Origin of the sequence: Saccharopolyspora indica (assembly GCF_027853965.1) — a bacterium.
Lineage (GTDB): Bacteria > Actinomycetota > Actinomycetes > Mycobacteriales > Pseudonocardiaceae > Saccharopolyspora > Saccharopolyspora indica.
Map to the genome: position 1 here is coordinate 341005 of NZ_JAQGLB010000006.1, position 51078 is coordinate 392082.

Sequence of the window (51078 nt, forward strand, 5' to 3'; positions counted from 1 at the left end):
GGCGCAGGACAGCAGGACCAGAACGACCGAATCCAGCGCGTCCGCACCGGACATCAGCGCGCGCATCGCGGTGACCAGGTGCGCGATCGGGTTGACCCCGACGAACGCCTGGAGCCAGCCCGGCATCGTCTCCGGCTGCACGAAGACGTTGCTGGTGAACACCAGCGGCATCATCACCAGCATGCCGACGCCCTGGACCGCCTTCTCGCTGCGCATCAGCAGGCCGAGCGCGGTCCACACCCAGGACAGGCTGAACGCGAAGGCGAGCAGCAGCGCCACCGCCGCCAGCACGCCCAGCGGCCCGCCCGCCGGGCGGAAACCGAGGATCAGCCCGAGGACGATCATCACCACCGAGGCGAGCGCGTACCGCACCACGTCCCCGAGCAGGGCACCGACCAGCGCGGCGGGCCGCCAGATCGGCAGGGTGCGGAACCGGTCGAACACGCCCTTGCTGACGTCGATGTTCAACGCCGTCCCGGTGTACCAGGTGGTCATGACCACGCTCATCACCATGATGCCGGGGTGCAGGTACTGCAGGTACTCCCCCGGCGACCCGGCCAGCGCACCGCCGAAGAGGAAGGTGAACATCAGCGTCAGCATGATGGGGAACGCGGTGACGTCGAAGAGCTGCTCCGGGACGTGCTTGATCTTCAGCATCGCCCGCCAGCCGAAGGTCAGCGACGCCGACAGCGCGCTCGGGCGGTCCGGCCGCTCCTCCGGTTCCAGGACGGTGCGCAGGTCTTCGCGCACGGCGCCGGCCGCGCGGATCTGCGGTGACGTGCTCGTCATCGGGACTCCTCGGTGGTTTCGTCGTTCTCGTCGGTGAGGGCGAGGAAGACCTCGTCCAGGCTCGGCCGCCCCAGGCTGAAGCCCGCGATCGCGATGCCCTCCCTGGACAGCTCGCCGAATGCGGCCGACATCCGGTCGCCCAGCCGCAGGCCCGCCTGCTGCGCGGACAGCCGCGCGGAGAGGACCGCGGCGTCCAGTTCGGGGTGGGCTTCGACGCCGAGCACCCTGCCGAGCACCTGCTGCGCGGCCGCTCGCTGCTCGGGGTCCTGGAGCCGGATGGAGACCGACCCGGCTCCGACGGATTCCTTGAGCCCGTCCGGGGTGTTCTCCGCGATCACCACGCCGCGGTCGATGACGGCGATCCGGGCGGCGAGCTGGTCGGCCTCCTCCAGGTACTGGGTGGTGAGCAGGACGGTGGTGCCTCCGTCGGCCAGTGCCCGCACGATCTCCCAGACCTGGTTGCGGCTGCGCGGGTCCAGCCCGGTGGTGGGCTCGTCCAGGAACAGCAGCCGCGGCGCGCTGAGGATGCTGCACGCGATGTCCAGTCTCCGCCGCATGCCGCCGGAGAAGTTCTTCACCTGCCGGCCGGCCGCCTCTCCCAGGCCGAAGGCCTCCAGCAGCTGCTCGGCCCGGGACACCGCCGCCGGCTTGCGGTGGCCGAGCAACCGGGCGAGCAGGGTGACGTTCTCCGCCGCGGTCAGCTCCTCGTCGACCGAGGCGTACTGCCCGGTCAGGCTGATCGACCTGCGCACCGAATCCGGCTCGAGCACCACGTCGTGGCCCAGCACGCGGGCGGTCCCGCCGTCCGGTCGCAGGAGGGTGGACAGCATCTTGACGGTGGTCGTCTTGCCCGCACCGTTGGGCCCCAGCACCCCGTACACCGACCCGGCGGGAACGGCCAGGTCCACCCCGGCGACCGCCCGGTGCGAACCGAACTTCTTGACCAGGCCGAAGGCCTCGATGGCCAGGTCGACCCCCTCGGGCACCGGTGCTTCGGAAGATCCGGTGCCGACTGCGGTAGTCATGGCGAACTCCTAGCTTCGCGACGCCGACTTTCGGCTGTCACCCGGCAGGCGCCAGTTCCGGAATGGCGAGCCGCTAGACCGGCTCTCGCACCGGCCAGGCACCGTCTGGCGCCCACCGGGTGACACGAACCAGCAGGAGGGCACATGTCCGACAACTCGACCGGTGACCGGATCCGGGTAGCGGTGATCCTCGACGACGCCATCGCGATCGTCATCGGCCGCGATGGCGACCGCCACATCGACCTGGACGTCGTCCCGCTCGACGAGGACTTCGAGTTCCCGGCTCGGCCCAGGGCGTCCAGCTGATCTGCTGGGCAGGCCCGGTGTCATCCCACGATTCCCGGAAGATGAGCAGGAGGAAGTGATGACGGTATTGGTGACCGGTGCGACCGGAACCGTCGGCCGCCACATCGTGCGCGGGCTGATCGATCGCGGGCAGCAGGTGCGCGCGCTGACCCGCAACCCCGCGACGGCGGCGCTGCCGGACGGTGCGGAGGTCGCGGCAGGCGACCTGGCCGACCCCGGAACGCTGTCGGAGGCGTTCGAGGGGGTCGAGGCGATGCACCTGATCTCGTTCGCCGACGCGGCCTACTCACCGCTGCGGACAGCGCCCGAGGTGCTCGAACTCGCGCTGCGGGCCGGGGTCCGGCGGATCACCGTGCTCACCGGCTTCGCACCGGGACCGGTCGAGCGAGCGGTGGAAGCGGCCGGGGTGGAGTGGACCCACGTCCAGCCGGTGGAGTTCATGGCCAACGCCCTGGCGTGGTCGGACGCGGTCCGGGCAGGGGTCGTGGAGATCCCGTTCGCCCACACCCGCAGCGCCATGGTGCACGAGGCCGACATCGCCGCCGTCGCGGTGACCGCGCTGGTGGAGGACGGCCACTCCGGCAAGGCCTACACCGTGACCGGCCCGGAGGCCATCAGCTACGCCGAAGCGGTGCGCACCGTCGGCGAGGTCGTCGGGAAGCCGATCCGCCTCGTGGAGCTCACCGAGGAGCAGGCCCGCGCCGAATTCCGCGAGGCCGGCTATTCGGAGGCGGAGGTCGACGAGTTCGTCGAGCTGGGGTCGAACCCGCCGGAGCACGCGCGCACGGTCGCCCCCACGGTTCGCGAGGTCACCGGCACGCCGGGCCGGACCTTCGCCGAGTGGGTCGCCGAGAACGCGGCTGCCTTCCGCTGATCGCGGCTCACCGGTGTCGTCGGGTGCGATCGCAACCGGCGACACCGGTGAGGCCGGGATCCTGGTCAGAGGCCGCCCGGCAGCACTCCGCCGCGAGGCTCCGGGCGCGAGCTGCCGGACGGCGCGAGGGCGGTGAGCGTTTCGGCGATCTGGCGGGCGGTGCTCGTCGAGCAGGTGGAGACGCCCGGTGCGATCCGGCGGCACAGGCCGCCCAGCACCCGCCCCGCGCCCACCTCGACGAAGGTCGAGATCCCGCCGCCGGCCATGCGCGTCACCGCCTCGGTCCAGCGGACCCGGCCGGTCATCTGGCGCTGCAAGCTGCGCAGCGCCGCTTCGCCGCTGGTGATGCGGTCCGCGGTGACGCTGGAGACCACCGGGAGGAGCGGGTCCCGGAACTCGACCCCGGCCAGCTCGGCGGAGAACTCCTCCGCCACCTCCCGCAGCAGGCCGCAGTGCGCGGCCCCGCGAACCCCGAGCACGACGACCTTCTCGGCGCCCGCAGCCGAGGCGAGCTGCCGCAGCCGGGCCACGGCGTCGACGCGGCCGGACACCACCACTTGCGCGGGCTCGTTGTCGTTGGCGACCTCCACCGGCTGGCCGGTGGCCGCCGTGGCCTCCGCGCACAGCCGGTCCACCACCGGCAGGCCCAGTCCGACCACGGCGGCCGTGGATCCCGGATTCCGCTCGTTGAACGCCGCCATGAGCTGCCCGCGCACGTGGGTGAGCCGCAGCGCGTCGGTCCAGTCGAGCACTCCGGCGAAGACCAGCGCGGCGTACTCGCCCAGGCTGTGCCCGGCCACCAAACCGGGCCGGACTCCCTTGCGCCGCAACAGCTCACCGGTCACCACGCTGGTGAGCAGCACAGCCGGCTGGGTCGCGGCGGCGTCGTTCAGCTTCGCCGCCGGGCCGTGCCAGCACAGCTCGGACAGCGGCAGGCCGAGCACCTGGTCCGCTCGCCGGTAGTACTCGGCGGCCAGATCCGGCATCAGCTCGAGCAGGCCCCGGCCCATGCCCACGCGCTGCGAACCCTGGCCGGGGAACACGAAAGCCGTCCTGTTCACAGGATTACCTCCTCCTCTTCGCAGCGGCGAGGGATGCCGGTGCACGTGGGCGGCGTCGATCAGCCGACGAGTCCGCCGAGTCTCGAGACCACCTCCGAGGCCACCGGCATCGCGGCCATCTCGGCCGCCACTTCGGCGCTCGCAGCGCGGTAGCCGGGGTCCTCCAGCACCGACCTCAGCGCCTTGGTCACCGTCTCGGGAGTCGCCTCGTCCGGGCCGAGCGCCACCCCGGTGCCGCGCTTGGCCGTGATCTCCGCGTTCACCGGCGCGTTGCCGACGTGCGGGATGGCGATCTGCGGTACGCCCGCGGCGTAGGCGGAGAACATCGTGCCGGAGCCCGCGTGGTGGACGACCGCGGCGCAGCTGGGGAGGATCGCACGCATCGGCAGCCAGTCGATCACCCGCACGTGTTCGGGGAGCCGCTCCGGGAGCGCGGTCAGCTCCGCGCCGCCGGTGGTCAGGATCAGTTCCACCTCGAGCTCGTCCGCACCGCGCACGATCTCGGTCAGCAGCGCGCCGTCGCCGACGGTCAGGGCCGAGGTGCCGAGGCAGACGACGACTCGCGGCCGGTCGGCGTCCTTGAGCGCCCACGCCGGGAGCTCCGCGCCGCCGTTGTAGGGGGCGTGGCGCAGGTCCAGCTTGTGCGCGGCCATCGGCCGCACCGGGGCGTCCGGGTTGAACTCCTCCAGCGTTCGCGGGCTCAGGTTGATCTCCACGTCGGGCCCGCGCAGGAAGTCCTGGACTCCCCGGCGCTCCGCGATCGGCACGACTCGTTCCATCGCCCACAGCAGGGGGTTGCGGTGGCCGATGCCGTGCACGATCGACGTCGTCCCGGTCATCCTCGCGGCGAGCAGCCCGGCACCGAAGATCGGCATGTACAGGACCCCGTCGGCCCGCCAGTCGCGCACCGCGGTGACCAGGCCGTCGAGCATCAGCTCACCCATCTCGGCGAACGATCCCCCGACGGCCTCGTAGAGCTCGGCGCCGCTCAGCGGCCGCTCCGAGAGCTGCTGCCCCAGCTTCCTGCCGGGAGCTTCGACGTCCTGGCCGGGTGCGACGTCCACGGCGTGCAAACCTGCCTGGGTCGCCGCCGGGATCGCTGGTCCGCTGCTGGCGATCAGCACTTCGTGGCCGTCCGCCTGCATCGCCTGGGCCAGCGGAACCAGCGGGTAGAGGTGCGAGACCCCGGGCAGCATGGTGAACAGGTAGCGCATTTCGTTCCTTCCTCCGGATCCGTCGTCCGGGGTCGTGGTCGGGTCTGGGCTCCGCAGGAACGGGCTCACGACGCGGCACGGGCCGCTGTCCCGGCCTGCCACCAGCCGGGGTTGTCGCGGTACCAGGCGACCGTTTCGGCGAGGCCCCGCTCGAAGTCGACGGTCGGCGCGTAGCCGAGTTCGTCGCGGATCTTGCTGTCGTCCAGGCAGTAGCGCAGGTCGTGGCCCTTGCGGTCGGGCACGTGCCGGACCATGTCCCAGCCCGCTCCGCACAACCGCAGCACCTGCTCGGTGATGGCGCGGTTGGTGTGCTCGTTCCCGCCGCCCACGTTGTAGACCTCACCGGCCCGTCCTCCGGTGAGCACGAGCTGGATGGCGCGGCAGTGGTCGGCGACGTGCAGCCACTCCCGCTTGTTCGCGCCGTCGCCGTAGAGCGGCACCTGCTGCCCGCGGAGCAGCCGCGTGACGAAGTTCGGGATCAGCTTCTCCGGGTGCTGGTGCGGGCCGTAGTTGTTCGAGCACCGGGTGATCGACACGTCCAGCCCGTGGGTGCGCCAGTAGGCCCGCGCGAACAGATCCGACGATGCTTTCGCCGCGGAGTAGGGCGAGTTGGGCAGCAGCGGTGCGTCCTCGGTCCACGCGCCCTGCTCGATCGAGCCGTACACCTCGTCCGTCGAAACGTGCACGACCCGCTCGATCTTGCTCCGCAAGCAGGCCTCGAAGAGCCGCTGGCTGCCGACGACGTTGGTCCGGACGAAGCGGTCGGCCTCGGCCACCGAGCGATCGACGTGCGATTCGGCGGCGAAGTGCACCACCGCGTCGTGCCCGGGCAACAGGTCCAGCAGCAGGTCGAGGTCGTGGACATCGCCGCGGACGAACTCCAGCCGCGGGTGCGAGGAGGGCAGGTTGGCCAGGTTGCCCGCGTAGGTGAGCGCGTCGAGGACGGTGACCCGAGCCCCGTCGCAGGCCGCGTACCCGCCGTCGAGCACGGTGCGGACGTAGTGCGAGCCGATGAAGCCCGCACCACCGGTGACCAGGATCCTCAAGGGGCACCTCCCGATTCGGTCCGAACGCGCGAGCACGCGCTCGTCGTGGAAGCCATCGCGACCGGTGGTCGGCCCGAGGTCTCCGCCCAGAAGTCGCCGACGGCCTCGGCCAGCGACCGGCGCGGCCGCCAGCCGAGGACTTCCCTGGCCGGCCCGATGTCCGCCCGGGTCCAGTGCTGCGGCTCGGGCGCAGCGGACTCGTCCGGGTGCTCGACGATCCTGGTCGGCACCCCGCTCGCGCGGATCAGCAGATCCACCAGGTCGCGCACCGAAACCGCCTCGCCGCTGCCGATGTCGATGACGCGGCCGGTCACCTCCGCGGCGGCCGCGGTGACGACCGCACCGGCCACGTCGCGGACGTCGACGTAGTCCCGGTGGGCCTTCAGCGGCGTGAGCTCCACGACCGCCGCCTCGTCGTGCAGGGCGGCTTCGGTGAGCCGCTGGGCGACTTTGCCCAGCAGGCTGATCTCGGGCGTTCCCGGACCGGCCACGTTGGCGATGCGCAGGACGAGTCCTTCGACGCCGCCGGTCGTCACCGCTTCCAGGACCGCACGGGTGGCCGCGAGCTTGGCCCGCCCGTAGGCCGTTCTGGTCGGCAGCCGGTCGGTTCCGCCGCTGCTCTCCTCCTGCGCGTCCGAACCGTATTCCAGGATCGACCCGAGGTGGACCAGCCGCGGCCGGGTTCGCATGAGCGCGAGCGCCGCCAGCAACCGCTGGGTGGGCACGAGGCACCGGGTGGCCATGTCCCGGTCCGCGGCGCCCCAGATGCTGCCGACCGCGTTGACGACGACGTCGGCTCCTTCCGCTTCCAGCAGCCGTGCCAGCGCCTCGGCGGGCACGTCGTCCAGGCTCAGCGAGATGAACCTGCAGTCGGTGCTCGTCGGCGTCCGGGCCACGGCGAGCACCTCGCTGCCCGCGGCGGCGAATGCCGCGCAGACGTGGCGCCCGACGAACCCGGTTCCCCCGAGCACGACCACTTTTCTTGTTGCGCTCAACGGTTTCCATCCCCACTTCGTTGCACGGCAGCGCTGCGGCTAGCGTTCGAGGACACCGACGAAGAGCCCTCTTCCGGACTGCGCCCCTTCGACGAACTCGACGGCGAAGCCCGCGTTCGCGAACGCCGTCTCGTACTGCTCGCGGGTGAACGGTGTGTACGTGTGCGATTCGGCGAAGTGGCGGATTCCGGCTCCGCGCTCCGCGATCACGTAGTGCACGTCCATGCCGTTGCCGCGGTCCGTCCTGGAGGCGTGCGAAACGCGGGCGACCGTGCGGACTCCGTCCTCGACCACGTCCGCCGCCACGTGGCCCGGGGTGAACTTCTCCGGGAACCACCAGGGTTCGACCACCGCCACCCCGCCAGGGGTCAGGTGCCGCGCGAACCTCTCGAGCGCGGTGCCCAGGTCCTCGCAGGTCGGCAGGTAGGCGATCGAGCAGAACAGGCAGGTGATGGCGTCGAACCGGCGGTCGGCCGAGAAGGTCCGCATGTCCCCCGGCGCGAACCGGACCCCCGGCAGCTTCACCCGGGCGCGGTCCAGCATCGGTTCCGAGGCGTCGACACCTTCCACGTGCGCGTACCACCGGTTGAAGAACTCGAGGTGCGCGCCGGTCCCGCAGGCGACGTCGAGCACCGAGGACGCGTCCGGGCGGTGGGCGTCGATGAGCTTGGCCACCACTTCGGACTCGAACTCGAAGTCCTTGCCCCGGGACTGGTGCAGCAGATCGTAGATCTCTGCGGCGTCGCTTCCGTACATGCTTCCTCCGCGTGGATCGGTCGTTGTCCACCGCAGCTGCGGCTGCGGGTCCTGGAGAACCCGGTCGCTACCGGGCGGCCAGCTCCTCCAGCGCGCCGACGACCTCGCCGACGGACGGCAGCTGGGCGATCTCGCCCGCCAGTTCCAGGGACGCGTCCCGGTAGGAGGAGTCCGCCAGCATCTTCTGGCCCATCTCGATGATGTTCTCCGGGGTGGCCCGCTCCGGGGTGAGGAAGTTCGCCGCGCCCCGGGCCGACATCCGCTCGGCGGACATCGTCGAGTAGGCGACGACCGGCAGGATCAGCTGCGGGACGCCCGCGTTCATCGCCGTCATGCTCGTCACGCCGCCACCGTGGTGGACGATCAGATCGCAGGTGGGGACGACGAGGTCCAGCGGGATCCACCCGACCCGGACCCCGTCGAGGGCCTCGCGCAACTCGTGCTCGGCGTTGCCCGGCACCGGGATCACGACCTCGACGTCCAGCGAGGCGACGTCCTTGGCCAATCGCCGGACGAAGTCGACGTCGTGCGCGAGGCCGACCCGGTTGCCCAAGGTCACGCACACGCGGCGGCGCTCCGGGCGGGTGTACATCCAGCGCTCCAGCCGGCACTGCCGGTTGCCCGGGACCCAGCGCATCAGCTGCGCGGCCGGCCCGTTCTCCTGGCGCAGGCTCGGCGGGGTGACGTCGATCCGCAGGTCCGGCGCCGGAATCCGCTCCAGCCCCAGCTTCTCGAGCTCGGGCTGCAGCTCCTCGTGAGCGCCGGGGTCGCTGCCGCTGTTCATGTCGTTGATGTCGTAGGCCTGCACCGCGTAGGGGATTCCCAGGTGCGCGGCGAGCAGCGGGGCCGCGTACGAGATCGGGCCGCCGACCACCAGGTCCGGCCGCCAGTCCTCGGCCAGGTCGATCAGCGCACCGAGGGTCGCCGCCGCCATCCGGGCGAAGCCGCCGCCGATGGCGCGCATCTGCGCCTCCGGTTCCCGCGGGATGTCGATCGGGTTGCCGTCCCGGTCCTTGCCGATGAAGTAGTTGAACGGCAGCGTGCTGACCGGGTACCCCGCCAGCCCGACGTTGACCACGGCCGGGATCAGGTCCTCGGTCGCGGACATGAACACCTCGTGCCCGGCGTTGCGGGCGGCCGTGGCCAGCGGCACGAACGAGAAGATCGTGGCTTGGCTGCCAGCTGGAACGAACAGAATCCTCATGCTTGTCCTCCCTGATCGCGTTCTGAAACAGCGCTCACCGAGCACTGGGGAGTTGCTCGTGCGCCGAACCAGCGACCCAGCGCGGCTTCCACGCCCCGCACGTCGTCACCGATCCACGCCACGTAGCCGTCGGGCCGCACGAGCACCGCCGCGACTCCGGACAGCTCGTGGTCTTCCGCCACCTCGCCGCGCACGATCCCGAGGCGCGAGGCCCACGGTGCGGCGACGGCGACGAGGCGTTCGGAGTGCTCCCCGGGCAGGACGAGGAGCACCCCGCGGTGTTCGGCGAGCAGTTCCGCGGTGCTCGTCACCCCGTCCGGGGTCCGCACCCGGCAGTGCGGCATCCGCCGGCCGTGCAGCCGGTGCGCCCCGGGCTCGTACCGGATGTCCAGGCCGCTGATCCGGCCGGTCAGGAACTCGCGGACCTCCCGGTGCCCGAGCAGCTCGCCGATGACTTCGCGCACGCCGTCGACCTCGCCTCCGCCGAGCAGCAGCGACGCCTGCGCCGCGATGTTGTCCAGCGTCTTCTTCCCGGTCTGCCAGCGCTCGTCGTGGTAGGTGTCGAGCAGCCCGTCCGGCGCCTGCCCGCGCACCTGCGCGGCGAGCTTCCAGCCGAGGTTCGCCGCGTCCTGCAGCCCGAGGTTGAGGGCCTGCCCGCCGGAGGGCATCTGCACGTGCGCGGCGTCACCGGCGAGCAGTACCCGCCCGCGCCGGTAGCGGCTCGCCTGGCGGTTGGTGTCGTCGAAGGCGTTGACCCACAACGGTTCTCCACCGCTGATGTCCTCCCCGGTGACCCGCGACCACGCTGCCGCCACGTCCGCGAAGGCGGGCTGCCGGGCGGATTCGGCCGGGGAGCGCCCGGGCTCGCACACCATCACGCGGGTGATGCCCTGCTCGTTGCGCGCGGAGATCGCCAGTCCCGCTGGGGTCCGCTCGAAGCGCCTGGCCGGTATCCGGATCCCGGCGACGTCCGCGCGCAACAGCACGTTCCGCCGGGATGTCCCGGGGAACCCGAAGCCGGCCAACCGGCGGACCGCGCTGTTCTCGCCGTCGCAGCCGACCACGTAGGACGCGCGCAACCGGACCCGCCCGGCCGGTCCGGCGGCGCCGATCTCGACGTGATCCGGGTGCACGATCAGCTCCCGCACCTCGTGCCCGCGCCGGACCTCCGCGCCCAGTGCGGTCGCCCAGTCGTGCAGCACCTCGGTGGTGCGGGTCTGCGGCACCTTCCACTGCCCCGGGTAGTCGCTGGGCAGGTCGCCGAAGTCCAGCGGCAGACCGCCGAAGTGACCTGCGGTCGTGCTGGGCGGATCGCCGAGCGCTCCGACCAGGCCGCGCTGCGCGAACAGCTCCACCGTCCGCGCGTGAAGGGTCGACGCCCTCGATTCGGTGCTGGGTCCGGACAACCGCTCCAGCACCAGCACCTCCGCGCCACCGAGCCGCAGCTCACCGGCGAGCAGCAGGCCGACCGGTCCGGCACCGACGACGATCACCTGGCTGTCCAAGCGTCCTCCCTGGATTCCGCACGACTCCTGATCAACTGGCCCGGCGCACCTGCTCGGCGTGCTCCTTCGCGTGCCGGAGCGTCGTGGTGCTGTTCGTGCTCAACGCGGTGCGGACGAACTCGCGGGCCTTCGGCAGGTCGGCGTCCGCGCCGAGCACGCCGGCGATGTTGTCGGTGTTGATCACCACGGTGTGCTGGGAGGTCGCCACGGTCCGGCTCCCGTCCGCGACGAACGTCCAGTACCCCGTGTGCAACGACATCAGCGCGGGCAAGGTGGTCTGCTTGTAGACGACCTTGCGGTCCGGGAAGCACACCCGGACCGACTCGGTGGTGTGCGTCGAACCGTCCTTGGTCCGGGTGTCCATCGCCAGCAGCTGCAGTCCCGGCACGTCCTCCCGGAGCTCCACCCGCGCGACGTGCGGCAGCCGCTGGGCCCACCGATCGGCCTCGTTGATGAAGGCGTAGACGTCTTCGACGGCCCCGTCGATCAGCACGACGTCCTCGAAGGACAGCAACCGGTCGTCGCCGCCGGTGAGCAGTTCGGCGTTGCGCTTCAGCGCCGCCAGTTCGGACCGGCTGTTGCGCTCCACGGCCGACTCGATCCACTCGATGCCCGCCGGGTCGTCGTCCAGCGCCCGGAAGTCGTGGAACAACTCGACCTTGGACCGACCGGCGGAGATCGGCTCGATCACCCAGGTTCCGCCCATCTCCGCCACCGGCGGTGCGGAGACCTCCTGGCGGAACTCGATCCGCATCGCGCCCGGATCGAGGTTGCGACGCGAGGTCCAGCTCTTCGCCTCGCCGTTGGCGGTCGCCCAGATCGAGATCCGCTCGGCGGCCGCGGTTCGCTCGATCACCTCGACGTGCACGGTCGGCGGGAAGAGGGCCGGCCAGTTCTCCACCTCTGCGATGAGCCGGTACACGGCCTCGGCCGGTGCCGACACGGTGATCTCGTGCACGGTCTGCTGTCGGCCGGACTTGGACATGGTTCTCCTCCTGATCGGTGTGCCTGCGCAGGTCGGCATCGGAGACCGCCTGCGCGGCGGGGGTCGAGGCCCCGGCCCGGGTGCCGGGTGCCCGGGCCGGGGCCGGGCACTCCGAGCGCCCGTTCACGGTGGCGCGGCCCGGGGGCCGCGGGTTCGGCGGCGGGACCTCAGAAGTTGCCGAGGCCGCCGCAGACGTTGAGCGCTTGGGAGGTGATCGACGCGGCGGTGTCCGACGCCAGGTAGCCCACCAGTCCCGCGACTTCCTCGGGAGTCGAGTAGCGCCCCAGCGGGATCTTGGCCTCGAACTTGGCCATGACCTCGTCCTCTTCGAGATCCCACGCGGCGGCGTAGCCCTGGCGCACCCGCTGGGCCATCGGCGTCTCCACGTAGCCGGGGCACACGGCGTTGACCGTGATCCCGGTGCGGGCCAGCTCGTTTCCCAGCGCCTTGGTGAAGCCGACGACACCGTGCTTGGACGCCGAGTAGGGCGCGCCCAGCACCACGCCCTGCTTCCCGGCCGTCGAAGCGATGTTGATGATCCGGCCCCGGTCCTTGTGCCGCATCCCGCCCGCGTTGAGCACCTCGCGCGTCACCAGGAACACGCTGTTGAGGTTGGTGTTGATGACGTCGAACCAGAGCGAGTCCGGGATGTCCGCGGTCACTCCGCCGCCGCTGCGTCCCGCGTTGTTCACCAGGACGTCGATGGTGCCGAACTGCCGCACCGCGGCTTGGACGAGCTCGGGCACCTGCTCCGGGGAACCGACGTCGCAGCTGGTCCCGGCGACGTCGGCGCCTTCTTCGCGCAATCGCTTCACGGTCGCGGTCACGTCCTCGGCGCTGCGCGAGCAGATGAACACCCGGTGTCCCCGCTCGGCGAGCGCCTTGCTGACCGCGAGACCGATCCCGCTGGTGGCGCCGGTGACCAGTGCCACCCGCCCGCGTTCTTCCGACATGTGTACTCCCCGATCGAATGGTGCCGCGGCGCTCAGGCCGCGCTGGACCTGAGCGCGCCGTTGACGACCGCCAGCAAGGCGGCCGGCGTCCTGGCTTCGGTGATCACCGAGTCCTCGAGCTCGACCCCGAACTCGCGCTCGATGCGGGTAGCGGTCTCGAGCAGCGCCAGCGACTCGTAGCCCAGCTCCTCGAACTCGAGGTCGTGGATGTCGCCGTTGATGTCGACGTTCTCGTCGACACCGGCTGCTTCGCGCAGAATCCGGCGCAGGTCGTCGATGGTGAAGAGCTTCTCTGCCATTTCGGTCAACTCCGTCGTTCTCCTGTCACTTCCACCGGGCGTTCTCGTGGTGGCCGGCCTCAGCCGGCCTTCCGCACGACCATCGCGGAATTGAAACCGCCGTATCCCCGCGCCACGACGACGGCGACGCGCACCGCGGCGCTGCGCGGCGACACGACCAGGTCGAGGTCGTAGGCGGCCGACGGGGTCACGTTGCTGGTCGGCGGGATGACTCCGTCCTGCATCGCCAGCAGCGCGGTGGCCACGTCCAGCGAGGCCGCACCCGCGCACAGCCGACCGGTCATGGCCTTGGGCACCGTGACCGCGACACCGCCCGCACCGAACACGGCGGTGATCGCCGCCGCCTCGACCTCGTCGAGCTCGGGAATCGCCGCGCCGTCGGCGAAGACCACGTCGACATCGCGCGGACCGACTCCGGCGTCGGCCATGGCCAGTTCGACGGCCCGCCGCAGTCCCGGTTCCCGTCCGCTGCCCGGAGCCGGATCGGTGGTGGCCGCGTAGCCGGCGATCTCGCCGTACACCCGGGCGCCGCGGCTGCGCGCCGCGTCCTCGTCCTCCACGACGAGCAGCGCCCCGCCTTCACCCGGCACGTGGCCGCACGCCGCCGGGTCGAACGGGAGGTACGCCCGGCCGGGATCCTCTCGCGTGCTCAGCCGGCCTGCCGACAGCTGAGCCACCCATCCCCACGGGCAGATGGCGCCGTCCACGCCTCCGGCCAGCATCACGCCGCAGCCCTTGCGGATCCGGCGGCGGGCCTGCGCGAGCGCGTCCAGGCCACCTGCCTGGTCCGAAACGACCACGCCGCTGGGGCCTTTCAAACCGTTGCGGATGGAGATCTGGCCGGTGTTCACCGCGTAGAACCACGCGAAGGACTGGTAGGCGCTGACGTGCTGGGCGCCCTTGCTCCACAGGTTCTGGAGCTCGACCTGGCCGAATTCGAAACCTCCCGCGGAACTCGCGGTGATCACGCCCATGCCGAACTCGTCCAGCTCGTCGGGCCGCACGCCGGAGTCGGCGATCGCCCAGTCCGCCGTGACCAGTGCCAGCCGGGTCATGTGGTCGGTCTGCGGCAGCAGCCGGTTCGGCAGGTGGGCCGCGGCGTCGAACCCGGGCACTTCGCCGGCCAGCGTCGCCGGGTACTGGCGGGCGTCGAACCGGGTGACCGGCCCGATGCCGCTGCGGCCGCGCCGCGTCGCCGCCCAGAAGTCCACTGCGCCCAACCCGTTGGGGGCCGTCACCCCGATGCCCGTGACCACCGCTCGTGGCGTCATTTCCCACTCCGCTCGGCGCTGGCCAGCACCATGGCGCTCTGGAACCCGCCGAACCCGCTGCCCACGGTCAGCACGACGTCGGTCCGCCACTCGCGGGCGATCCGGGGCACGTAGTCGAGATCGCAATCCGGGTCCGGGTTGCGCAGGTTCGCCGTGGGCGGCACGACGTCGGATCCGATCGCCAGCACCGACGCGGCGATCTCGATCGAGCCGATCGCGCCCAGCGAGTGCCCGACCATCGACTTGATGGAGCTCACCGGAACGCGGCGCGCGTGCGCACCGAGGCTCCGCTTGAACGCCGCCGTCTCGTGCCGGTCGTTCTGCTTGGTCCCCGAGCCGTGCGCGTTCACGTAGTCGATGTCGGCCGGGTCGAGCTCCGCCTCGTCGAGCGCCGCCCGGATCGCCGCCGCCATCTCGGTGCCGTCCGCGCGCAGCCCGGTCATGTGGAAGGCGTTGGAGCGGGTGGCGAAACCCGCGATCTCGGCGTGGACGTGCGCGTTGCGCTTCCTCGCCCGCTCCAGGTCCTCCAGCACGAACACCGCGGATCCCTCGCCGAGCACGAACCCGTTGCGGGTCAGGTCGAAGGGCCGCGAGGCGTGCTCGGCGTCGTCGTTGCGCGGCGTGGTCGCCTTGATCGCGTCGAAGCAGGCGACCGTGATCGGCGAGATCGGCGCGTCGGTCGCTCCCGCGATCATCACGTCCGCGGAACCTTCCCGGATCAGCTCGCACGCGTAGCCGACGGAATCCAGCCCGGACGTGCAGCCCGTCGACACCACCGCGGCCGGCCCCTCGGCCCCGACCAGCCAGGCCACCTCGCTCGCGAACGAGCTCGGCACCATCTGCCGGTAGAGGTGCGGCACCGCGTACTCGTGATCGACGAGTTCCAGCCCGCCGTCGTCGCTGACCACCCGGTACTCGTTCTCCAGGCTCGTCGTGGCACCGACAGCGCTGCCGATGGTCACGCCGGTGCGGTGCGGGTCCAGCTCGCCGAGCTCCAGGCCGCTGTCGTAGAGCGCCTCGTTCGTCGCCACCGCCGCGAACTGCACGGCGCGGTCCATCCGCCGCACCGCCTGCGGCCCCAGCCCGTGCTCCGCGGGGTCGAAGTCCACTTCCGCGGCGATCCGGGACCGGAACGGCGTGGGATCGAAGTGCGTGATCCCCCTGGTGGCCGTCCGTCCTTCGGTCAACATGTTCCAGAAGTTCTTGGTGCCGATGCCGCCTGGCGCGACGACCCCGACTCCCGTTATCGCTACCCGATTCCCCACTGTCCTGTCTCCGTTCCAACCGAGGCCCGAGACTTCGTGATCCGGCCGGCTGCGCATCACCCGGACGGTGATGCCCAGCGGTAGAAGCGGGTCGCCATCGCGTCCGACGGCGTCCGCCAGGTCTCCGGGTCGTAGGCGGTGATGAAGGGCCGCAGGTCGGAGCTGATGTTCTTGAACAGCGGGTGGGTCTTGGCCCGCTCGATGTTCGCCCCGCCGTCGTCGGAGTCGAAGTCCTGCAGGTGGAAGTACAGACCGCGGTAGTGGAACAGCTGCCGCCGCCGCGTTCCCATCATCCCGGGCAGTTCCGTCCGGTCGAACTCCGCGAAGAGCCCCGCCACCTCATCGGCGGACGCCGGGTCCATCCGCGCCACGATCAGCGTGCTGTGCATGTCCTTCTCCTCTTCCAAGAGCCCGCTCCCGGCCTCACACCGGGACGGGCGTTCCGAACCACCGGCCGAGCGCGGCGGTGACGTCCTCCCCCGCGTGCGAAACCCATGCGACGTACCCGTCCGGGCGCACGAGCACGGCGTCCACGGCGTTGAGCGGATCGCCCGGCTCGTTGCCGAACGGGGCTCCGGTGAACACCTCGACGCGATCGCTCCACCCGGTGGCCGCCCGCCGCAGCCCGGCGTCGTCGGCCAGGTCCAGCAGGACCCCTCTCGCGCCGCGGAGCAGTTCCGTCGTGCTGGTCTTGGTGCCCTCGCCGAGGAGCTCCCGCGGCGGCAGGCGCCGGCCCGCCAGATCGTGGTCGGGCAGACCGACGTCGTAGCGGATGTCCAAACCGCTGACCATGCCGACGAGGTGGCGGTTGACGACGTCGAACTCCATGAGCTCCGCCATGACGTTGCGCAGCGGCACCACCTCCTCACCGCTGAGGAACAGGAAGCCCTGCGCCTGGGTGTTCATCAGCAGCCGGGCGCCGACCGGGTGGCGCTCGTGGTGGTAGGTGTCCAACAGGGACGGATCGGCCGATCCGCGCAGCACGGCACCGAGCTTCCACCCGAGGTTCACCGAGTCCTGCACGCCGACGTTGAGGCCCTGCCCGCCCGCCGGGAGGTGGATGTGCGCGGCGTCGCCCGCCAGGAACACGTTGCCCCGCCGGTACTGCGTGACCAGCCGGGCCGAGTCGGTGAACGAGCTGGTCCACAGCGCCTCCGCGCCGCGGATGTCCTCCCCGGTCAGCCGCAGCCACGCCTCGGCCACCTCGGAGAACTCCGGTGGGCCGCTGCGCTGCACCGGTTCGTTGTTCCGCTCGCACACGATGACGCGGTCCACGCCGTCACCGATCGGCGCGCTCATCGCCATCCCGCCGGGCACCCGCTCCCCGATCGGACGCGGGCGGAGTTCGCAGCCGCGCACATCGGCCAGGAACATCTCCATGGTCGTCGGCGTACCGGGGAACTCGAAGCCGGCGAGCTTGCGGACGGTGCTCCGCCCGCCGTCGCAGCCGATCAGGTACCGGGCGCGCAGGTGCCGGGGACCGGCCGGGGTGCGCGCGACGACGTCGACGCCGTCCTCGTCGTCGGTCAGCCCGATCAGCTCCCAGCCCCGCCGGACATCGGCGCCCAGCTCGGTGACCCAGTCCCCGAGGATCTGCTCGGTGCGGGCCTGGGAAACCCCGTTGGCGCTGAAGTGGATCCCGTCCAGCACGCTGAAGTCCACGCCCAGCCCGCCGAAGTGCCCGGCCGAGCTCGTGGCGATCTCGCCGTAGCGGGACAGCAGGTCGCGCTGGTCCAGCAACTCCATGGTTCGCGCGGTAAATCCCAGTCCCCGGGACTCGCCGGTCGGTTCGGCGAGGCGTTCGAGGACCACCACCTCGACTCCGGCCAGCCGGAGTTCGCCTGCGAGCATGAGGCCCGCCGGGCCCGCTCCGACGACGACCACCTCAGCAACGTCCATTTCCTTCTCCTCATCGGGGATGTTCGCGGTACCGGTCCGGCCGCCGCCAGGCTCAGCGCGGCAGGCCGTCGGCGGGTTCACAGCCGGGCGAGCACCTCGCGGAGCGCGCTGATGACCTCGTCCTGGACCTCCTCGGACAGCGAGGGGTACATGGGCAGCGAGAAGATCTCGCCGGCCAGCGACTCCGTCACCGGGAGATCACCCGCCGAGCAGCCGAGGTGGCGGAATCCGCTCATCGTGTGCACCGGCCACGGATAGCTGATGTTCAGCTCGATCCCGTAGGCCTTGAGCTGCTCGATGATCCGGTCCCGCTCGGGGTGGCGCACCACGTACACGTAGTAGACGTGCTCGTTGCCGGGGACGGTCTTCGGCAGCACCAGGTCGGTGTCGCCGAGCGCGGCCTCGTACCGGCGAGCCACCGCGCGCCGCCCCTCGGTGTAGGCGTCGAGCCGCCGGAGCTTGCGCCGGAGGATCTCCGCCTGCACCTCGTCGAGCCGGCTGTTGTGACCCGGTGTCTCGACGACGTAGTAGACCTTCTCCATGCCGTAGTAGCGGAGCCTGCGCAGGTTGCCCGCGACCGCCTCGTCCGAGGTGATGGTGGCGCCGCCGTCGCCGTAGGCGCCGAGGACCTTGGTCGGGTAGAAGGAGAACGCCGCCGCGGCCCCGGTGGTCCCGGCCAGCTTCCCGTTCTGCCGCGCCCCGTGCGCCTGCGCGCAGTCCTCCAGGATCGCCAGCCCGTGCTCGGCGGCGACGGCTTCGAGCGCGGGCAGGTCGACGCACTGCCCGTACAGGTGCACCGGCAGCAGGCACCGGGTTCGTTCGGTGACCGCGGCGGCGACCTGCGAGGTGTCCATCAGGAAGTCCTCTTCGCGGACGTCCACGAAGACCGGGGTGGCGCCGACCGAGTCGATCGCCAGCACCGTGGGGGCCGCGGTGTTCGACACCGTGATGACCTCGTCGCCGGGACCGATGCCGAGCGCCTGCAGGCCGAGCTTGATCGCGTTGGTCCCGTTGTCGACCCCGACGCAGTGGTCCACCCCGTGGTAGTCGGCGAATTCCTGCTCGAAACCGCGGACGCTGGCGCCGAGGACCAGCTGTCCCGAGCCGAACACCGATTCCACCGCATCGTGGATGTCATCCCGCTCTTCGGCGTACTCCGGCAGGTAGTCCCAGACCCGAGTCGTCACGAAACGCTCCCTTCTAGAACGCCGAGGAACAGACCCCGGCCGTACTGGACGCCCTCGACGTATTCGACGGTGAACCCCGCGTCGCGCATCGCCTTCTCGTAGCGGGCGCGCGGGAAGAGCTGGTACCGGTAGGTCTCGCTGAAGTGCCTCGTCCCCGTTTCGCCGTCGGCGACGAGGTAGTGCACGTCCATCCGCGACTCCTCGCCCTCCCGCCAGGCGTGCGAAACCCGGGCGATCGTGCGGTGGTCCGGGGTCAGGACGTCCCCACCGATGTAGCCGTCGATGAACTTCTCCGGGAACCACCACGGATCGATCGCCACCACCCCGCCCGGGTTGAGGTGCCGGGCGAAGCACCGCAGCGCCGCGTCCAGCTCGTCGGCGGATTCCACGTGGCTGATCGAGGCGAACATGCACACGACCGCGTCGAACCTCCGCCCCAGGTCGAACGAGCGCATGTCGCCCTGGTGCAGCGGGACGTCCCGCAACCGAGTTCGCGCCACCGACAGCATGTCCTCGGAGAGCTCCACGCCGGCGACGTCGTCGAAGAGCTCGGCGAGGTGGGCGAGGTGGCCACCGGTGCCGCACGCGATGTCCAGCAGCGAGGACGCCGCCGGGAACTTCGTGCGGATCCGATCCGCCAGGTACGCGCTCTCGCCCGGGTAGTCCTTGCCGCGCAACGTGTACACCACGTCGTAGATCTCGGAAGAGGCCGCTCCGTACATCTGCTTCCTTTCGGTCGTTCGGGGCCCGGTGCTGCTAGGACGCCACGGGTTCGGACGAACTCCGGCCGCTGCCGCCACCCGCGAAACCGGTCTCCCGCAGCGCGTCGGTCGTGCGCTCGATCGCTTCGCGCAGGGAGAACCGCGGCGCCCAGCCGGTGTTCGCGCGGAACGACGACGAATCGACCGTGAGACTCCGGAAGTCGGTCACCGGCGCGTCTCGCGGCGGGGGGACGCTGACCACCGGAACCGGTGGTGAGCCGGTTCGTTCCGCCACCACTTCCGCGATCGTCCGGAACGCCGTGCCGAGGTCCGCACCGCGATCGGAGCCGATCGGCCAGTGGCCCCCGATCAACATCTCGGCGTGATCGCACGCGGCCAGCACCGCGGAGGCGATGTCGTCGACGTAGAGCAGATCTCGCTCGACCGAACCGTCGTGCCACAGCGGAAGGGCTTCGCCGGCCAGCGCGCGCCGCACCATCGTCGTGATGACGCCCGAGTCGGCGCATCCCGGTGTCCGGACCGGCCCGAACACCGTCGGCAGCCGGACGCTCAGGCAGCGCACGACGCCGTCCGCCGTCGCGGCTTTGAGCACGCGTTCCCCGGCCAGCTTCTGCTTGTCGTAAGCGGCCTCCGGCAGATCCGGCTCGCTGCCGTCCACCGGCGCGCCGGGCGCGACGCCGACCTGGGAGACCGCCCCGCTGTAGATCACCAGCGGCGGCCTGCGGCCGGTTCCGCTCGTGCGCAGCACCTCGACGAGATCGCGCGACACCCCGACGTTGGCCCGCTCGCTGTCCGGTGTCAGCTCCGCGGTGCGCCAACCAGCGGTGTGCTTGACCAGGTGGACGATCACGTCGGCGTCCTCGACCGCCGCCGCGAGCTCGCCGCGGTCGGTGAGGTCCGCCTTCCGGACCTGCACCTCGGCCGGGCCGGTTCCGGCGACGACGCTCCGCCGCCGCGCGACCGCGCGCAGGCGAACCCGTCGGGCGGCGAAGGCCGCGGTCACCGCGGAACCGACGAGCCCCGAAGCGCCGAGAACCGTGACCAGCGGCCTGCGCGGCGGCGTTGCGGTGCTTGCCATGACGTGCATCTCCTCGTGTCGGCGTGGTACCCCGCGCGCGGGTGCTGCCACCGCGCACCGGCAGTCTTTCCCGGTCCGTTCTCCCCTCGATCCAGCCGCGACGAATGCGAGCCGAACGAGCTGCCGCGGTGCGGGCCGGCCGGGGAGCACCGGAAGCCGCATCAACGTCGGGCGCCTGCGACGAGCCGGGTGGATTCGCCCAGCAGGCAGGTCAGCAGGCAGCGGGCCGCGACGTTGACGTAGTTGCCGTACCGCACGAACCCGGTCAGCTGCTCCGGGGTCATCCAGCAGTAGTCGGCCGGGACGTCGAGGTCGAAGTCCTCCCCCACGTCCACCACCAGGTAGCGGTTCTCGGCGTGGAAGAACCGTCCGCCTTCCTCGGAGTGGACCACGTCGACGATGGTGTTCGGTTCGCCCACGAGCTCGTCCAGGAAGCGCGGCCGGAACTGCGGCGGCATTCCGTCGGAGTTCGCCGGGATGCAGCTGACCGTGGGCGCCATCTCGACCACGTCGTGGGTGCCCGCTTCCGTCCTGGCCTGCACGAGCACGTGGAAGGCGCCGTTGATGCGCCGGCCGAGGAACCCGATGACGCCCCGGTCGACCGGCTTGAGCATCGGCTGCGACCACGAGGCGACCTCGCGGTTGGTCGCCCGCACGTCCACTCCCACCACGGAGAAGTGCCGCTGCTCGTCGTGCCGGATCTCCCCACCGGTCAGGCTCCACCTCGGCAGCTCGGCCAGCGGGACCGTCCGCCTCGACAACTGGTAGCGGGCCTTGCACTCGGTGAACCAGCTGAGCAGCCCGGCCACCGGGTGCAGCGCCTGCTCGTCCCGGCCGGGTTCGGGTCCGCCCAGGCCGACCCCGCCGCCGGCGGAGAAGAACGGCATTCCGGACAGCACGGTGCGCGCGTCCATGTTCACGAGGTTGTCCTCGCGCAGCAGTTCCGCGACCTGGCCCAGGCTGAGCCAGCAGAAGTCCTCTCCGACCGGCAGATCCCCGGTGACCTCGACGATCATGTTCCGGTTTCGCTTGTTCAGGAACCACGATCCCTGCTCGGACTGCAGGACGTCCACCACCGCCCGCCCGTCGCGCGGTTCCGTGAAGTGCTCCAGGTAGGGGACCGCGCTCCCGCGGTGCACCCTCGTGTAGTTGCTCCGGGTCGCCTGCACCGTCGGCGACAGCTGCAGGAGGTTGACGTTCCCCGGCTCCATCTTCGCCTGCAGCAGGCAGTGGACCTCACCGTCGACGACCTTGACGACGATGCCGAGGATCCCGATCTCGGGCTGCACGATGATCGGCTGGGACCACGCCGCGGTCTCCCGGTGGTCGGTGCGGATGTCCAGTCCCTGGACCGAGAAGAACTTCCCGCTCCGGTGCCCGATGTTGCCGGTGCCGGGGTCGACCTGCCACCCGTCCATCGCCTCCAGCGGGGTTCTCGAGACCTCGTAGGCGTTGTTCAGCCTCCGCCTGTGGAACCACTCGTAGAACTCGTCGAGAACGCGGAACAAAGCGACACCTCCATGGCCAGCTTCGATTCGGCGGCAACGGCTTCCGGCGACTGCCACTGCGACCGGCCCGATCCGGAAAGCCGGTCCAGGGCCGAGATCGCGGGCGCGGATCCCGCCCGCCGCGGGGCGTCGCCGACGCGGGCGCGCACCCGGTTCCTACTCCGGTTCAAACCTAGGGAAGCCCGTTCTCCCCGCGATCAAGCCGTGCTCGATTCCGCTTCCCCGCTCGTGCTTCCACGTGCTGCCGGAAGCCGCGCTGCACGCCTTCGTCGCTCGCGGCGGTTCTCGGGCCGGGCGGTCAGAGAACCGCGCTGAGGCCGGATTCCGATTTGGACACGTCCACCAGGTACTGCCCGTACCGGGTCTTGGCGAGACCCTGCCCCAGCTCCAGGCAGGCATCGCGGTCGATGAAGCCCATGCGCAGCGCGATCTCCTCGATGCAGGCGATCCGGACGCCCTGGCGGTGCTCCAAGGTCTGGACGTACTGGCTGGCAGCCATCAGCGAGTCGTGCGTGCCCGTGTCCAGCCAGGCGAACCCGCGCCCCAGGTTCACCAGATGCGCCCGGCCCTGCTCCAGGTAGGTCCGGTTCACGTCGGTGATCTCCAGCTCGCCCCGGTTCGAGGGGCGCAGTTCCCCGGCGATCTCCACGACGTCGGAGTCGTACACGTAGAGCCCGGTGATCGCGAGGTTGGACCTCGGGTGCTCGGGCTTCTCCTCGATCGAGATCAGCCGGCCCCGCTGGTCGAGCTCGCCGACCCCGTAGCGCTCGGGGTCGCTGACCGGGTATCCGAAGAGGACGCAACCATCGACGTCCTGCACCGAGCGGCGCAGCAGGTCCGAGAAACCCGGTCCGTGGAAGATGTTGTCGCCGAGGATCAGCGTCACCGGGTCCGAGCCGATGTGCTCGGACCCGATGACGAACGCGTCGGCTATCCCGCGCGGCTCGTCCTGCTCGGCATAGCTGATCGACATCCCGAGCGCGCTGCCGTCGCCGAGCAGGCGCTGGAAGCCCGCGAGGTCCGTCGGCGCGGAGATGAGCAGCACATCGCGGATGCCCGCGAGCATCAGCACGGACAGCGGGTAGTAGATCATCGGTTTGTCGTAGACGGGCAGCAGTTGTTTCGAGACGCCGAGGGTGATCGGATGCAAACGCGTTCCGTGGCCTCCGGCGAGAATGATTCCCTTCACAGTTCCGCCTTTTCTGGAGATCGAGCATCCGCCCCTGCGGCGCCCCTGATCCCGGGCAGCGCGCTCAGCGCTGCTGCTCCCGGTCGGCGATGAGCAATTCGTGGTACAGCTTCCTGAGCTCGGCACCGGGTTCGATGCCGAGCCGGTCGTTGAGGTCCTTGCGCAGGTCGTGGAAGGCGTCGAGAGCATCACTGCGCCGCCCGCTGCGCCCCAGCACCCGCATCAGCTGTCCGTGCAGCGTTTCGTCGAGCGGGTTCGCGACGATCAGCAACCTCAACTCGCTGATGAGCTCGTGGTGCCCGCCCACCTCGATCTCGGCCTCGATCCACAGGTGCTGCGCGTTGCGCCGCTGCTCCTGCAGCGCGATCGCCTCCGCCGCCAGCGTCGGACCGCAGGCGACGTCGGAGAGCGGGGAGCCCGTCCACATCCCCAACGCCGAACGCAGCAGCTTCGCCGCGGCGTCGTGCTCGTGCCTGCGCAGCAGATCCCGGCTCTGCTGGACGATCCGCTGGAACACGAACAGGTCGACCTGCTCGGGGTCGATGCGCAGCACGTAGCCCGACTGCCTGGTCACCAGGACCTCTTCGCCGCCGGTCGCGACGCCCCATTCCTTGAACATCCTGCGGAGCTGGTAGACGTAGGTCTGCGCGGTGGCGCGGGCCCGCTTCGGCTTCTCCTCCGGCCACAGCTCTTCGGCCAGGGTCTCGATCGGCACGATCCGGCCGGCCCGCAGCAGCAGCATCGCCAGCAGCTGGTGGACCTTCCGCGGCTTCGGCGCGAACTCCCGGTCGCCCACGACGACCTCGACCGGACCGAGCAAGCGGAACGCGGGAAGCGCTCGGCATGCATCCCGGGCGCCGTCCGCGGTCCTGGCACCTGGCTCCATCGTGAGAACGTGTCCTGACATCCCGTAGATCCCTTCACCGTGGTCATGCCGCTGATTCCTGCGCGGATCCGGTTCCCCCGGCCGCTGGTCCTCCCCGCCTCTCGAGCACCTGGCCGACGATGTCCGTGGTGTGCTCGGCCCGGCGGAACTCGGCCGCGCCGATCACCTCGCGCAGGAATCCGGCGGTCGTGCGAACGCCCTCGCCGCCGATCCGGAACTCTCCGAGCGCCCGGTCCATCCGGCGCAGCGCCTGATCCCTGGTCGGTGCCCAGACGACGAGCTTGGCGAGCAGCGAGTCGTAGCAGGCGGGCACCCGGTAGCCGGGGTAACCGTGCGTGTCCACCCGCACGAACGGGCCGCCGGCCGGTACGAACTCCCGCAGGAGTCCCGGCGTCGGCGCGAAATCGCGCGCGGGGTCTTCGGCATTGATCCGGCACTCGACCGCCACGCCGCGCGGTGCGAGGTCCTCCTGCCGGAACGGCAGCGGCTGTCCGGCGGCAACCCGCAGCTGCTCGTGGACCAGGTCGATTCCCGTGACCATCTCGGTCACCGGGTGCTCGACCTGGATGCGGCAGTTGACCTCCATGAAGTAGAACCGGTCATCCGGCCCGAGCAGGAACTCGAAGGTGCCCGCCCCCACGTAGCCGACCGCCGCCGCCCCGCGCACCGCGGCCCGCCCCATCGACTCGGCCACGGCCGGCGGCAGGCCCGGGGCCGGGCTCTCCTCCACGAGCTTCTGATGTCTGCGCTGCACCGTGCAGTCCCGCTCGCCCAGGCTCACCACGTTGCCGAACTCGTCCGCGAGGACCTGGACCTCGACGTGCCGCGCGGTGGCGAGGTAGCGCTCGACGTAGACCCTCGGATCACCGAACAGCAGCTGCGCGTTGGCGGTGGTCTCCCGGTAGGCGGCCGCGAAGTCGCCGGCCTCGTGCACCACCCGCATCCCGCGCCCGCCGCCACCGGCGGCCGCCTTGATGATCACCGGGTAGTCGATCTCGTCGGCGACCCGCTGCGCCTCCGCCACCGACAGCAGCGGTTCGAGGCTTCCGGGCAGCATCGGCAGCCCGGCTGCCGCCATCGCCTGCCTGGCGGCGGTCTTGTCGCCGAGCTGCGCGATGACGGCGCTGGGCGGTCCGATGTAGACCAGTCCGGCATCGCTGCACACCTCGGCGAAGTCGGGATCCTCGGAGAGGAACCCGTAGCCCGGGTGGACGGCTTGCGCCCCGGTCATCCGAGCGGCCTCCACGACGGCCGGGATGTTCAGGTAGCTGCGCTTGGCATCGGCCGGTCCGATCTGAACGGATTCGTCGGCCCAGCCGACGACCGCCGACTCCCGGTCCTCGCTGGAGTGCACTGCGACGACCCCGATGCCCAGTTCCCGGCAGGTCCGCGCCACGCGCAGCGCGATCTCGCCCCGATTCGCGATCAACACCTTGTCGAACACGATCAGACCGCCGGGTCCAAGGACAGCAGCTTCTCGCCGTGCTCCACGGGCTGACCGTCGGCCTTGATCAGCTCGATAACCCGGCCACCCCGATCCGCGGTCACCGGGATCATCATCTTCATCACCTCGATGATCCCGACCTGCGCGCCTTCGGCGACCAGGTCACCCGCGCTCACGAACGGCGGCGCACCGGGTTTCGGCGCGTGGTAGAACACGCCTACCGTCTCCGCGGTGATGAACGCGAGGTCGACGCCGGTTTCGGGGAGCTCGACCGGTGCTGCGGGAGCGCTCGGTGCGACCACTGCCGCGACCGGTTCCTCCGGCCACTCCACGCCGACCGAAACGTCCCCGGCCGAGATCCGCAGCGAGCGGGGTGGGCGCGTTGATCCGGCGAGCAGCTGAATCGCGTTCTGGGTCACGCGATCCAGCAGATCGGCGTCCCCGGCCGGGTTGCCGATGCCGATACCGGCCCCGATCCGGCCACCGAACTCCCGCTCGAGGTGGTCGTTCCAGCTCTGCGTCATGTCCGTCCTCTCTGCTCGCCTGGAGTCAGTTCGCCGCGCCGTAGGAGCGGAATCTCGCGCGGCGGCGTGCCACGAGTTCCGCCGCGTCCAGCGCTGAAAGTCGTCGGAGCGCCCCGCTCAGCGCGGCGCTCACGCGGTCCGCGGCCGCACCGTGGTCGGCCTTGTTCCCGCCGTCGGGTTCCGGGATCACGCCGTCGACGATCCCGAGGTGCAGCAACTGCTTGGCATCGACGCGCAGCGCGGCGGCTGCGGCCGGGGCCATCGACGGGTCGTTCCACAGGATCGCCGCGCACCCTTCGGGGCTGATCACGGAGTAGATCCCGTTCGAGCAGATCAGCACCTCGTCGGCCACCGCGAGCGCCAGCGCGCCACCGCTGCCCCCTTCACCGGTGATCACCGCGACCACCGGTACCGGGATCCCGGCCAGCAGCCGGATGCTCTCCGCGATGGCGACCGCCTGGCCGGATTCCTCGGCTTCCACCCCGGGGTGCGCACCCGGGGTGTCCACGAAGGTGATCACCGGCAGTCCGAGCTTGGCTGCCAGCCGCACCAGCCTGGCCGCCTTGCGATAGCCGTGCGGGCTCGGCATGCCGTAGTTGCGCTCCGGCAGCTCCGCCGCGGTTCGGCCCCGCTGGTGCCCGACCACCATCACCGGCACACCGCGAAACCGCGCCGGGCCGCCGACGATCGCCCCGCAGTCGCCGCCGAGCCGGTCGCCGCGCAGTTCCTCGAAGTCCGTGAACGCCCTGGCCAGGTAGTCCAGCGTCGTGGGCCGGCCGAGCTCGCGTGCCGCTCGCACCTGCTCCCACACGTCGCGATCCGGCAGGTCGTGGTGGTCGCGCACCACCGCTGCGGAGACCTCGTCCACCGGACCGGCCGCGATCTCGGCGCCGCCGGGCATCGACAGCAGCCGCCCCAACGTGCCGCGCAACCCGCTGCGCGGACGTATGGCGTCGATCAAGCCGTGATCCAGGAGGAACTCCGCGGTCTGGAAGTCCTCCGGCAGCTGCTGCCGGATGGTCTGCTCGATCACCCGGCGTCCGGCGAACCCGAGCCTCGCGTGCGGCTCCGCGATCACCACGTCGCACAGCGTCGCGAAGGACGCGGCGACTCCGCCGAACGTCGGATCGGTGATCAGGGAGATGGTGAGCACCCCGGCTTCGTCCAGCCTGCCGAGGGCCTGGCTGGTCTTGGCCATCTGCATCAGGGCGATGGGCCCCTCCTGCATTCGCGCCCCGCCCGATGCGGCGACGATCAGCAGCGGGATCCGCTCCTGCAGAGCGCGCTCGGCCGCGAGCGTGATCAGTTCGCCGACCGCGGCACCGAGACTTCCGCCGAGGAACCGGAAGTCCATCACCGCCGCGATCACCCGCGAGCCCTCGATCGTCCCCGCCGCCACCAGCACCGCCTCGGACATGCCGGTCGCATCACGAGCGCGGGAAAGGCGCTGGGGGTAGGGGACCGAGTCGACGAACCCCAGCACGTCGGCGCTGCGCGCCGGGAGGTCGAGCACTTCGACGCTGCTCTCGTCGAAGAGTTGCCCGACGCGTTCTTCCGCGGTGAGCCGGTGGTGGTTCCCGCAGTCCGGGCACACCTTGAGGTTGCGCTCCAACCGCTTGCGGTACAGCATCGCGCCGCACCCCGGGCATTGCGACCAGTCGGCTTCCCGCGCGAGGGCACTTCCCAGCATCGTGGTCATACGCGGACGTCCTCCCCACAGATGGTTAATGCGTGCGACCGGGACGTCGAACGACCGCACAGCGAGAACGTTCGAATAAGGGCAAGTCCCCATCAACCGCAGAGCTGCAAGCCAGAACACACGATTCAAAACAACTGCGCACTGCATTCAGGACGGATCGCCGGCTGTTTCACCAACACCCGCCCCGCTGCGCGTACATCGTAAGCACGCCGCGCCGGGCGAATCCAGCGCCGCAATCCCGATCTATGTCAAATCTACTACAAGAAGATGTGAAGAATTTAATCGAAGCACCTGCCCGCCCCGGGAGCGAAGCCGCCGGGCAACAAGGCGCCGCCCGGGATCGAAACCCCGGGCGGCGCGATCGCAGCCGGTATCGGGCACCAGGGCGCCTAAGCCCCTTCGCCGATCCGGAACCCGATGCCGCGAACGTTGACGATCCACTCCTTGGCCCCCAACTTGCTGCGCAAACTGCTGACATGGGTGTCGATCGTCCGGCTGGCCAGGGAGAAATCACTGCCCCAGACCTCGGATATGATGCGCCGTCGCGGCACCACGCTCTCGGGCTGGGACGCCAGCAGTCGCAGCAGATCGAACTCCTTGCGCGTGATGCCGATCCGGCGCCCACCGACGTGAACCTCCCTGGCATCGGTGTCGATGACCATCCGGCCGCGGCGGATTCGGGACCGGGATCCCGAATCCGCGCGCACCCGCCGCATGAGCGCATCGATCCTCGCCACGAGTTCGTGGAACCCGTAGGGCTTGACCAGGTATTCGTCGAATCCCGCACGCAATCCGCGGACCCGCTCCGGCTCACCGCCCCGGGCGGCGAGGGCGATCATCGGAGTATCGCTCGCCGACCGGATCCGCCTGCAGACCTCCCAGCCGTCGAGATCGCGCAATTCCAGGTCCAGCAGCACCAAGTCCGCCTCGCGGTGCAGGTCGAGCGCATCAGCACCGGTGCCCACCGCACTCGCGTCGTAGCCCTGCCACCTCAGCGACCGGGTCAGGGACCCCGCCACGGCACGGTCGTCGTCCACTACCAGAACTCGCAAGATGTCCCCATTCCATTCCGAGCACACCCGTGCCGGTGCCATCATGCGCACGCGAGCCGACCCCACCCGCCGACGAAAACCGCATCAACGACGGACTCGGCAAGCGGAGGCCGGCTCGGCGTACCGAACCGCGACGGATCAAAAACGGTTTCACCAGTCGAGAAACCGCCCGCCCGCCGGAGTTCGAGAGATCACAGAACCCGAAAGCACCTTTTAAAGCTGTACCAATTCTTCACGACCCCCAGCGCAGCACGAAACCGGGAAATGGCGGCATCAGCCGCACTCCCAGCAACCTTTCTCCGATTTCAGACCACAGTACACGGCGGATCACGGTTCGACAACCATGTTTCACGGGCCGCACAGCACCATTCCACAGCCGCGCAACTCTGGGTTTTAACGATACAACCAATTCCGGGGATTAGCGCTTACGCAGCAGCCCTCGGCACGCAAACAGACCATTCCCCGCCGCGCCGATCGTCGATCGAGATTCCTCAAGACCGGCCAGGAACGAACAGCGCGCTCCCCCGACCAGGAAGCACGCCCGCGATGACCGACTTCGACCGGCCGAGACCGCCGGGCGGCGCATCACGCCTCAATCCGGCCAGTTCGCAGCAGGTAGCTCTCGACCCCATCGAGGACGCACTTCAAACCGAACTCGAATTCCTCCCAGATGTGTCCGTCATCACCTTTCCGGTCGCTGATCTCAGCAATGGTCGACGCCAATCTCTGGTATGGACCACTGCGGTCGGCGGCGTCGCCGGTGGCGTCGCCGAACCGGTTTCGCCACCAGTCGCCGGTCCCCGCCCGGCCATCGGCTCGCGCACGCGCGTCGTCCAGCAGACCCAGCGCGAGCCCTTGCCCGTAGGAGGTGACGACACCCAGGAGGTACAGCTGCTCGTGGGCGGCCAGGCCGAGCCCGTCGAAGGCGGCGAGCGCCCACTCCATCGACGCGAGCATGTTCGGCCGCATCGGCGGCCGCGAGGTGGCGGTGGCCGCGAGCACCCACGGGTGCGCGAAGTAGGACCGCCAATCCTGCTTCGCGAGCGCTTCCAGCGCATCGCGCCAGCGCTCGGGCCGCGGCTCCGGGTAGGCGAACTCCCCGACCACCTCGTCGACCATGAGCTCGACGAGCACGTCGCGGTTCCGGACGTGCCGGTAGAGCCCCATCGCGCTGACGCCGAGGCGCTCCGCGATGTTGCGCATCGACACCGCGTCGAGGCCTCGCTCGTCGGCGATCTCGACCGCCGCCGACACGATGACCGGCAATGCCAGCCCTTTGCGCCTGGTCACACCCCGTCCACCTTCCCGGTTCGCGCGCTGCTCCATTTCGGTGGTTTCGCACCCGAGCTCAGCGTACAGTGTAATCACGTTTGCTTACAGCGTACGCAAAGGAGAACTTCATGACACCGCCTTCGGCGGCCGGGGGGAAGGCATCCGGGCAACGCGCGACTCGCCGGCACTGGTTCGGCCTCGCCGTCATCGTCCTGCCCTGCCTGCTCGTTTCGATGGACCTGTCGGTCCTCTTCTACGCATTGCCGTTCTTGAGCGCCGATCTGGCGCCGACCAGTTCCCAGCTGCTGTGGATCCTCGACCTCTACGGGTTCATGCTCGCCGGCCTGCTCATCACGATGGGCACCCTCGGCGACCGGGTCGGACGCCGCAAAGTCCTGCTGTGGGGCGCCGCGCTCTTCGGCGCCGCTTCGATCCTCGCGGCCTACTCCCAGTCCGCCGAGATGCTCATCGCGGCCCGCGCACTGCTCGGGATCGCCGGCGCAACGCTCGCCCCGTCCACGCTCTCCCTGATCCGCAACATGTTCCAGGACCCCCGGCAGCGCCAGGTGGCGATCAGCGTCTGGACGCTGGGCTTCGCGGGAGGCGCGATCGTGGGCCCGATCGTCGGCGGCCTGATGCTCGAGTACTTCTGGTGGGGATCCGTCTTCCTGCTCAACGTGCCGATCATGGTCCTGCTGCTCGCCCTGGGGCCGGTTCTGCTGCCGGAGTTCAGGAACCCGAACGCGGGCCGGTTCGACCTGCTCGGGGCCGTGCTCTCCCTCGCCACCGTGCTGCCGGTGATCTACGGCATCAAGAAGATCGCCGAGAACGGTTTCGGCTGGGGCTACCTGGGGATCATGCTGCTCGGCATCGCGTTCGGCGTGCTGTTCGTCCGCAGGCAGCTCACCGCGCGAAGCCCGATGATCGAGGTGGGCCTGTTCAAGAAGGTGTCGTTCAGCGGGGCGGTGGCGGCGTGCGCGATCACCTTCCTGGTGCTCGCCGGGCTGGGCATGTTCATCTCGCAGTACCTCCAGCTGGTGCTCGGGTACAGCCCGTTCCAGGCCGCGCTGTGGAGCGTTCCCGGAATCGGCGGGATGCTGATCGGCGTCACCGTCGCCACCTCGATCGCAGAGAAGATCCGGCCTGCGCTGATCGTCGCCGTGGGACTGACCCTGGGGGCGGTGGGATTCGCGCTGTTCGCTCAGGTCACGCCGGAGGCCGGTGTGGGCTGGGTGGTGGCGTCGCAGATCGTGATGTCCACCGGGATCGGCGCCGTGGCCACCATTTCGACCGACATGGTCCTCGCCACCGCCCCCAAGGAGAGCGCCGGAGCGGCGGCCGCCGTCTCCGAGACCGCCAACGAATTCGGCGGGGCGATGGGGATCGCGCTGCTGGGCAGCCTGGGCACCGTCGTCTACCGCAGCGAGCTCGACGGGGCGCTGCCTCCCGGCGTACCCGCCAACGCCGTTCAAGCGGCGAAGGAGACCTTGGCTTCCGCGTTCGAAGTCGCCGCCACGCTGCCCGAGCAGCTCGGAGCGGCGCTGATCTCGGCGGCGAACCGCACCTTCGTCGACGGTCTGCACTGGGTCGCGTGGATCGGGGCGGGCGGATCGCTGCTGATCGCGCTCTTCGTGCTGATCGTGCTCCGCCAGGTGCCGCCGACCGCGGCGAGTGGTCACGACAGCGCCGACGACGGCGGCGAACTCGAGACCGCGAACGCCGGCTGAGCGGCTGCCGGCGCGCACGACCGCTCAGCACGACGCAGTCCGGTCCGGGAGAACGAGCACGAGGCTGAGCCGGGAGCGCCTCGCACATCTCCCGGGCCGCTGACCTCGGGACACCGCTGCACGCTCGGTCGAACTTCCTGCGACGAGCGGGGTTTCCGCCGTCCACCCGGATGCCGACGGCCCGGCGTGGACCTGGCCCGGCGGAGTGCCGGACGACCGCTGGGTGGACCGTTCGGACGCACCCGATCCTCCCCCGATCCGGCTCCGGCTGTCGGGGTGCTGGACTACCTTGATCAACAATGCTCGTGATCTTCGGGCAGGTGACGATGGAGGACACCAGCAATGGTCGAGAAATTACGGGCGCCGCGGGCGCGCAAGCGCACCGCGGCGTTGGCGGCGGTGGCCGCGGTCGGCGCGCTCGCCGGCTTCGGCACCGCGCACGCCGATGAGCCGCAGGGCGGCGTCACGCCCTACATCATCGGCGGCTCCCCGGCCGATCAGACCTACTCGTTCATGACCTCGTTGCAGTACGAGCGCGACGGGAACCCGGACTCCCACCGCTGCGGCGGCGCGCTGATCAGCCCCGAGTGGGTCGTCACCGCGGCGCACTGCGTCACGACGGACTCCCCCGACGGCACGCCCGTCGTGCTGGACCCGGCGATGTTCCACGTGCGGATCGGCAGCAACGACCGGACCACCGGCGGTAGCGTGGCCAAGATCCAGGAGATCGTGGTGCACCCGGACTACCAGGCGTTCCCCGAGCGCTCCGAGGGCAACGACATCGCGCTGATGCGCCTGGACGCGCCCAGCGACCAGGCGACCGTGCCGATGGCCAGCGAGCTGACCGAGCCGGGCACCGAGGTCCGCCAGATCGGCTGGGGCTACATCGCCAACGAGGACAAGGGCGACCCGAGCAAGCTCCCGATCCAGCTCCAGCAGCTGGACACCACGGTCATCCCGCCCACCACGCCGAAGTGCGTGGCGGACGCGGGTGACGACTCGTGGGGCATCCGCGGCGGCGATGTCTGCACCGACAACCCGGAGGGCGTGCGCGGCCCGTGCGGCGGCGACTCCGGTTCGCCGCTGCTGACCCGGGAGGGCGACGGCTGGGAGCTGGCCGGTCTGGACAGCCGCGGCGTCGGCTCCGTCTGCGGTGAATCCCCCGACATCTACACCGGCGTCGGGCACTTCCGCGGCTGGATCGACGGCGTGATCGGCTGATCCGCCTCCGGGCCCTGCCCGCGGGCAGGGCCCGGACCTGGCGTGACGTGCGCCACAGCTGGCCCGGCGTACCGCGCCGGGCCAGCGGTTTCCCCGGCGCGACGACCAGACCAATCCTCTGTGGACACCTCGTGCACTGCTGAGACCGCAGAACCAGTTCCGCCATTTCGCCCGAACCGGCCGTCCCGCTGGTCTAAGCTCCCTGCTCTCAGGAACAGGGGGCTCGGGTGGGTTTGTTCGGCAGGGACGAGTCGTTGCGGCGACTCGCCGACGCTGCGCTCGCCGCGCAGGACGGGCGTGGCGGCCTGCTCGTGCTTCGCGCTGACCCCGGGCTCGGCCTGTCCGCTCTGCTGGACGCCCACGCCGAGGCGATGCGGAGCACGGGACTCCCGGTGCGCCGGGTCGCGGTCCTGCCCCCGCACGGCCGAACGGTGTTGTCCGAAGGCGTGCCACCGCAGTGGCCCGAGAGCGGAGTGGTCGTCATCGACGACCTGCACCGGGCCGACGACGCGACGGTGCTCGCGCTGCACGACCTCGTCGAGGAGCTGAGCGGGCGACCGCTGCTGGTGGTGGCCGGCCGGCACCGCGGGGCCGCGCCCGAACGCTTCGCCCACCTCGAGCGCACCGCCGCGGTGCACGACCTCCACCCGCTCGACGACGCCCCGGTGCACGACCTGCTCACCGAGCTGACCGGCGCGGAGCCGTCCGAGTCGCTGCGGCGGCTGGCAGCGGGAGCGGCCGGAAACCCGTGGCTGCTGTCGCAGTTGACCTCGGAGAACCGCGCGCGGACCGTGACGGCTTGGGCCACCGGGCTGGCCGGCCGGGATGCCGCGCTGCTGCGGTTCGCCGCGATCATGGCCGATCGCGCGTGCGTGGAAGATCTGGCGGTGGCCCTCGGATCACCCCCGGCCGAAGTGCTCGCCGGCGCTGAGCGGCTGACCGCGCTCGGGCTGACCGACATCACCGATGGTGCGGTGCGGCTGCGGCACGCCGTGGTGCGCGAGGACGTGGCGGCGACGTCGGCGGCGTTGCGCACCACCGCGGCCAAGGCGCTGATCGGCCGGAACGCTCCGGCCGAAGCAGTCGTCGAGCAGCTGATCCACGCGCCGGTGGACTCCTGGCTGGCGGCATGGCTGGGCGGGCACGCCGAGAAGCTGGCCGCCGACCCCACGCCCGGGCTCGTGGACCTCCTCGAACGCACCGTCGCCCACCTCGTGCCGGGCGATCCGGGCCTGCTCCCGCTGCGGGCCGCGCTGGCCGAAGCGCAGCTGTGGTCCGGACGGCTCGAAGCCGCCGAGCACACCGCGAGCACCACGTTGATGGCCCGCCCGGACGCACCGATCCGGCGCCGGTCGCGGGCCGTGCTCGCCCTGATCCGCATCGGGGCGATGGATCCCGAAGGAGCGGCGAAGGCACTGGATCCGGAGCGCGCGCACGGCGAGCTGCCGCCGCGGCTGGCCGTGCTCGACGCCACCGCCCGCCTGCTCGTCGGCGACCTGACCGGGGTGGAGCACGCGCTCGACATCGCCGAACCGCACGCCGCCGACGACTCGGTCGTCGCGCTGTACCTGCTCAACATCAAGGCCATCGGCCGGTTCGTGTTCCGCGACCTGACCGGGGCGCTCGAGCTGCTGGACCAGGCCGATGCGCTGCTGGAGGTCGCCGCCAGCGACCGCGGGCAACGGCTGATGGTCGGCCTGCTGCGCGCGGTGGTCCAGGACCTGCGCCAGGAGCGGGCAGCGCTGGACACCGTCGCGCGGGCGCGCCCGCTCGCGCAGGAGCTCGGCACCGGATTGCTGGTCTGGCTGCACACCATCACCGCGCTCGCGCTGTTCAACAACGGCCTCTGGGACGAATCCCTGGCCGAGATCGAAGCCGCCACCGCGCTGCCGGACCTGCACAGCTTCGACGGCCCGCTGCACGCCATCGCCATCGCCATCCTGGTGCACCGCGGCGACCTGCCCGGCGCCCGCGCGCACGCCGAGCTGGCCAAGCGCGCCGAACCCCGCGGGGTCGCCCTCTTCTACGAGCAGATCACCGCGATCGGCCACGCCGTGCTCGCCGACGCCGAAGGCGATTCCCAGCGAGCGCTGGAGATCGTGCGCACCCTGGCCAACGGTGACGTGGGCGTGCACAACGGCCACGCGGTGAGCACCATCGGTGCGCGGATCGTGCGCATCGCGGTCGGCAGCGGCGATCGCGCGCTGGCCGAACGCGTGGTGGCGCACATGCAGGAGCTGGTCACCGGCGACTCGCTGGGCGAGCGCGGCGCTCTCACGTACTGCCAGGGCCTGCTCGACGGCGATGTGGACCTGCTGCTCGACGCGGCGCAGCAGTTCGCCGAGAACGGTTCACCGGTCACCGCCGCCCGTGCGGCGCAGGACGCGGCGAAAGTGCTTGCGGCGTCGGGCAGATCGGCGGACGCCCGGGCCGCCTACCGGACCGCGATCGAGCGGTTCGCGGAACTGGCCGCCGCCGGTGAGATCCACCGCGCCGACGCCGAGCTGCGCGCCTTCGGCGTCCGGCGCGGAGCGACCGGACCGCGCCGAAGGCCCAAGCACGGCTGGGAAAGCCTCACCGCGGCCGAACACCGCGTCGCCGAACTGGTCGCGCAGGGCCTGACCAACCGGGAAGCGGCCGAGAGGCTGATCGTGTCGGTCCGGACCGTCGATTCCCACGTGTCGAAGATCCTCGCCAAGCTCGGTTACGCCTCCCGCGTGGAGATCGTCCTCGGCTTCGAACGCCGCGGCTGAGCGTCCGCTATGCCGGGGTCTCGGCGAGCCGGGAGAGGGCCTGGCCGACGAACCGCCGAACGGCGCGCGGATCGAGCTCGGCGGCCGGGAGGCAGCGTTGCCGGTTCAAGGCGGTCCGGATCAGCTCGCCGTCCGGGCCTGGCACGCGACCGAGCGCCCACCGGCCGCCGTCGATCTTGGACACGAGGGCGCCGTCCGCGGCGAATCGCCATGCCCGGCAGGCGTTGAGCACCGCGTACTCCCCAGGAGCGTGCCCGGCGCTCCAGCGCAGCTCGCTCGCCAGCTGAGCGAGGACCAGGTCGTCGGGGACCGGGGCGAACACCTCGGACGCCGGGCGTCCGGGGCCGATGAGCTGCCCGGCCCCGCGGCAGACGGCGAAGTGCAGCACCAGGTCGGGATCTCCCCCGTGCTCGTGGCCGTCGACGACCTTGGTGTCCTCCGGTGCCGTGGTCACGTGCAGCTCGAACGCGGGTTGCGCCGTGGGGTTCTGGGCCGCCGAGAAGGTGACGATGCTCAGCTCCAGCCCGTGCGCGGGGCACGGCAAGCGCTCGTTGCTCAGCGCTCGCGCAGCGGCCGACTTCTCGACCGCCGTCATCCGCCCTTCGGCGACGACGAGGACGTCCACATCGCTGCGGCGCACGTCGAATCCGCCGAGCGCCGCGGAGCCGTGCAGGAAGACGCCCACCAGGCGCGGGCCCAGCGTCGCCACCATCGCGGACGCGACGTCGCTGGCGTAGCGCTCCAGAACCGCACCCATGCTCACAACCATAGGTCCCGCGGTCGAGCCGTTCGTTCGAAGCAGGATCTTCCCGCCCCGGAACGACGTACACCACTGCCTCCGGCGCCGTTTCGTCCGTAGCCGAGGCGGTTCCGGCGTCCGGGCGTCCGGTCGCGGACATCGCCGCTCGCCCGATTCGTCCCGTTGACGTCTTGATCTTCGCAGGTCAGCGTGAAATCCGTGAACATCAGCAATGTTGCTGATGTTTCCCGGGCCGGGTTCTGGTGATCTCAGTAGGTGCCCCGCGTCTGGGGAGGCGGGCACGTTTCCGGCGCGCAGCACGCGCGCCCCGCTGAAACTCGTTGGCCGTGTTCGGCGCATCGCAGCCGCGCGCCGTTCTGGGAGGCAGAAAACCGCAGATGAGCGACGAAACCGCAGCGAACCTCATCGATACCGCGTCGGCAGGTGTGCAGGACCTTGCCGCGGCCGCCACCTCCGCGCTGGCGCAGGCCGGCCCCGCAGGGGCGCTGGCGGTGCCGGTCGTGGACGCCCTGCGCAACGTCTGGGAGGGCTACTTCGGATCGCCGATCCCACCCGAGGGCACCAACTGGAACTCCTACTCCCACGAAGAGCTCTACCAGATGCTCTGGGAGCAGGCCGATGTCGGCGAGGTCAGCTCGATGGCCGCCGAGTGGGGGCAGCACCGCACCGAGCTGGCCGACCACGCCGAATCCATGCGGCACGAGCGCAACGCCATGCAGACCAACTGGAGCAGCGAGTCCGCCGGGCTGGCGACCAGCCAGCTCGGTGAGCTCGGCGACCGCACCTCCGGGATCAGCGACCGCGCGGGCACCGTGCAGGGCGCGACGCAGGAGGCCGGCGACGCGCTCGCGGTCGCGCGCAACACGATGCCGCCACCGCCCGGCGACCCGACCGGATCCGCGCTGACCAGCGCGATGGCCGGGGCTGGAGCCGGTGCGGTCATCGGCGGCATCGTCGGTGCGGGCGCCGGTGGTGTCGGCGCTGCTCCCGGTGCGGCGATCGGCGCCGCCATCGGCGCGGTGGCCGCGGGCGGCGGCAGCTTGTTCATGTCCAACGTCGCGGCCGCGCAGAAGAAGGCCGAGGCCGTGCACGTCATGCAGCAGTACGAGGCGAGCCTGCGCAACAGCAGCCAGGCCATCGCACCGCCCGGTTCGCTGGAAGCCGCCGGGTTCAACTCCCCCGCCTCGACCACCGCGGCCGGGTTCGGCGGCGGTGCGGGCGGCAGCGGTGGCGGCGTGCCCTGGGGCCGGTTGGTCGGCGCGGGCGAGCTGGGTGCCGGTGCGCGCAGCGGTTTCGGTGCGCTGGATGCCGCTCTGGCGCGCTCCGGCGGCCTCGGCGGCCTGGCCGGTCGCACGGGCAGCGGCAGCATGATGCCCGGTGCCGGTGCGCGGCGGGGCGAGGAGGAGGACGAGCAGGTGCACGAGAACCGCCTGCCCACCATCGACCAGAAACTCTTCGACGACGACCGGCCGGCCAGCGCCCCGGTCATCGGCTGAGCGCAGCACAGGAGCGAACGTTGACTTCCGAAGCAGGACACGGTTACCAGGTCGAGGCGCAGGGACTTTCCGCGCAGGTCGAGGCGCTTTCCGGGCTCCGCGAGCGCACCACCGGCCTGGTCGGCTCGGCGGGCAGGCTGGCCGAGCGGCTGCCGCAGCTGGGCACCGCACCGCCGGCGATCCACCTGGCGGTGCGGCTGCGCGAAGCCGGTGGCCAGGCCGGGCTCAGCGGCGAGATCAGCGCGGCCGACACCGAGCTGAACAACTTCCGCACCGCCCTGGGCGAAACCGTCAGCGGCTACCTCGCCTCCGACGACAACGCCGCGCAGGCGTTGCGCAACACCGGCGGTGACCGGGCATGACGACGGCGGCCGCGCGGCGCGCACCCACGCCCATCGAGTTCGGGCAGGTCGAGCTGGACCTGCTGTCCACGCACGCCGGGGTGCCGCTGCCGTTCCCGCTGCGCGTGCCGTCCTTCGGCCGCATCGCCGGTGAGCGGGAGGTGCTGCTGGCCACCGCCGGGCACACCCTCCAGCTGCGCGGGTTCGCCGACGAGGACGGACCGGCCGGTGCGGCCGCCGAGCTCGTCACCGCCCTGCGCCAGCACCGCGGCACGGTCGACGTGGTGCTGGCCGACGAGACCGGGGCGACCGCGGTGGTGGCCATCGTCTACCGGTCGTGGGCGCTGATCTGCGCGCAGCGGCTGGACGGCGATCCGGCGCAGCCGGTGCGGATCCACCGGGTCGCGGCGGACTCGCTCACCGACGCGCTGCTCGACCTCGTCCCCGACGTCGCACCGGCCCGGACGATGCCGATCACGCTGCCCGAACGCGCGGTGGCCACCGCCGGGCAGCTGGTCGGCGAGATCGAGGACGACCGGGAGAAGGAGCAGCGGCTGCGCGCGCTCGTCCGCGACTGCGGCGGGGACCCGAAGGCGCTGGACCAGCTGGCCGGGTTGCTGGCCGTGCTGACCGGGCGCGGGCAGGTCGGGGCGACCCGGCGCGAGGCGGGCGGGAGCAGCCGGGCAGGCGCCGAACTGTCCTGGTTGGACGGTCCGCGCGGGCGGGTCCGGGTGGTGCCCGCCAAGCACGGCTGGGTGAGCGTCAACCCGATGCGGCCCAACGACGTGCGGTTCGCGGTCGAAGACCTGGCCAGGATCGCCCGCGAGCCGCGGTGACCGCGGCGCCGGGTTCCCGGCGAGGTCGGCGGCACCGAGAACGGCTCGCACCAACAGGCTTTACGGAGGGGAAAAGGTGGAAACAGCAGCTCAGTGGCTGGCGGGCTACGACGAGCGGCTCGCCAAGGCCGCCGCGGACGCCAAGGCCGCGAACGAGAGCCTGCGCCAGATGAGCGGGACCGCGACCTCGCCGCGAGGTGAGATCACCGTCCAGGTCGGGCCCAGCGGCGCGATGGAGGACATCCGGCTCACCCCCGCGGCGCGGGCGATGGAGGCCGAGCAGCTGGCGCAGCTCATCCTGACGACCTCGCAGGAGGCGCAGCGCAGCGTCGGGGCGCAGGTCGTGGAGATCATGACCGAGTACGTCGGGGACGGCCCGGCGCTGGACTTCGTCAAGGAGAACATGCCGCCCGCCGCCGGTGTCGAGGCCGGCTCGCGCCGCCCGGCGGGCGACGATGACGACGACTTCTTCGCCAACCCGGTGGTGATCGTCTGATGGACCTGCAGGTCGATCCCGCCCAGATCCGGGCGCACGCGAACACCGTCGGCGGCCTGGCCGGCGGGCTGTCCGAGGCGGCGGGCGCGGTGCCCGCAGGCCCTGCGGAGAACTCGCTGGGCACCTTCCTGGGATTCCTCACCGCCGGGCTCGGCTCGGCCATGGCCCAGACCGGGCAGGCCATCGCGCAGGCCTCCGCCGCGGTGGAGGCGGTCAGCTCGGCGCTGGTGCGCACCGCCGAGGACTACGAGCGCACCGATGACGACAACGCGGTGCGGCTGCTCCAGGAGGACTCGCGATGACGGTGCAGATCACGATCGGCGCGACCCGGCCGGAGGAGCTCGAGCAGCTCAAGTCGACCATCGCCGCGGTGCGCGACCGCAACTGGCTCTCCGGCGGCCTGAGCGGCGAGAACCCCGGGATCCAGTCGCTCGGTTCGACGAGCGACCCGCTCTCGGCGCTGTCGGACTCCGGGTTCGGCTTCATCACCGGGTCGGTGTCGTTCCTCGGCGAACCGCTGCAGCAGCTGGCGGGCGACCCGAGCTCGGTCTCCGCCGGGGCGCAGGGCTTCCAGGACACCGGGCGCAACGTCTCCTCGATCGCCGACTCCTACCAGCAGTCGGTCGGCCCGGAGACCAGCGGCTGGTCCGGCGACGCCGCGGCCGGGTACCTCAAGACCGGCGCGGAGCTGGTGGACGGCATCGCCGGGCTCGGCGATGCGAGCGTGGCGCTGGCCGAAGCGGCGACCGGTGCCGGTGAAGCCGCGGCCAAGGCGCTGCAGGAGGTCACGACGCTGATCACCGAGGCCACCGGCCGGATCATCGTGATCCTCAACCAGGCGATGGCCGCGGCGGCGGCCACCTTCGGCGCCAGCGTTGCGGCGGCGATCCCGCAGGCGGTGCAGGTCGCCGCCGAGTACGGCGGCCGGATCGTGGCGGTGATGCAGCAGCTGCTCTCCAGCGCCCAGAACCTGATGCAGCACGTGGGCACGGCGACGAAGGCGGTCAGCGCGCTCACCGATTCGATCTCCTCGATCAGCGAGCTCGTTCAGCAGTCGACCGGAACGTCGAGCACCACACCGACTTCCAGCACCGGGCCGACTTCGGGCAGCACACCGACGTCGAGCACGCTGCCCACCTCGGGACGCACCTCGACGGCGAGCACGATCCCGACGTCGAGCAGCACACCGAGCACGATCCCCACCTCGGGAAGCACGTCGTCGAGCACGACGCCCGCCGCCGGCTACGCCTCGATGTCCGGCAGCATCCCGGCGTCGGCCGAAGAAGTCGCACCGGAGCCGAGCAGCACCGAGACGTCCGACACCCCGCCGGGCATCACCTTCACGGCGACCATCACCCCGCCGTCGCTGTCCTGGTCCGACGAGCGGGCGGACCCGCCCGGCCGCGCCTGATCCCGCCGCGACGTGCCACCGCCCCGGCGGTGGCACGTCGTTGCGCGTGCTGGGTGAATCCCGCCTCCGCCGGGTCGCCGGTCCACTACGGTGGGTGCGGTGAGTTCGTGGTCGATGGGACGAACATTGACTGGCTGGGCGAGGAACACCGCAGAACCGCTGACCGACGCCGAGCGCCGGTTCGACGAGCTGCTCGAACAGGGCAGGGCGGCGGAGTCGGCCGCCGACCAGGCGGAGCCCGCGGGCGTTCCCGGTGCGGAGCAGCAGATCCGCGGCGAGTACCTCGCGTCCCGGCTGATCGAGTCGCTGGAGGACGGCGGCAGGCTGTTCGCCCGGCGCGGCGCGCAGCCGCTGGTGATCGTCGTGGAGCACGCCACGATCACCGGGCAGCTGGACCTGCGCAACGTGGATCTGCCCTACCTGCTGGAGTTCGTGGGCTGCCGCTTCGAGAACGCGCCCGACCTGCGGCAGGCCAGGCTCGCCGGGCTGGTGCTGTGGCACTGCCGGTTCCCCGGGATGCACGCGCGCAACCTCGCGGTCGGCAACGACGTGGTGCTGCGCGACTGCGCCAGCGTGGGCGGCATCCTCGACCTGGCCGATGCCGACCTCGGCGGCTCGCTGCTGCTCAACGACAGCGAGCTGCGCAATCCCGGCCAGCGCTGCATCTACGCCGACCGCCTGTCGGTTTCCGGTGCGCTGCTGGGAATCCGGCTGCGCACCGCCGGTGAGATCCGCATTCCCGGCGCGAAGATCGGTGGCAACCTGACGCTGTCCGGTGCCGCCCTGCGCAACCGCGGCCGCAACGCGCTCAACGCCACCGGCATCCGCATGGGCGGCTCGCTGCGGCTGGACGCCGACCCGTCGACCGGCCGGCCGTTCACCTCCGCGGGCACGCTGCGGCTGCCCAGCGCGCACATCTCCGGTGACCTGCGGCTGCGGGACGCAGTGCTGGAACCCGGTGTGCGGCCGCCGGATCCCGGCGACTCGCACTACGACGACCCGACGGCGGCGCTGATCGCCGACCGCTGCGAGATCCGCGGGGAGGTCCAGCTCGACCAGGAGTTCCGCAGCGGTGGCACGCTGCGCCTGGTCAGCGCCGTGGTGGGCGGCAACCTGCGGATGACCGGGGCCGCCGTCGACGTGAGCTGGCTGCGCTCCCCCGCCGAGTCGGTGCTGCACCCGCTGCGCGCGGTGAACCTGGACGGCACGAAGGTGTCCGGCAACATCGACGCGCGCTCGGTGGCCGTGCGCGGGCAGTGGCGGATGACCGACGTGAAGGTGGGCGGCAGCGTCCAGCTCACCCGGGCCCGGCTGACCGGCCCGCGCACCGACGTCCTGGTGGGCAGCAGGCTCTCGGTGGGCAGCAACCTGGAGTGCCGGGACGCCGAGCTCGTCGGCTCGCTGCAGCTGCCGGGCGCGCAGATCGGCGCGAGCATCGACCTGCGCGGCTCGCGGCTGACCAAACCCGCCTGGCACCTGCACCGCAACAACTACAAGCCATCGCTGGACCTGCGCGCGGCGCGCATCGAGCGCGACCTGGTCTGCGCCGAGGGCGAGCAGGCGTTCTCCGCGGAGGGCACCGTGCAGCTGCGCTGGGCGCAGATCGGGCGGCACGTCAACTTCTGGGGCTGCGAGCTCGGCGACGGCGCGTCGCGCACGGCGTTCAACGCCTCCGGGGTGCAGACCCAGGAGCTCACCCTGCTGCCGCGCACACCGCCGCGCGGCCGGATCACGTTGCGGCAGGCGCAGTGCGAACTGCTCGCCGACAACTCCGCGGTGTGGGAGTCCAGCAGAGGCGTGGACTGCGAGGACTTCGCGTACCAGAACTTCTCGGAGTCCTTCGAGCTCGACGACCGGGAACGGGTGCGCCAGCGCCTCAGCTGGCTGCGCGCTACCGCGGGCGGCGCCTACCAGCCGGGGACCTACGACCAGCTCGCCGAGGTCTTCCGCAGCAACGGGCTGGAGGAGCACGCGGTCTCGGTGCTGATCGAGAAGCAGCGCCACCGCTACGCGGCGATCGCCCGCACCGCCCGGCCCGGGCTGCGCTGGCCGGTCCGGTTGTGGAGCTGGCTGCAGCGGGCGACCGTCGGCTACGGGTACCGGCCGATGCGGGCGGTGGGGTGGCTGGCCGCCTTCGCGGTGGTGGGCACCGCCTGGTTCGGCTTCCACCCGCTGGTGCCGGTCAACGAGCAGGACCGCCCGGTGTGGAACCCGCTCCTGTACACATTGGACCAGATGCTGCCGGTGGTGAGCCTCGGCCACGACGACATGTGGCAGGCCCGCGGTCTCTCCCAGTGGGTCACGGTGGCCCTGGTGACCGCGGGCTGGACCCTGGCCACCACGGTCGCCGCGGGCTTCAGCCGGGCGTTGCACCGCGAACGCTGATCACCCCGCGTCGCGGGATGATCGCGATCAGCCGAGGAGTGCGGTGACCGTGAACAGGACCGGGACCGAGAGGATCGTGGAGAGCAGGATCGATTCGCGGGCCAGGCGGACTCCCACGTCGTAGTGGGAGGCGTAGACGAAGAGGTTCTGGGCCGCTGGGAGCGCGGAGATCACCACCGCCGCGAACAGCGGCGCCCCCTGGAGGCCGAACAGGCCCGCGCCGATCGACCAGGCGATCACCGGGTGCACCACCGACTTCAGCGCGACCGACAGCAGCACCGGTGCGCGCTCCGCGCCTCCCGCCGGAAGCTTGCTGCCGTGCAGCGAGATGCCGAAGGCCAGCAGGACCGTTGGCACCGACAGGTGCCCGAGCAGCGTGATCGGCTCCATGACCGGGGCGGGGATCCGCCAGCCGGTCAGCGAGAGGCCGACTCCGATCAGCGAGCAGATGACGATCGGGTTGCGGAACGGTGCGAGCACCCGGGTCCACGCCGAGCTGCGCTCGCCCGCCTGCGCGTAGTCGATGACGGTCAGTCCGATGGGCGTCATGACCAGCAGCTGGAACAGCATCACCGGTGCCACCAGGGTCGCGTCGCCGAGCACGTAGACCGCGATCGGGATGCCCAGGTTGCCCGCGTTGACGTAGCTGGAGCACAGCGCGCCGATCGTGGTGCGCCGGATGTTCCACTTGCGCAGCACGCCGACCAGCACGAACAGCGCGGCCGCTGCGAAGGTGCTCAGCGCCGTGACCAGCAGCGGGATCGAGAAGATCACCGTGACGTCGGATTCCGAGAGCATCTTCAGCAGCAGCGCCGGGGTGCCGACGTAGAACGACAGCTTGGTCAGCGCCTCGCGCCCGCTGCTGCCCAGCACCCCGGTGCGGCCGAGCAGGTAGCCGAGCAGCACGATGGCGGCGATGACGCCGAAGCCCTGGATCACGCCGGACACGGGACCTCCCGGGATCCGCAGCGTCCACTGAGGACAGGAAATGGGCGTCCTCGTCGGGAGCGGAGCATTCTTCTCTTCCGTGCTCATGGGTTTCGCCGCACGGGCCGCACCACCCGAGGATCGCCCTGGGCGCGGCCCATACGCTTAGCGATCCTAAGCGATCAGCGGCGCACCCAGGGCATGGCGATGCTCACAGCGGATCAGCTCTTGCCGCCGGCCTCGGCGGACTCCAGCGGGCGCAGGTCGGTGCGGCCGTCGGAGGTCGGCGGGCCGCCCGGCAGCCGGACCGCCTTCGGCAGCGCACCCGGGCTCCACGTGCCCCAGTGCGTCTCCCGGTGGACCTCCGTCGCCGTCGCGGCGGGCAGGGCGTCGGGCTGGAACGGGTCCACCACGTAGAACGCGCCCCAGTCCCGGTGCAGATCGCCCTTGAGGTAGCTCGGCATCACCCGCACGCTGGCCGCCACGTTGAGCCAGCCGAACGGCCCGCCCCCGGAGGAGCCCGACCAGTTCTGCCCCATGTCGCGCAGCATCCCGCCACCGGCCACCCGGAACCGCGGCAGCTCCACGATCCCGTCGTGCAGGCTCGCCAGGTTCAGGCACGGGTGCACCAGCGCGGCCGTCCACTCGACGAACACCGGCTCGTCGCCCGCCACCTCGGTCATCGTCGTCAGCTGCGGGACCCGCGGCACGCTGAACGACATCCAGCCGCCCTCGTCGACCTTCTGGTCGGCCGCCACCACCCGCAGCTTGGTGGCACCGTCCACTGTGAACCGCAGATCGCGCCAGGCGCGGCTGTTCTGCACCAGCTCCCGCTCCGCGACGATCTCGAAGCCCTCCGGGGTGTCGCGCCCGAGCTCGACGCGCAGCGAGTTCGCACCGGTGGCCGACCCGGCGAACTGCAGCACCACCGGGGCCTCGCCGGAGGTGGCCTGCGGCGGCAGGTCGTACCAGGGCGTGCGCATCTCGCCGGTGCCGGTGGCGTCGCGGTCGTAGCTGCCCCACACCGGCGCGTCGTCGCCGCCGAAGCCGAACGGCGGGGTCCAGTGCTCGGTGCGCGGGTGGCCGAACCGGTGGAAGCCCCGCGACGTGGCTTCCAGGTAGTCGGCGCCCTCCGTCGTTCCGGTGAGGCGGTTCAGCGCGCTGCGCGGCTGGTCCTCGGCCGCCGCGAGCACACCGCGCCGCGGATCGGTCTCGATCTCGACGTAGTCGGACAGCCCGCAGCTCTGCCCGGCCAGCTGCTTGACGTTGTCCGCGCCGAGGCTGTAGCCGCCGCGCTGCTTCTGGATGCCCACCCCGAACAGAACCACCTCGCCGACCAGCAGCACGGCGCAGGTGATCGTCAGCGGAGCCGCACCCAGCCGCAGGCCCCGGCGGCGCGCGGCCGCGGTGCTCACCGGCGGCTCGTCGTGGCGCAGGTGCTCGACGATCGCGACGACGCCGGCGATCGCGGCGGCGATCAGGAAGTAGGTGCTCGCGTTGCGCCCGTCCAGGCTGGGTGCGCGGTCGAACCACGGGACGCCCCAGCCCGAGACGTACCACCACGAGTTCGTCCCGGTGACCGAGAACGCGCACACGACCATCAGCCCGGCGAAGAACGCCGCGCGGTTGCGGCGCGAGCGCAGCACCGCCGCGCTGGTCGCCAGCGCGGTCAGCGCGGCGGCCACCGCACCCGCACCGGCCAGGACGCCGAAGTGGTGGGTGTGCTTGGTCGGGGTGGCGGCGAGCACCACGAAGCACAGCGCGGCCACCGCGAGCATCCTGCGGCTCGGCCCGAGCGCTGCGCCGCGGATCCGGCCGCGGCGCAGCAGCACCACGCCGCAGGCCAGCACGCACAGCACCACCAGCAGCACCGGGAAGCGGCGGGTCAGCGACCCGTCCGGCCACGGCCCGAACAGCTTGTCGTAGCGGGCGAGCTCCTGGTACCAGGCCGCGTTCGGGCCGAACTTGGTCTTCAGCGCCACCGAGTCCAGCACCGACTGCAGCGTCTGGTCGAAGAACACCCCGACCAGGATCACCAGGCCGGAGGCGGCGATCGGCGCCAGCACCGGCAGCACCCCGCGCTCGCGCACGCGCTGCCAGAGCAGCTGCAGCAGCGGCTTGGCGGCCACCACGAACGGCAGCACCGCCACCATGCCGTGCGGGTTGGCCCCCACGCCCAGCGCCGCGGCCACCAGGCCCAGCGCGGCCGGGGTCAGCCGCCGGGTGGCCACCGCGCGCTCCACCGCGCACAGCGCCAGCAGGAAGAACGCCACGACCACCGGCTCCGGCCGCAGGCCGTTGTTGTAGGGCAGCCAGAACGCCAGGAACACCGCCGCCGCGGCCCAGCCCGCGGACTCGCTGCGCCGCACCTGCTGCCCCAGCCGCGGCAGCACCCCGCGGCTGATCAGCAGCCAGCTGAGCACGCCGAGGAACAGCGCGGGCAGGCGCACCCACGGCGTGGCCGGCGAGACCTGCACCCACAGCGCGTAGAACTCGTAGAACCAGCCGAACGGCGATTCCGGGTTGGCGAACCAGCGGAAGTAGTTGGTGACGTACCCGGCGTCCTCCGCGGCTCGCAGCATGGTCAGGATGTAGCCGTCGTCGGCGGTCATCGCGCCGATCAGCCACCACACGCCGAGCGCGCCGACGACCACGACGTCGCGGAACTTCAGCCGCCACCAGCCCGGTTGCAGCAGCCGCGGCGCCCGCCGCACCTCCAGCCTGCTCAGCGCCAGCACCGAACCGGCGAACGCCGCCACGGCCAGCACCATCGCCGCGATCTTCAGCGGTGTCGGCGAGCTGGCGAACCGGTTGTCCACCCGGGCCTCGAACGACAGCCCGCGCACGTCGTCGGTCGCGGCGTCCAGCTGCGAGAAGATCCCGGTCAGCTGCGGCCGCCGGTCGCCGTCGACCGAGGCCAGCGCAACACCGCCGACATCGGCCCTGGTGCCGGACTCGTCCGCGCGCACCGAGATGGCGCAGTCACCGCCGGGCAGCGCGGTGGAACCGATCTGCTTCCCGCGCGACCACAGCGTGAGCTCGCCGGCGTCGACCTGCAGGCTCAGGCCCGTCACGCCGCCGTAGGTCGACGACGGAGGATTCGTCGCGACGAGCACGGCCGGTCCGTTGCTGCGCGCGTCCAGGCTGCGCACGGCCGCGCAGGGGACCTCCGCGGTGAGCCACAGCGGCGCGTGGGTGACCAGCGGGGCAGACACCGGAGCGGTGCCGTGCGCGGTCGGCCACTTCAGCGTGGTGACGTCGTGCTGCACCGGCAGGAGCGGGACCGCCAGCGCGGCCAGCACCGAGAGCAGGCCGAGCACCACGGCCCAGCGCCGAGCGGCTTTCGGCCCCGGATCGCGACGCGTGATCTCCCCCGATCGCTGACCCACGCGACCGCCACCCCATCCCTGCCGAAAGAAGCCAAATCCCACTGAGCTTAGAGAGGTGCGCGCGCGAGCCGACAACCGGAGCAGCCGATGTCACTCCGCGCAGCCGAGAACGCACGTCGCGCGACCGGGTGACACCGGGGACTGTGAGCCGGATCTCGGCGGCAGCCGTGGGCTTTCGGCCCGAGATCATCCGATCGGGGCACTGGCGTCACTAGCGTCAGCGACATGACCTTCACGTTGATCAAGGGCACCTTCCGGATCACCGGCAGCTCACCCGACGGTGACTCGGTCCGCTTCTACCCAGCCGACCCGGAGACCTTCCGCAAAGCGGGCCTGTCCGTGCGGCTGAACTCGCGCGGTGGCGTGCAGCTCCGGTTAGAGGGCATCGACGCCCTGGAGACCCACTACCGGCCGCAGGCGCGCGGCAGCGAGCTCTGGCACCAGCCGGCGAAGCTCGCCGACGCCGCGAGCTCGGCGCTGCTGGAGCACCTCGGGTTCACCAGCGTTGAGCGCGACGACAACGGGAGGGTCACCGCCAGCACCCCGGAGGAGGTCTCCGGCCACATCCTGACCCGGTTCGCCGACACCTACGGTCGCGCCGTCGCGTTCGCCTTCCCCGGCCAGCGGCCCGGCCGCTCCACCGACGGCGCCGACGTCCGCCTCGATCCCGACGGCCTGCCGAACTCGGCCAACCACGCGCTGCTCGAAGCCGGGCTGGTCTACCCCACCTTCTACTCGAAGCTCTTCGTCGACCTGCGCGAGGCGATGGCCGAGGTCGCGGTGGCCGCGCGCGAGGCCCGCCGCGGCGTGTGGGCCGAGGACGTCACGCTCGAAGGCCTGCGGCTGCGCTCCCGCGAGCAGCTGCGCGATGAAGCGGTGCTGCTGCCCAAGCTGTTCCGCCGCCTGGCCGACTACCTGGAGCTGGAGGAATCCGGCGGGGTGTCGCTGACCGGCTTCTCGCGCTACCTGGACACCCGCGACGACCGGCTGTTCACGGTGCCCACCGGCCACGCCACCGAGCTGGAGACGCTGGTGGAGGTGCGCCGCCAGACCCTGCGCCTGACGGTCGAACCCGAACGAATCGTGTTCACCGAGGCCTGACCGCTCCCGCAGCACCCGGCCCCGACGTGGTGAGATGGTCCGGTCGAGGTGCGAGGGGGTGGCATGGCCGACCGCGATGCGGCTGCGCCGACGGTGGCGTCCCGGCTGTTCCGGATCCTGGAGGCCTTCTCCCCGGAGCGGCCGTCGCTGACGCTGTCGGCGATCAGCAGGCACAGCGGCCTGGCGCTGACCACCACGCACCGCCTGGTCGGCGAGCTCGCCGGCTGGGGCGCGCTGGAACGCGCCGCCGACGGCAGCTACCGGATCGGGCTGCGGATCTACGAGCTGGCGGGCCTGACGCCGCGCGGCACGTTCCTGCGCGAGGTCGCGATGCCGTTCCTCGGCGATCTCTACGAGGCCACCCGCCAGAACGTGCAGCTCGGGGTGCGCGACGGCGACGAGGTCGTCTACGTCGAGCGCATCTCGGGCCGCGAGGCGGTGCCGGTGGTGTCGCGCCCCGGCGGCCGCCTCCCGCTGCACGCCACCGGCGTCGGCCTGGTGCTGCTCGCGCACGCCGATCCGGAGCGGCAGGAAGCGGTGCTGAGCGCACCGCTGAAGCGGTTCACCGAGCGGACCATCGCCGACGCCCGGCAGCTGCGCCGGACCCTGGCCGACGTGCGCAGGCAGGGCTTCGCGATCAGCGACCGCCAGATCGAGCTGTCGACGCTGTCGGTCGCCGCCCCGGTGCACGACGACACCGACGAGGTGGTCGCCGCGCTGTCCATCGTGGTCCCGGCCGACCGCACGGACCCGATGGCCCTGGTCCCGGCGGTCCGGGCCGCGGCCCGAGGCCTCTCCAGAGCCCTCGGCTCCCCCAAGGCCCGGGCCCTGCCCCCAACAGCCCACCTCGAACGCTCCTGACCGGACTCCGCACGCGATTTCCATCGAAATCGCCCAGCCTTCCGGTGAACGGAAAGGGGCGTTCCGCGTCGCTGAGCTCGCACCGATCGTGGACCGTGAGGCTGCGGTGGCGGTCACATCGGAGTGCACCGCCGGCAGCAGGTCCGAGGGAGGAATCGGTCGATGCAGATCCAGGTCGGGATCGTCGGGGCAGGGCCAGCCGGGCTCATGCTCTCGCACCTGTTGCACCAGCGCGGCGTGGAGTCGGTCGTGCTCGACACCCGGACCCGCGAGGAGATCGAGGGCACCATCCGGGCCGGCGTGCTGGAGCAGAGCTCCGTGGACCTGATGGTCGAGACCGGCGTCGGCGAACGCGTCAAGCGGACCGGGATGGTGCACCACGGCATCGAGCTGCGCTTCGGCGGCCGGGGCCACCGGATCGACTTCGCCGACCTCACCGGCGGCCGCGGCGTGACCATCTACCCGCAGCACGAGGTGCTCAAGGACCTGATCGCCCAGCGGCTGGCCGACGGCGGCGACATCCGCTTCGGCGTCTCCGACGTGCGCGTCGAGGGCATCACCGGTGACCACCCGAAGATCCGGTTCACCCAGGACGGCGCCGAGCAGGAGCTGGACTGCGCGCTGGTGGCCGGCTGCGACGGATCGCGCACCACGACGCGCTTCCTGATCCCGGCGCCGAACCCGCGGCAGGACCACTTCCGCCAGTACCCGTTCGCCTGGTTCGGCATCCTGGCCGAGGCGCCGCCGTCGTCGGAGGAGCTGATCTACGCCCACCACCGCAACGGCTTCGCGCTGATCAGCACCCGCTCGGCGACCGTCCAGCGGCACTACCTGCAGGTCGATCCCAACGACACCGTCGAGGACTGGTCCGACGACCGGATCTGGTCGGAGCTGCACGCCCGGGTGGCGGGCGCGGAGATCAAGGAGGGCCCGATCTTCTCCAAGTCGGTCCTGCACTTCCGCAGCTTCGTGTGCGAGCCGATGCAGCACGGCAGGCTGTTCCTGGCGGGCGACGCCGCGCACACGGTGCCGCCGACCGGCGCCAAGGGCATGAACCTCGCGATCGCCGACGTCCACGTGCTCTCCCGCGCCATGGCGGAGTTCTTCGCCGGCAGCGACCGCACCGCGCTCGACGCCTACACCGCCACCGCGCTGCCCCGCATCTGGCGCGCGCAGCACTTCTCCTGGTGGATGACCTCGATGCTGCACCGCATGCCCGAGGCCACCGGCTTCGACCTGCACCGCCAGCTCGCCGAGCTCGACACGGTCACCCGCTCCCGAGCAGGCCGGACCCTCCTCGCCGAGAACTACGTCGGCACGCCCTTCGACTGAGAAACCGGTCGTGGGGGGGGGGGGGGGGGGGGGG

At 71.3% G+C, this 51078-nt stretch carries 45 protein-coding genes (1 of these 45 only partly in view); 15 read left to right on the plus strand and 30 right to left on the minus strand.

Annotation, left to right across the window (positions count from 1 at the left end; all coding sequences use genetic code 11):
* Together OU416_RS16755 and OU416_RS16760 are read right to left on the minus strand one after the other, a co-directional pair.
* On the minus strand, nt 1-789 hold the 5' portion of the coding sequence (locus OU416_RS16755; RefSeq protein ID WP_270927899.1) for an ABC transporter permease. The gene continues 54 nt to the left of window position 1, outside the view; 789 of the gene's 843 nt are visible here — the first part of the coding sequence; it begins with the start codon at nt 787-789; its stop codon lies off the left edge, out of view.
* Complete coding sequence (locus OU416_RS16760) at nt 786-1814, minus strand: ATP-binding cassette domain-containing protein (protein ID WP_270927900.1); 1029 nt, start codon at nt 1812-1814, stop codon at nt 786-788. Before OU416_RS16760 ends, OU416_RS16755 begins: the two co-directional genes overlap by 4 nt.
* 144 nt (nt 1815-1958) lie before the next feature.
* Between OU416_RS16760 and OU416_RS16765 the strand changes: the two genes are divergently transcribed.
* Both OU416_RS16765 and OU416_RS16770 read left to right on the plus strand, forming a co-directional pair.
* Entirely contained in the window at nt 1959-2120 is a 162-nt protein-coding gene (locus OU416_RS16765; RefSeq protein ID WP_270927901.1) for a hypothetical protein, read from the plus strand.
* A 58-nt stretch (nt 2121-2178) separates the two neighbouring features.
* Complete coding sequence (locus OU416_RS16770; protein ID WP_270927902.1) at nt 2179-2994, plus strand: NAD(P)H-binding protein; 816 nt, start codon at nt 2179-2181, stop codon at nt 2992-2994.
* 65 nt (nt 2995-3059) lie between these two features.
* Here the strand turns inward: OU416_RS16770 and fabD are convergent, their stop codons facing one another.
* The 25 genes from fabD to OU416_RS16895 all read right to left on the minus strand — a co-directional run bounded on the left by fabD (nt 3060) and on the right by OU416_RS16895 (nt 30026).
* On the minus strand, nt 3060-4055 hold the full coding sequence (gene fabD, locus OU416_RS16775) for an ACP S-malonyltransferase (protein WP_270927903.1): 996 nt from the start codon (nt 4053-4055) through the stop codon (nt 3060-3062).
* A 59-nt stretch (nt 4056-4114) separates the two neighbouring features.
* A complete protein-coding gene (locus OU416_RS16780; protein WP_270927904.1) occupies nt 4115-5269 on the minus strand; it encodes a glycosyltransferase in 1155 nt (384 codons plus the stop codon).
* A gap of 65 nt (nt 5270-5334) precedes the next feature.
* Nucleotides 5335-6315: a dTDP-glucose 4,6-dehydratase gene (gene rfbB, locus OU416_RS16785; protein WP_270927905.1), complete on the minus strand. Its 981-nt coding sequence runs from the start codon at nt 6313-6315 to the stop codon at nt 5335-5337.
* Nucleotides 6312-7310, minus strand: coding sequence for an NAD-dependent epimerase/dehydratase family protein (locus tag OU416_RS16790; protein ID WP_270927906.1), 999 nt, complete (start codon nt 7308-7310; stop codon nt 6312-6314). Before OU416_RS16790 ends, rfbB begins: the two co-directional genes overlap by 4 nt.
* Before the next feature lie 39 nt (nt 7311-7349).
* Nucleotides 7350-8066 (minus strand): class I SAM-dependent methyltransferase, encoded by a 717-nt coding sequence (locus OU416_RS16795; RefSeq protein ID WP_270927907.1) that lies wholly within the window; start codon nt 8064-8066, stop codon nt 7350-7352.
* A gap of 67 nt (nt 8067-8133) precedes the next feature.
* Nucleotides 8134-9270: a nucleotide disphospho-sugar-binding domain-containing protein gene (locus OU416_RS16800; protein WP_270927908.1), complete on the minus strand. Its 1137-nt coding sequence runs from the start codon at nt 9268-9270 to the stop codon at nt 8134-8136.
* Nucleotides 9267-10775 (minus strand): FAD-dependent monooxygenase, encoded by a 1509-nt coding sequence (locus OU416_RS16805; RefSeq protein ID WP_270927910.1) that lies wholly within the window; start codon nt 10773-10775, stop codon nt 9267-9269. Before OU416_RS16805 ends, OU416_RS16800 begins: the two co-directional genes overlap by 4 nt.
* Before the next feature lie 31 nt (nt 10776-10806).
* The gene (locus OU416_RS16810; protein ID WP_270927911.1) at nt 10807-11760 is read right to left on the minus strand and encodes an aromatase/cyclase; all 954 of its coding nucleotides are present in this window, start codon (nt 11758-11760) and stop codon (nt 10807-10809) included.
* A gap of 167 nt (nt 11761-11927) precedes the next feature.
* Nucleotides 11928-12713 (minus strand): 3-oxoacyl-ACP reductase FabG, encoded by a 786-nt coding sequence (gene fabG, locus OU416_RS16815; RefSeq protein WP_270927912.1) that lies wholly within the window; start codon nt 12711-12713, stop codon nt 11928-11930.
* Nucleotides 12714-12745: 32 nt separating this feature from the next.
* The gene (locus tag OU416_RS16820; RefSeq protein ID WP_270927955.1) at nt 12746-13012 is read right to left on the minus strand and encodes an acyl carrier protein; all 267 of its coding nucleotides are present in this window, start codon (nt 13010-13012) and stop codon (nt 12746-12748) included.
* A 59-nt stretch (nt 13013-13071) separates the two neighbouring features.
* Nucleotides 13072-14283, minus strand: a complete 1212-nt coding sequence (locus OU416_RS16825; protein ID WP_270927913.1) for a ketosynthase chain-length factor — start codon at nt 14281-14283, stop codon at nt 13072-13074.
* Nucleotides 14280-15605, minus strand: a complete 1326-nt coding sequence (locus OU416_RS16830; RefSeq protein WP_270927914.1) for a beta-ketoacyl-[acyl-carrier-protein] synthase family protein — start codon at nt 15603-15605, stop codon at nt 14280-14282. The genes OU416_RS16825 and OU416_RS16830 overlap by 4 nt, the downstream gene beginning before the upstream one ends.
* A complete protein-coding gene (locus OU416_RS16835; RefSeq protein ID WP_270927915.1) occupies nt 15605-15937 on the minus strand; it encodes a TcmI family type II polyketide cyclase in 333 nt (110 codons plus the stop codon). The genes OU416_RS16830 and OU416_RS16835 overlap by 1 nt, the downstream gene beginning before the upstream one ends.
* Before the next feature lie 34 nt (nt 15938-15971).
* A complete protein-coding gene (locus OU416_RS16840) occupies nt 15972-17447 on the minus strand; it encodes an FAD-dependent monooxygenase (RefSeq protein ID WP_270927916.1) in 1476 nt (491 codons plus the stop codon).
* Between the two features lie 77 nt (nt 17448-17524).
* Nucleotides 17525-18634 (minus strand): DegT/DnrJ/EryC1/StrS family aminotransferase, encoded by a 1110-nt coding sequence (locus tag OU416_RS16845; protein ID WP_270927918.1) that lies wholly within the window; start codon nt 18632-18634, stop codon nt 17525-17527.
* A complete protein-coding gene (locus OU416_RS16850) occupies nt 18631-19356 on the minus strand; it encodes a class I SAM-dependent methyltransferase (RefSeq protein ID WP_270927919.1) in 726 nt (241 codons plus the stop codon). The genes OU416_RS16845 and OU416_RS16850 overlap by 4 nt, the downstream gene beginning before the upstream one ends.
* A gap of 34 nt (nt 19357-19390) precedes the next feature.
* Nucleotides 19391-20434, minus strand: a complete 1044-nt coding sequence (locus OU416_RS16855; RefSeq protein ID WP_270927920.1) for an NAD-dependent epimerase/dehydratase family protein — start codon at nt 20432-20434, stop codon at nt 19391-19393.
* Nucleotides 20435-20595: 161 nt separating this feature from the next.
* The gene (locus OU416_RS16860) at nt 20596-21942 is read right to left on the minus strand and encodes an NDP-hexose 2,3-dehydratase family protein (protein ID WP_270927921.1); all 1347 of its coding nucleotides are present in this window, start codon (nt 21940-21942) and stop codon (nt 20596-20598) included.
* Between the two features lie 298 nt (nt 21943-22240).
* Complete coding sequence (gene rfbA / locus OU416_RS16865; RefSeq protein WP_270927922.1) at nt 22241-23131, minus strand: glucose-1-phosphate thymidylyltransferase RfbA; 891 nt, start codon at nt 23129-23131, stop codon at nt 22241-22243.
* Between the two features lie 64 nt (nt 23132-23195).
* The gene (locus OU416_RS16870; protein ID WP_270927923.1) at nt 23196-23951 is read right to left on the minus strand and encodes an AfsR/SARP family transcriptional regulator; all 756 of its coding nucleotides are present in this window, start codon (nt 23949-23951) and stop codon (nt 23196-23198) included.
* A gap of 109 nt (nt 23952-24060) precedes the next feature.
* Complete coding sequence (locus tag OU416_RS16875; RefSeq protein ID WP_270927924.1) at nt 24061-25461, minus strand: acetyl-CoA carboxylase biotin carboxylase subunit; 1401 nt, start codon at nt 25459-25461, stop codon at nt 24061-24063.
* 2 nt (nt 25462-25463) lie between these two features.
* A complete protein-coding gene (locus tag OU416_RS16880) occupies nt 25464-25985 on the minus strand; it encodes an acetyl-CoA carboxylase biotin carboxyl carrier protein (protein WP_270927925.1) in 522 nt (173 codons plus the stop codon).
* A 25-nt stretch (nt 25986-26010) separates the two neighbouring features.
* Nucleotides 26011-27684, minus strand: a complete 1674-nt coding sequence (gene accD / locus OU416_RS16885; RefSeq protein WP_372907241.1) for an acetyl-CoA carboxylase, carboxyltransferase subunit beta — start codon at nt 27682-27684, stop codon at nt 26011-26013.
* Between the two features lie 389 nt (nt 27685-28073).
* A complete protein-coding gene (locus tag OU416_RS16890; protein WP_270927926.1) occupies nt 28074-28778 on the minus strand; it encodes a response regulator transcription factor in 705 nt (234 codons plus the stop codon).
* Nucleotides 28779-29321: 543 nt separating this feature from the next.
* Nucleotides 29322-30026 (minus strand): TetR/AcrR family transcriptional regulator, encoded by a 705-nt coding sequence (locus tag OU416_RS16895; RefSeq protein WP_270927927.1) that lies wholly within the window; start codon nt 30024-30026, stop codon nt 29322-29324.
* A 110-nt stretch (nt 30027-30136) separates the two neighbouring features.
* On the opposite strand from OU416_RS16895, the gene OU416_RS16900 reads away from it, so the two are divergent.
* From OU416_RS16900 to OU416_RS16910, 3 genes are all read left to right on the plus strand, one after another.
* Entirely contained in the window at nt 30137-31735 is a 1599-nt protein-coding gene (locus tag OU416_RS16900) for an MFS transporter (protein ID WP_270927928.1), read from the plus strand.
* A 342-nt stretch (nt 31736-32077) separates the two neighbouring features.
* A complete protein-coding gene (locus tag OU416_RS16905) occupies nt 32078-32956 on the plus strand; it encodes a S1 family peptidase (protein WP_270927929.1) in 879 nt (292 codons plus the stop codon).
* A gap of 227 nt (nt 32957-33183) precedes the next feature.
* Entirely contained in the window at nt 33184-35709 is a 2526-nt protein-coding gene (locus OU416_RS16910) for a LuxR C-terminal-related transcriptional regulator (RefSeq protein WP_270927930.1), read from the plus strand.
* A 7-nt stretch (nt 35710-35716) separates the two neighbouring features.
* On the opposite strand, the gene OU416_RS16915 is transcribed toward OU416_RS16910, so the two are convergent.
* Entirely contained in the window at nt 35717-36466 is a 750-nt protein-coding gene (locus OU416_RS16915; protein ID WP_270927931.1) for an aminoglycoside adenylyltransferase domain-containing protein, read from the minus strand.
* Between the two features lie 380 nt (nt 36467-36846).
* Here OU416_RS16915 and OU416_RS16920 point away from each other — a divergent pair, with 380 nt between their 5' ends.
* The 7 genes from OU416_RS16920 (at nt 36847) to OU416_RS16950 (ending at nt 43434) form a co-directional block, all read left to right on the plus strand.
* On the plus strand, nt 36847-37965 hold the full coding sequence (locus tag OU416_RS16920; RefSeq protein WP_270927932.1) for a hypothetical protein: 1119 nt from the start codon (nt 36847-36849) through the stop codon (nt 37963-37965).
* Nucleotides 37966-37985: 20 nt separating this feature from the next.
* Nucleotides 37986-38327, plus strand: a complete 342-nt coding sequence (locus tag OU416_RS16925) for a hypothetical protein (protein WP_270927933.1) — start codon at nt 37986-37988, stop codon at nt 38325-38327.
* Entirely contained in the window at nt 38324-39142 is an 819-nt protein-coding gene (locus OU416_RS16930) for an ESX secretion-associated protein EspG (RefSeq protein WP_270927934.1), read from the plus strand. Before OU416_RS16925 ends, OU416_RS16930 begins: the two co-directional genes overlap by 4 nt.
* A gap of 76 nt (nt 39143-39218) precedes the next feature.
* Complete coding sequence (locus tag OU416_RS16935) at nt 39219-39638, plus strand: YbaB/EbfC family nucleoid-associated protein (protein ID WP_270927935.1); 420 nt, start codon at nt 39219-39221, stop codon at nt 39636-39638.
* Nucleotides 39638-39940: a type VII secretion target gene (locus tag OU416_RS16940; RefSeq protein WP_270927936.1), complete on the plus strand. Its 303-nt coding sequence runs from the start codon at nt 39638-39640 to the stop codon at nt 39938-39940. The genes OU416_RS16935 and OU416_RS16940 overlap by 1 nt, the downstream gene beginning before the upstream one ends.
* Nucleotides 39937-41049, plus strand: a complete 1113-nt coding sequence (locus OU416_RS16945; RefSeq protein WP_270927937.1) for a hypothetical protein — start codon at nt 39937-39939, stop codon at nt 41047-41049. The genes OU416_RS16940 and OU416_RS16945 overlap by 4 nt, the downstream gene beginning before the upstream one ends.
* A 126-nt stretch (nt 41050-41175) precedes the next feature.
* Nucleotides 41176-43434, plus strand: coding sequence for a translocation/assembly module TamB domain-containing protein (locus OU416_RS16950; RefSeq protein ID WP_270927938.1), 2259 nt, complete (start codon nt 41176-41178; stop codon nt 43432-43434).
* 27 nt (nt 43435-43461) lie between these two features.
* Here the strand turns inward: OU416_RS16950 and OU416_RS16955 are convergent, their stop codons facing one another.
* Both OU416_RS16955 and OU416_RS16960 read right to left on the minus strand, forming a co-directional pair.
* The gene (locus OU416_RS16955) at nt 43462-44382 is read right to left on the minus strand and encodes an AEC family transporter (protein ID WP_270927939.1); all 921 of its coding nucleotides are present in this window, start codon (nt 44380-44382) and stop codon (nt 43462-43464) included.
* A 200-nt stretch (nt 44383-44582) separates the two neighbouring features.
* The gene (locus tag OU416_RS16960) at nt 44583-47750 is read right to left on the minus strand and encodes an arabinosyltransferase domain-containing protein (RefSeq protein ID WP_270927940.1); all 3168 of its coding nucleotides are present in this window, start codon (nt 47748-47750) and stop codon (nt 44583-44585) included.
* A 225-nt stretch (nt 47751-47975) separates the two neighbouring features.
* Here OU416_RS16960 and OU416_RS16965 point away from each other — a divergent pair, with 225 nt between their 5' ends.
* The 3 genes from OU416_RS16965 (at nt 47976) to OU416_RS16975 (ending at nt 51044) form a co-directional block, all read left to right on the plus strand.
* The gene (locus tag OU416_RS16965; protein WP_270927941.1) at nt 47976-48851 is read left to right on the plus strand and encodes a nuclease; all 876 of its coding nucleotides are present in this window, start codon (nt 47976-47978) and stop codon (nt 48849-48851) included.
* Nucleotides 48852-48914: 63 nt separating this feature from the next.
* Nucleotides 48915-49712 (plus strand): IclR family transcriptional regulator, encoded by a 798-nt coding sequence (locus OU416_RS16970; protein ID WP_270927942.1) that lies wholly within the window; start codon nt 48915-48917, stop codon nt 49710-49712.
* A gap of 162 nt (nt 49713-49874) precedes the next feature.
* Nucleotides 49875-51044, plus strand: a complete 1170-nt coding sequence (locus OU416_RS16975) for a 4-hydroxybenzoate 3-monooxygenase (RefSeq protein ID WP_270927943.1) — start codon at nt 49875-49877, stop codon at nt 51042-51044.
* Nucleotides 51045-51078 lie beyond the last annotated feature (34 nt).

Coding starts and splice junctions, on each gene's coding strand:
- OU416_RS16940 (WP_270927936.1), top strand. CDS start 39,638: ATGGACCTGCAGGTCGATCCCGCCCAGATCCGGGCGCACGCGAACACC.
- OU416_RS16765 (WP_270927901.1), top strand. CDS start 1,959: ATGTCCGACAACTCGACCGGTGACCGGATCCGGGTAGCGGTGATCCTC.
- OU416_RS16810 (WP_270927911.1), bottom strand. CDS start 11,760: ATGTCCAAGTCCGGCCGACAGCAGACCGTGCACGAGATCACCGTGTCG.
- OU416_RS16760 (WP_270927900.1), bottom strand. CDS start 1,814: ATGACTACCGCAGTCGGCACCGGATCTTCCGAAGCACCGGTGCCCGAG.
- OU416_RS16890 (WP_270927926.1), bottom strand. CDS start 28,778: ATGGCACCGGCACGGGTGTGCTCGGAATGGAATGGGGACATCTTGCGA.
- OU416_RS16915 (WP_270927931.1), bottom strand. CDS start 36,466: ATGGGTGCGGTTCTGGAGCGCTACGCCAGCGACGTCGCGTCCGCGATG.
- OU416_RS16975 (WP_270927943.1), top strand. CDS start 49,875: ATGCAGATCCAGGTCGGGATCGTCGGGGCAGGGCCAGCCGGGCTCATG.
- OU416_RS16825 (WP_270927913.1), bottom strand. CDS start 14,283: ATGACGCCACGAGCGGTGGTCACGGGCATCGGGGTGACGGCCCCCAAC.
- OU416_RS16850 (WP_270927919.1), bottom strand. CDS start 19,356: ATGTACGGAGCGGCCTCTTCCGAGATCTACGACGTGGTGTACACGTTG.
- OU416_RS16920 (WP_270927932.1), top strand. CDS start 36,847: ATGAGCGACGAAACCGCAGCGAACCTCATCGATACCGCGTCGGCAGGT.
- OU416_RS16820 (WP_270927955.1), bottom strand. CDS start 13,012: ATGGCAGAGAAGCTCTTCACCATCGACGACCTGCGCCGGATTCTGCGC.
- OU416_RS16830 (WP_270927914.1), bottom strand. CDS start 15,605: ATGCGCAGCCGGCCGGATCACGAAGTCTCGGGCCTCGGTTGGAACGGA.
- OU416_RS16880 (WP_270927925.1), bottom strand. CDS start 25,985: ATGACGCAGAGCTGGAACGACCACCTCGAGCGGGAGTTCGGTGGCCGG.
- OU416_RS16800 (WP_270927908.1), bottom strand. CDS start 9,270: ATGAGGATTCTGTTCGTTCCAGCTGGCAGCCAAGCCACGATCTTCTCG.
- OU416_RS16855 (WP_270927920.1), bottom strand. CDS start 20,434: ATGGCAAGCACCGCAACGCCGCCGCGCAGGCCGCTGGTCACGGTTCTC.
- OU416_RS16840 (WP_270927916.1), bottom strand. CDS start 17,447: ATGGACGTTGCTGAGGTGGTCGTCGTCGGAGCGGGCCCGGCGGGCCTC.
- OU416_RS16965 (WP_270927941.1), top strand. CDS start 47,976: ATGACCTTCACGTTGATCAAGGGCACCTTCCGGATCACCGGCAGCTCA.
- fabG (WP_270927912.1), bottom strand. CDS start 12,713: ATGTCGGAAGAACGCGGGCGGGTGGCACTGGTCACCGGCGCCACCAGC.
- OU416_RS16930 (WP_270927934.1), top strand. CDS start 38,324: ATGACGACGGCGGCCGCGCGGCGCGCACCCACGCCCATCGAGTTCGGG.
- OU416_RS16905 (WP_270927929.1), top strand. CDS start 32,078: ATGGTCGAGAAATTACGGGCGCCGCGGGCGCGCAAGCGCACCGCGGCG.
- OU416_RS16835 (WP_270927915.1), bottom strand. CDS start 15,937: ATGCACAGCACGCTGATCGTGGCGCGGATGGACCCGGCGTCCGCCGAT.
- OU416_RS16795 (WP_270927907.1), bottom strand. CDS start 8,066: ATGTACGGAAGCGACGCCGCAGAGATCTACGATCTGCTGCACCAGTCC.
- OU416_RS16780 (WP_270927904.1), bottom strand. CDS start 5,269: ATGCGCTACCTGTTCACCATGCTGCCCGGGGTCTCGCACCTCTACCCG.
- OU416_RS16900 (WP_270927928.1), top strand. CDS start 30,137: ATGACACCGCCTTCGGCGGCCGGGGGGAAGGCATCCGGGCAACGCGCG.
- OU416_RS16770 (WP_270927902.1), top strand. CDS start 2,179: ATGACGGTATTGGTGACCGGTGCGACCGGAACCGTCGGCCGCCACATC.
- OU416_RS16945 (WP_270927937.1), top strand. CDS start 39,937: ATGACGGTGCAGATCACGATCGGCGCGACCCGGCCGGAGGAGCTCGAG.
- OU416_RS16970 (WP_270927942.1), top strand. CDS start 48,915: ATGGCCGACCGCGATGCGGCTGCGCCGACGGTGGCGTCCCGGCTGTTC.
- accD (WP_372907241.1), bottom strand. CDS start 27,684: ATGACCACGATGCTGGGAAGTGCCCTCGCGCGGGAAGCCGACTGGTCG.